Source organism: Polyangium jinanense (assembly GCF_028435265.1).
Taxonomy (GTDB): Bacteria; Myxococcota_A; Polyangia; order Polyangiales; family Polyangiaceae; genus Polyangium; species Polyangium jinanense.
Genome location: NZ_JAGTJK010000032.1, coordinates 57,672 through 115,342 on the forward strand (window position 1 = coordinate 57,672; position 57,671 = coordinate 115,342).

Consider the following 57,671-nt stretch of genomic DNA (forward strand, 5'->3'; position numbering starts at 1 on the left):
CGCGATCACGCCGACGAGGGGCGGGAGGAACCATGGATCGCCGACGCGCACGTGGATCGCGGTGGCCCCGCCGAGGTAGGCCGCGACGAGGATGGCCCCGACGAACGCCGTGCGCGGGATCAGGAACAGGATCACGCAGGCGACCTCGACGACGCCGATGGCCGGGTATTTTTCGATGGGGAGGCCGAGGTGCTGCGCCCCCTCGAGGACGGCTGGCGGCGGCGGTTGGATGAATTTGCCAGCCGCGCTGACGCCGCCCATGAAGAGCGCGACGAGCCCCGAGAGCACCCACCCAGCGATCGCGAGTTTGCGTGAACCTGCAGGTCGTTCCATCGCGGGATGGAAGGATCGGAGCCGCGGCCGCGTCAAGGGGGGATCACGGAATTAGGCGCGCTCGGGGCGTTTGGCATGCAAGAACACGGTTACTCCCCCCCGCGCGTGATGCCGTGGTGCTTCATGACCTTCTGCACGAACGCTCTTCCCACGGCTGCGAGCTGCGCGGCTCGGGATACGTTCCCATCGGTTTGCCGGAGCGCCTCGATGAAATAAGCCTTCGTGTATTCCTCGACGAGCCTCTCGCGGCCGACGTGGTAGGGGACCTGGATGTCCACGTCGACACGCGTGGACGGCGCTCCGCCGCCGCTCTGCGCGACGCCGGCTGCGCCTGGCAACCCGAGCGAGAGCAGGAGCTCGACGCGGTTCCGGAGCTCGCGCACGTTGCCCGGCCACGGCGTCGACTTCATTTTCTCCAGAATGGCGTCGGGGAGCGGCGCGGGCGGGTTCGGTCGACTGCACCACTCCTTCTCGAAATGGCGGACGAGCAGCGGGATGTCCTCCACACGCTCGCGCAGAGGCGGCAGCCGCACGGGCAGCACGGCGAGGCGATAGTAGAGGTCTTCGCGGAAGCGCTCCTTGTCCACTTCGATCGCGAGGTCGCGGTTCGTCGCGGCGATGATGCGGACGTCGACTCGCCAGTCCTTCTCCGCGCCGAGCGGGCGGATCACGCGCGTCTCGAGCGCGCGGAGCAGCTTGGGCTGGAGTTCGAGCGGTAGCTCCCCGATTTCGTCGAGGAAGAGCGTGCCGCCGTCCGCCTCCTTGAATCGGCCCTTGCGAGAGCTCACGGCTCCCGTGAAGGCGCCGGAGACGTGCCCGAACAGCTCGCTCTCGATCAGGTTTGCCGGGACGGCCGAGCAATCGAAGACGACGAACGGTCGATCCTTTCGGGGGCTCCTTCCGTGGATCGCCGCGGCGGCTACTTCCTTCCCGGTGCCCGTCTCGCCTTCGAGCAGCACCGTCCCTTCCAAGACCGCGAACAGTTCGAGGAGCGCATAGACGCGCCGCATCACGATGCTCCGCCCGAGGAGGCCACCGAAATGGTCGTGCTCCGAGAGTGGCACGTCGATCTCGTCCTTGAGCATGCGGAGCCGCATGGCCGACGCGCCGAGCACGATCGTCGAGTCGGGCCTTGCATAGGCGTCCTTGATCCGCACATCGTCGACGTAGGTGCCATTGCGGCTCTTCATGTCGAGGACGCGAATGGCGTCCCCTTCGATCCGCAGGCAGACGTGGACGTGGCTGACGGTTCGGTCGGGGATGACGAGGTGGCAATCGGTTCCGCTTCCGATGCGCGCCTCGGGCCCTTTGAGCTCGTACACCTTGCCGGCGAGCGGGCCACGAATGCACTCCACATGGATCTTGTGGGAGCGGAGGGACAGACCGGTCTCGGTTTCGACGGGCCAGGTTGACTTCGCACCTTCGCGCTTCATGCCCCGTCGGCTATCCGTTCAGCCACGCGAGTCGATACCACTTTGGTGGTATTGCGGCCACGCCGGTGGCGCGGCCCGTCGCGTCCACGTTGCGGCGGGGTCAGGGTTCTGACAGTCTCGTCCAGTCATGACCACCGACGAAGAATCCTGGGTGGGCCGTGTGCTCGACGTCCGATACAGCGTCGAGCGCGTCCTCGGCCAAGGAGGGATGGGGATCGTCCTCGCCGTGCGTGATACCGGGCACGACGAGCTGTTTGCCCTCAAGTTGCTCGTCGGGGAGCGGGCGGGAAAACTCGCGGCGGAGCAGCGGTTCCGGCGCGAGGCGGAGATCACTAGGCGAATCCGGTCGCCGTACGTCGCGGAGGTGCATTACGTGGGGCGCCTCGTCACCGGCGAGCTTTACATCCTCATGGAGTACCTCGACGGCAAGGACCTCGGCCAGGTGCTCGAGCGCCGCGGCGCGCTCCCGTTTCAGGAGGCGCTGCAATACGTCATCCAAGCCTGCGCCGGCCTCTCGATCGCGCACGCGCTCGGGGTCGTGCACCGCGACATCAAGCCCTCGAACCTCTTCCTGGCCCAGCGCCCGAACCAGCCACCGACCATCAAGCTCATCGATTTCGGGATCTCGAAAGCCGGGGAGGGGGAGCTCGAGCTCACCCGCACGAACGCGTTCCTCGGGTCGCCGCTCTACATGTCGCCGGAACAATTGACGGCCGCCAAGCGTGTCGACGCGCGCAGCGATCTGTTTTCGCTCGGCGCCGTGTTTTATCAGCTCCTCACCGGGGTCGCGCCCTTCGCGGCGGACAACGTGACCGAGATCGGCCATCGCATCCTGCACGCGACGCCGGAGCCGCCGACCCGCCTGCGGCCGGAGCTTCCCTATCAGATCGACGCGGTGATCACGAAGTGCCTCGCCAAACTTCCGGACGCTCGTTTTCAAAACGCCACCGAGCTGTCGAATGCGCTGGAGGCGCTCCGACACCCGGCGGAGGTCGCGCTCGAGCTTTATCTGGATCCCGGGGAAGGGGAGGAGGCGACGACGTCGGAGAGGATGCCCACGTGCTCGTTCACGTCCGACGGCGCGAAGTCCGCGGATGGATCGACGCAGAAGGTCCTCGACCGGCAGCGCGCCATCCTGGCGCGCGGATACACGGGAATGCCCCCGGCGGCTTCCCCAAGGCAGCCGGCGCGCACGCCCGCCCTGCCGGTGCCCGAGCCGGAGCCGCCGATGGTGATACCCTTCGGCGTGCCCATCCCCGAAAACTCGTCGTTCGTGGGGCGTGATCGGGAGCTCGCTGCGTTGCACGAGGCTCTCTTCGCCGCGAGCTCGCACGGGTACACGTCTGCCGTCGTGGTGGGCATCGCGGGGCCCGCGGGGATCGGGAAGACCGAGCTCGCGGCCGCGTATGCCCGGCGTCATCGCGATTCCTACCCCGGCGGTGTGTTCTGGTTCGATGGGATCGCGGATATCGATGCGCAGATCGAGCGGCACATCGGCGCGCCCAACCCGGGCGCTCATCGCCGGCCCGACTCCTTCGAGGACTCGACATCGCCGCTCTCGCGCGTCGTTCGAGGACGCCCGCGCAGCCTCCTCATCATCGAGACGACGGTCGAGCGCGAATACACGGTTCGGCGCTGGTTCGACATGAATTTGCCACGCCTCGGGAGGCGGGAGGAGATCACGCGCCACCATATCATCCACGTAGCCCGACTGCCGCAATGGCGCACCCATCGCACGCATTGGCTCGGCCCGCTCGACGAGGCGAACGCCGCCGAGGTGCTCCTTCGTTCGGCCGGTCTGCTCGAACCCTCGTCCGAGATCCGCGCCGCAGCCGAGGCCGTCACGCGCGCGTTCGAGGGAATGCCAGCCCCGGCGCATGTCGCGGGCCGTGTGCTCGCGGCACGCTTTACGGGCGATGGGCGAGGCTCCCTGGCGGCGTTGGCCGGGCGGATGCCAGCGGAAGGTTCCGTCGCGAGGCCCCACGAGCTCGCGCTTCGGGCCTTGCTCGCATTCGTGGTCGAGGGATTGTCGCCGAATGCGCGGGACCTCCTCCGAGCGGCCGCGGGCTTCGCGGAAGAGCCTCTCTCCCTCCGCGCCTTCGGGCGCCTCCTGGACATGCCTGTCGGGGACATGGCCCAGGTTTTGGCGGAGCTCGATCGATATGGTCTCGTGTCTCCCCGATCGACACCGGAAGCGACCAGCCTTCGTCCGGGAATCGCGGGGAACGCCGCGCGCGTGGTGCTCGGGGTCGAGCCTGTGTGGGTCGCGGAGTGCCTCGGCCGCGTCACGACCTGGCTATCGAAGATGCCCATGCTTTACCGGGAGATCGAGGAGCGGGGCGTCGCCGCCGGCGTCGCCGAGGTCCGACGACTCGCGCAAGTGGGCGCTGCCGCTACGCCGAGGTTCCTCGCCGAGCTGTCGCAGACGCTGGAGACCGAAGCGCCTCGCCTCGTGGACAAACCCGACACGGATCGATTTGGAAGACCTCTCGGGCAAACCACCCAAGCCACGAAGGGCGCGCTCGCTCCATACCCGCGCTTCCTCGCGCAAGTACGGGACGCGGCCCACGAGCTCGGGTGTGGTGCCGTCCTCGAACGCGTGGAGGCGGCGCTGCGCGAGGCGAACGTGCCCTGGCTGCGGAGGCGGACGTATCAGCAGCAAGCGAAGCCGAAGGTGCTCGGCATTCACGATGCCACGGTGACGGCCGTGGCCGTGTCGGACGACGGAAGGCGGGCGGTCTCGGGCGCGGCGGATGGCTCGCTTTACGCGTACGACGTCGAGACGAGGCGCCTGCTCGCGGAGCTTCGCGGCCGGTCGGCGCCTCTGCGTCGCCTCGCCATTTCGGCGGATGGGAAGATCGCCCTCTCGGCCGCGGAGGATGGCGCGTTCGAGGTATGGGATCTCGACGAGCTTCGCCTTTGGTGCATGCTCGAAGGGCACTCCGCGCCCGTGTATGCCCTGGCGATCTCCGCGGACGGGCGCCGCGCCGTTTCCGCGGCCGAGGACGGATTCATTTGCGCCTGGGATACACGGAGCGGGCGGCCCTTGCGGTCCTTGTCCCCTCATGCCGGGCTCGCGGGGTGGCCGATGTCCGTCGCGGCGCTGGCATTCTCCGAGGACGGCCTGGTGAGGGTCGCCTCGCCGCGCGGGACGATATGGCTCTTCGACGTGGATTCCGGCGCCGTCGTTCGATCCATCGGTCTCCACGAATCACCGCTCGGTTTTTCACGTACACCTTCGCGGACGCTCGTACACGCAAAAGGGCCCTTCGGCGGGCTGCGATTCAGGGACGTGGAGAGCGGCGCGGTCGTATGCGAGGTCGGAGCCACGCCGGTGATGGATCCCGCGCCCGTAGCCGCCGGAGGCACGCATTGTGTCGTCGCCCAGAAGGACGCCGTGGCGAGGGTCTACAGCCTCGAAACGGGAGAGCTTCGGCGGAAGCTCCTGCGCCATCGGCCCGAAGGGACGCCGTATCTCCATCAATATTATGGCACGACGGGCCATACCGGGCGTGTCACGGCGGTCGCGGCGAGCCTCGATGGGAGGACGGTGGTCACCGGGGGAGCCGATAACATGGTGCTCGCCTGGGATGTCGAGCATGGTCCGGTGGCCCGGTACGATCAGCGCCAGGGTCCGGCGGCCCCGAGCGAGGAAGAGCTCAGCTTCGTCCACATGACGCCGGACGGAGCGCTTGCCATGACGACGTCCGGGAAGGAGATCATCGTGTGGGACGTGAAGACGGGCGAGCCCACACGGACGCTGCGGTTGCCCGACGGCGCAAAGCGCCCGTACGACTTCTTCACGGCCGCAGGAGGGATCATGTGCGCTGTCGCCGAGGGCGAGGTGCACGTGCTCGATGTGGCGAGAGGGGCGCTCGTGCGCACGTTCGAGGTGCCGTCCGGGCATGGCCCGCCGGTGTCGATTTCGGAAGACGGCCGTCGCGCGCTGGTCCTACGAAAGGAGGGCCCGCGCGCGACGTGTCTCTTCTGGGACCTGGAAGCTGCGCAGGTCGTCCGCATCGACCGCGACTCCGGGAAGGGATGGGTGACCTTCGTCGACCCGGATCACGTGCTCGTCCGTCGAGGCGCGGCGCTCGAGCTCGTGGATTTCTCGACGGGCGCCGTTGTCCAGCAGCTCGACGGGAGCGTCGAACCCACAGCGAGGGTCGTCGCCGTGTGCTCCGGTCGTCGTGTATGGTTCGGCTCGCGGCAAGGGGGGGCGGTGCTCGTCGACATGAATCGAGGCTCGATTGCGAGATCGATCTCGAAGGCGACGCACCCCTTGCGGGGCAACGTCGTCGCGGCGAGCCCCAATGGCCGCTTCGTGGCGACGCTGGGGACCCACCTCCAGGTCTGGAATGCCGAATCCGTCCGCCTGGAAGCGGAGCTTTTGCTCCCGTTCAGGGTCCACGATCGCTGGCACTGCGCTGCCATGACGCCCGACGGTCGGACCATCATTCTCGCGAGCATCGGCCGAGGGGATCTCGAAAAATACCCGATCCCACCTCCGCAAGCCGTGGGAACCATCGAGATCGACGTCTTTCTTCTGTCACGCGTGCATTTCATCCATCTTGAGGCGTGACCTTCATTGATTCCTGTCGTGACGGTGCCACGTCAGGAAGATCGGGATCGGGAATGCGACCAGGATCATGCGGCCGTCGCGCGAGACGGAGAGCGGTATCTCTTCGCTGCGGGAGACATAACCTACCTCGACGGGAGCCACGGAGACGATTTGTCCCGAGACGCGCTCCCAGATGAGCACGCAACCCTCCGCGATCACGAGGAGGAAGCCGCCGTCTCCCGTCAAGGCCAGCGATTGCAATTCGTCGGGCAGCTCGAGAAGGACACGGCCGTGGACCCGGGGTGCGAGCTCCCAGGCGACGAGTTGGTCGGGCAGCGTGGAAATGGCGCTCCGGCCATCCCCGGAGACGACGAGCCTCGCCTCGTCGTGCAGGGCGTGAAATGGCATGACGGGCATCGTCGGTTGCAGCGCGCTGGGATCTACGTGGGTATGAAGTTCGTACCTCTCCTTCGCCACATCCCAGACGCAAAGCCTACGGTCGTCCATGAGCACGAAGACGCGTTGCCCGTCGTTCGAGAGGGCGATCCTCGAGGCTCGCGCGCGGGGAGAGGGGCTCAAGGTGGCCTTCTCGATCCGCGTTTGCCGCGGGGGCGTAGGCTTGCGGAGATCGTAATGCGAGACCGTGGCGTCCGATCCCAGGATCGCGAGGTATCGCCCGTCGGGCGTGAGGGCGACCTGGCCTTGGTTTTTCGTCACCACGCCGAGCGAGGCGCCGTCCGTCAGGTCGAAGAGCTCGATGCCGTGATTCGTCTGCCCCGCGAGCACGAGGCCTTCCGGGGCGATCACGGGCGCGCGGTGGAAGGTGGCATCGAGCGATCGCTCCTCGACTGTTTCCCCGCGCGCGGCGTCCCAAATCGCCACGTGTCCGCCCTGCGCCGCGGTGATCGCGTGGCAACCGTCCAGGCAAAAGGCCGCAGCGTTCCAGTCCCCGGCTCTGTCCCGCGCGCCAGATCGCGTTCCCGCCTGCGTGCGGAGCTGGAAGTGCGGCTCGGCGCGCTCCTCGAGCCGGCGTTGCGCCTGCACGCAAAGCTCGGTCAGCTTGCCTTCCGTCCGGGGGGGCAGGGCGTCTGCGAGCGCGATCTGCTGCAGGAAGAGCGTGCGCGTGCGTGTCGCGTCGCGGCGCCTTTCCGCGATGCGCCGGAGGAGGTCGACGATCGGGCGGCTCGCGGAAGAGTGCACGTATCCGAGGTTGTTACGCGTATGAAGCCAGCCGACCGCATCGGCGTTCTCGAGGACCGCCTGCACCCCGCGCACGTGGACCGCTTCCTCGAGCCAATCGAGATCGGCCAGTCGCGATGAGAGGCGCTCGTCACACGCAGTGACGAACGCCTCGACGTCGAGCACCGTGGCCTTGACGAGCTCGGCGATTCGAGGGTGAAGCGAGACCCTTCCATCCGTTCGCTCCTCGAGCAGCTTTCGCCGGAGCAGCAAGGAGACGCCTGTCGCGAGGCGATCCGCGTCGTCGCCGTCCTCGCTCAGCAGGGCCTGGATGGGCGCCATCGAGACCGCCATTCGTGCCGGCAAGAGCGAGAGGAGCCGGAGGACGCGCCGGGCATCCTCGCTCGCGAGGGCGTCCCACGCGAGCCGGAAAGCGCCGGCCATTGCGATCTGGGGCGATTCCGTGTCGTCCTGGGTCGAGAAAAAGGACAAGATGTCGCGGAGGGGTCGGTCCGGGGCCTCGTCGAGCGTCGCCGCCACGAGGCGGAGCGCGAGCGGGATTCCCTGGGTCGCATCGACGAGCGCCCTCGCGCCGTGGGGATCACGATCCACGCAAGGCCCGAGCAATGCAAAGGCGTCGCGCCGCTGCAGGGGACCGATGTCGACCGTGGTGGAGGAGAGCGCGAGATCATACCCATCCGTGGTGAAAAGCGCCTTGCCGGCCCCGGCTATCTGCGCGGGGCTCTTCGACGGCAAGGCCCCGCCGATGGATACGAAGAGCCCGATGGGCGGCTCCGAGCGTTGCTGCTGCTGCATTGCGTGCCTCATTCTGCGGCGCACGTCGCGGGCGCCCCACGGCGCGGGGGCGCGTGGGGAGAGCGCGTCCCACGGGTTCGTGTCCCAGCGGCGTCCTCCGAGCTTGCCTTCGTGCACCGCCCCGATCACGCCTTGGTATGCCTCGCGGTAGCGGTAGGCATACTCCATCACGAGCGCCGTCGTCCCCATGCCCCCGCCACCCGCGTCGCGCGCGGCGCGCACGACGACGACGTTGCTGCGCTGGAGGGCCGCGTGGATCTCCGCGAGCTCGGATGCGCGGCCGATGAACCGATCGTCGCGCCGGAACGGTAGAGAAAATGGGTGCGCCGCCATGGCGCCTTGGATGGTATCACGTGCAAGGTCGCCCACACCAGAGATCGCATGCCTTCGGGGACGAGTCCCAGGCGCCGCAGCCTCCCTTCCGTGCTATCTAACGAAGGCCATGACATTCGTCCCTCTCGTGGGCATCGATGCCATCATCGCCAAGCTGAACGCGCCGGCGGAGCGCGCGCTCGCCACGGAAGAGCTCGCACAACTGGGGCCGTCCACGATTCCGTATCTCGTGGAGGCGGCCCGAGGGACCTGGAAGAACGCCTGGGGTGTGCCCTGCGAGAATGACCTTCAGATTCGTACGGGCGCGGTGATCGCTCTCAGCCGAATGGGGGCGGCGGCCTCGGAGGCATTGCCCGTGCTCGAGGCTCTCGTTGCATTCGCTCCGCTGCGCCGCGAGCTGGTGCAGGCCTTCGCGGCGATAAAAGAGGGGAGCCGTCGAGCCGAGGTCGTGGAGTCATGCACCGCGGCGCTCGTGCAATTGCAGAAGGACCCGGATCCCGAGGTGCGGTGCGCGGCCGAGCGTGCCCTCCGTGGGCCGGGGCCGCGGGATCGATGACGGCCCGGAGCGTTCAGGGGCGGATCGCGCGCAGCGCAGGTATCTCACCGGGTGCTGCGGCAGCCATCGCGTCGATCAGCGCACGTGGCTCGCCGTAGCCAGCGGCGCCCGTTTTGCGGACCTGGTCAATTCTGCTGATCGACCATAACAACGAGGTCAGCACGGGGATCGGCAAGCGGCTCACCATCGCCACGGGAGTCGGCGTGAGGGTGTTGCCGAGCAGGCGTACCAGGCGAAACCCTTCGTCCATGGCGCGTGCCAGGCGCGTCGCTTCGCTCCACGACACGCCCGCGCGGCGCGCATGCGCCGTGGCGCTGGCGATCATCACGGGCACGACCAGGGCCGCGTGGGTCCGCAGCCAGCTCTCCATGTCCGCGTGAACGACAGCGGGAATGCCGGCGTCCGTGAATACCTTGGCCCAGGCCGCATCCGTCACCGTGGTCAGGAGGCCTCGCGTGACGATCTCGGACCCGAGCTTGCCGTCGTCGAGGGTCGCCAGGATCGCGGGGAAGCCAAACGCGAAACGCGACGGGCCCACGGCATCGCGGAGACGGCCGAGCGGCTCGAAGGTATTGAACATGAACATCACGGTTTTCGCCGCGCTGGATGCGAGCGCCGGCAGCACCACGTCCACCTGCGAGACGAGGACCGTCACGAGCACCAGATCCCATTCCGTGGTCGTGTCGAGCGTCGCGTTGACGCTGACCGCGGCGCGCTCCCCCGCAACGGTCACGATGGCCCGGTCCCGCTGCAATTGCTCGAGGCGCTTGCCACGCGCGACCACGGTCACCTCGTGCCCCGCTCGCGCGAGCTCGAATGCGAACGTGCTGCCGATTCCACCAGGCCCCAGGACGGCGATTTTCATGCCCGGGACATTACCACGGCCGAAGCAGAGTGCTTGCCGCCGTTGCGCCGGGGCGCTGCCCCGGACCCCGCGGGGGCTGTCCGCCCCTCGACCCGGACCAGGCACGGCCTGGACCGAAGGTGGAAGAACTGCGCATCGCGCAGTTCTTCCAACGGGCCGGTGGCAAGACCGTCGAGGTAAGTTTCACGCTGGCGACGGGGAAAACCGTGCCGATTGAAATGGCCGGCGCTGCCGCCTTGGCCGGCAGGGTCGCTCGCGGTCTTGACTCGGCCTCTTCGATGAACTGCGCATCGCGCAGTTCATCGACCCCGGGTCCAGCGCTTGCGCTGGTCCGGGTCGAGGGGCGGACAGCCCCCGCGGGGTCTGGGGCAGAGCCCCAGCGAGGCGCCAAGCCCGTGGAAGGCCCCACGGCTTTCTATTTCCGTCCGTCGGAGAATAACCCTCGCCGCTCGTTCGTGCGGCCGCAAAATTGGTCCGGCGGATGCGCGGGCCGTGTATCCTTCGATCGTGCGCGACCGGGCCGATCAACACTTCGCAAGCCTGCTCGAGGGAACGTCGATCGCGTCGGACATGGGTTCCGGTGTGTCGTACCGGATCGAGCGTGTGATTGGGGATGGCGGCATGTCGCTCGCGTTTTTCGCGCTGCGTATCGCCCCCGACAGTCAAACCCCGGTCGTCCTCAAGATCCTTCGTCCCCAAATGATTCGCAGCACGGACCGGGCTGCCTTGCTTGCGGTCCGGAAAGAGGCCGTCGCCCTCGGCCGCCTGAACGAGCGATTGCCGCCCGCGCCCTTCGTCGTTCGCCTCGTGGATACTGGCACGCTGCACGCCCCGTACGGGACCGAGTCGCTCGCCGTTCCGTGGCTCGCCATCGAATACGTGCACGGCGGAGCCGAAGGGACCTCGCTGGAGGAGCGCATGGCCCGCGCTGTCGATCGGACGGGGTACGCATTCGATCCGGAGCGGGCTGCGCACGCGGTCGAGTGCCTCGCGCAAGGCCTCTCCGCCATTCACGAGGTCGGTGTGATCCACCGGGACATCAAGCCCGCCAACGTGCTTTGTTGCGGCTTCGGCGCCGAGGAGATCTTCAAGATTGCCGATTTCGGCATCGCTCGACCCACGGGAATGGCGGCCACGTTCGGCGCCATGCTCGTCGGCACGCCGGGGCACGCCGCTCCCGAGCAGCTCCTCGTGCGCACGGTGGGGCCGTACAGCGACGTGTTTTCCCTCGCCACGGTCGTTTATTATCTCCTCACGGGCGAGGATTATTTTCAGTTCGAGTACCCGTCCGAATACACGGCCGTCGTGAAGGGGGCCGCGCGGAGGCGGCTCGCGGAGGCGGGATGGCTCCATCCGGACCTCCGCGCGCGACCCGATGCGTGCGCTGCCATCGACGCCGCGCTCGCCCGCGCGACCGCTTTTGAGGAGCAGGAGCGGCCCTCGAATCCGCGCCTGCTCGCGCAGATGGTCGCCCCTTCGCTCCGGCACGGGGGACCGATTTCACGCTCGGCGAAGCGACGGCAGAGGAGCCTGCTCCAGGACCTCGCGCCCCAGGAGATCCGCGTCTTCTCGACGAGGCGCGCTCCCGACGAGGAGCGCGTCGTCCGTGCGGTCGCGTGGGACGGCGACGGGCGATGCCTGGCCGTCACTTCGGAGGGGCTCGCTTTCTGGGATGGATTCGATTTCCGCGCCCTGGCCGCGCCCGAGCCGCTGTCGCCAAAGGGGATCCATTTCGTGCTGCGGCTCGACGCGGGGAGGTGGCTCGTCGGCGGCGACGGCGCCACGGCCGCGCTTTGCACGAGCGCCGGGGCCTCGAAGCTGCTCGTCGGGCCGGATCCCGAGGTGCGGTTCGTCCTGGCGAGCGGCGACGTCGACGACCTCGCGGTGCTCGTGGGCATGCGCAAGGACGAACCGCCCACGTTGCATGGCCTCGCCGGGGGTCGATGGTTGAAGCCGGCCTCGCTGAGCCGCGCCGCTTCGGTCACGTCGATTTCGAGGCTCGACGACCGCCGCTGGCTCGTCACCGGGCGGACGCTCGACCGCGACGGATTCGCCGCCATTTATGATCCGCTCGCCTGGGAAGTACGTCGCGTCAAGGCGCCCTCGTGCCGCGCTTATCTGGCCTCCGCGACGCGCAGCGACGCCGCGCTCGGCATCATCGTCGGGGCCGGCGGCAATGCCGTGCGATTCGAGGGACGGCGGAGCACGCCGAGCCAGATCGAGGGCGGCCCGGACCTTTCCGCGGCGGCCATCGACGAGGCGGGGCGCGTGTGGGTCGGAAGCGCCGGCGCATTGTGGGTGCAGCCCCCGGGGGACGCGCAATGGAATTGCGCGCATCGCGCGGGGTGGGAGACGCCATTCATCAGCATCTTCGCCCACTCCGGCCGGGTCATGGCCATGAGCGCCGACGGCGGCATCCTCGAAGGCCGACCCGCTTTTGATTGAAGAGCGCCCTGGACGCACGCGAGCTTCCATACGCATGTAGGGCAGAAATCTTGCCTACTTGTCCAGCGTGAGTGTATTGTAGCGATCGCGATTTCTCGACGAGGAGAGGAGCACCGTGGTGACGACGCCCTTCGAGCCGGAGGTTCATTCGGAGCGCACGGCGCATCTCCTGACGTTTTCGCCAGGCATCGTGATCGCTGGCAAGTTCGCCTTGCAGCGCATGATCGCGTCGGGGTCGATGGGCACCGTGTTCGAGGCCCGGGACACGTTCGTCGAGCGGAACGTCGCGGTGAAGCTCATGCACCCGCACCTGGCGAGTGATCCACAGCTCGTCGCCAGGTTCCGTCGCGAGGCGCAGGCCGCTGCGCGGATCCAGCATCCGAACGTCGTGACCGTCCTCGAGGTGGGCAAGCGGCGGGATGGCACGTTTTACATCGTCCACGAGCTGCTCACGGGGCGCACGCTGCGCCATGTCCTCGAGACGAACCCCCGCCGCGCCGTCGGCGAGGTCCTCTCGATCGCGCTGCCGCTCATGGGCGGGCTCGCCGCCGCGCACGCGTGTGGCATCGTCCACCGGGACATCAAGCCGGAGAACATCATCCTCTCCGTGACGCCCTCGGGCGAGCTCGTCCCCAAGATCGTCGATTTCGGCATCGCGAAGATGTCGCAGGAGAGCAGCAGGAAGGGGCTCACGCACTTCGGCATGATCATGGGCACGCCCCATTACATGGCGCCCGAGCAGGCGATCGGCGGCGCGGTGGACATGCGCACGGACATCTGGGCCATGGGGGTTTTGCTCTTCGAGATGCTCGCGGGTGTGCCGCCCTTCGACGGGGAGAGCCCGGAGGAGGTCCTGCGGAAGGTCGTCGCAGAGAAGCCTCCGCGTCTTGCATCCCTCGCGCCCGAGGCCGCGCCGTTCGCCGAGGTCATTCATCGGGCGCTCGCGAAGAACGCGGCCGATCGTCCGCCGACGATCGAGATCTTCACCGAAGCGCTCCTCGACGCGAGCCAGGGTCGGCATCGTCCGCTGTTCGTGAGCGCAATCGAGACGACGGATCAAATCACGTTGAGGATCTCGCCGAACTTGCCTCCGCTGTCGGCGCTGGAACGGGAGGCGGCGTTGCCGCCGGTCGTCGAGGAGGAGCCGGAGCCCCCCACGTTGCGGCTCTCGATGACCGCGCTCGAGGCCCCGACGGCGCAGGCGCGCGCAAGCCTCGGGCAATCGGAGATGGAGTGGCGCGCGGCCGACACGATCACCGTGCCCTACGAGGCCGATCGGGCCGCGGAGGCGGAGAGATCGCTCAGCGTCAACGCGCTCCGCGACGCGATCGAGCGCGCGCGTATGGCGATGTCCGCCCGCGGCGTGAGCGACGATCTTTGCGCCCGGATGTCGCTCGTGCAGGCGATCGCGCAATGCTGGCTCGGGGAGTACGAGAGCGCCGCGAATGCCGCGCACCAGGCCTTCGAGCACTTCGAGCGCGGGACGACCGGCTGGCACGCGGCCCTCGGCCACATGGTCATCGCCAACGGCCACCTCGGGCGCAAGACGGTGATGAGCGTGTCGGCGAAGGAGCTGATGGAGCTCGACCAGCGTGACGGCGTGACGAACCCGGCGCACCTCGTTTCGTACTGTCGCCTCGTGGTCTTCGCGGTGCGCCTCGGGCAGGTGCGGCTCGCGGAGCGATTGCTCGAGCGGGCCTTGCGGCACGCGGTACGCCCGGGGGACGTGGGGCCGTTCGTCGCGGCGTGGCTGGACGTCGCGCGCGGGGAGCTGTCGCTGCATCGGGGCGACTTGACGGCGTACCTCCAGCGTGTGCAATCGGCGGCGGAGCTGTTCACGAGCGCCAGCGACATTCGCAACTCGTGCTTGCAGCGATCGAACGTGGGCAATGCGCTGCTCCAGCTCGGCGCGTACGAGCAGGCCGTGGTGGCCTTGACGGAGAGCATCGGTGTCGCGGAGCCGATGCAGCTCGCGCTCGTCGCGACCGCCAAGGCGAACCTCGGGCTCGCGCTGTCGTACGTCGGGGGGCTCGACGACGGGATCGCGAGGGCAAACGAGGCGCTCGGGCAGTTCCGGAGGCAGCGGAACGTGCGCGGCGAGGCGATCACGCTCGTGTATCTGTCGCGCATGCACGTGGTGCTGAAGCGGCTCGGGGAGGCGGCGAGCATGGCGGAGGACGCGGCGCGGCTCGCGGAGGGGATCCCGGGCGTGCGAGCGTATGCGCTCGCCATGCAAGCGAGCATCGAGCTCGCGAACCGGCGCGCGCCGGAGGCGCTCGATCGAGCGGGCGAGGCGATGGAGATCCTGGAGGGGCTCTCCGGGGTCGAAGAGGGGGAGTCGCTGATCCGGCTGGTGCACGCGGCCTCGCTGCGGGCAGCGGGGCGAAAGGCGGACGCCAAGCGCCGCATCGACGAGGCTCAGGCCGGGCTCCTGGCGAAGGCGGATCGAATCGGCGACGAGCGATGGCGGAGCGTGTTCCTGAGGAACGAGCCGGACAACGCGCAACTCATGAGCCTGGCGAAGAAGCTGCTCGGCAGCTGAGGGGCCACGCCGGCCCCGATAGGTGCTTCCGGGGTACGTCGACGTACCCCCGGCGGGCATCGGCATGCCCCTTCGCGGACGTCGGGTGCGCCCTGTCAAACCTCGGTCGTTCTCCTCGTAGCCTGACGGGTATTTCTTGACGCCGCCGCCAAACTCCGCGCCTATGGGGGCGCAATTTACGATTCCCCCCTTTCTTTCGAAGAGGTGAATGGTGAGGAGAAACAGAAGGCTCGATTCTTCGTTGACGAGGTTCCTGGCGTCGATGGCGACGGTGGTGATGCTCACTGCCGGTCTCGCGCCCCTCTCCGGTTGCTCCGGCGAGGACCCGGAAGGTGCCGGAGGCCGGGGGGGCGCCGGCGGCGGGAACAACCAAGGCGGCGGCGGGAACAACCAAGGCGGCGGCGGGAACAACCAAGGCGGCGGCGGGAGCGGTGGCCAGGGCGGCAGCAACAACACGTGCTCGTCGCCCGAGGACTGCCCAGGGACCGACACCGACTGCGCGACCCGTACCTGCGACGACGGCGTCTGCGGCGTCTCCTACGCGCCCCAAGGCACGGCGACGACCGATCAGTCGTCTGGCGACTGCAAGCAGAGCGTGTGCGACGGCATGGGAGAGGTGACGAGCGTCGAGGACACGGCCGACGTGCTCGACGACGCGAACCCCTGCACCGAGGACACCTGCGAGGGCGACGCGCCCAAGAACACGAACCTCCCGCCGGGCACGGCCTGCGACGTCAACGACGGCAAGGTGTGCAACGGCGAGGGCGCGTGCGTCGAGTGCATCGAGGCGGCCCACTGCGAGAGCAAGATCTGCACGTCGAACGCGTGCGTGCCGGCCTCGTGCATGGACCAGGTGATGAACGGGAGCGAGACCGACATCGACTGCGGCGGCCCGGATTGCACGCCCTGCGACGACACGCGTGCCTGCCTCGAGGCGTCGGACTGCAAGAGCGGCGTGTGCACGGGCAATGCCTGCGCGGCGCCGGCCTGTGACGACACCGTGAAAAACGGCGAGGAGACCGACGCCGATTGCGGCGGTCCGACCTGCTCACCCTGCGGCCCCGAGAAGGGCTGCACCGTCGACGGCGACTGCGTGGGCGGCACCTGTTCGGGCTCGATCTGCGTGCCGACCTGCACCGACGGCGTGAAGAACGCGAACGAGACCGACGCGGACTGCGGCGGCCCGCTCTGCGGCAAATGCGAGGATACGAAGACTTGCTCGGTCGACGCGGACTGCGTGAGCGACGTCTGCGTGGGCGGCGTCTGCGCCGCGCCGACGTGCAGCGACGGCAAGCAGAACGGCGGCGAGACCGCGAAGGACTGCGGCGGCCCGTGCGGTCCCTGCGGCGACGGCCTCGCGTGCGCCGACAACGACGACTGCACGAGCAGCGTCTGCATCGGCAACGTTTGCCAGTCGCCCTCGTGCGGCGACGGCGTGGTGAACGGCACCGAGATGTGCGACGACGGCAACCAGGACAATACCGACGCCTGCCCGTCGACGTGCAAGGTGGCGACCTGCGGCGATACCTTCGTGCTGGCCGGCGTCGAGCAGTGCGACGACGGCAACCAGGACAATACCGACGGGTGCGTCGCGGGCTGCAAGGTGGCGACCTGCGGCGACGGCTACAAGCAGGCGGGCACCGAGCAGTGCGACGACGGCAATACCGTCGCCGGCGACTGCTGCGCCACGAGCTGCACGGTCGAGGCCGGCTGCGAGCTCGAGCCGAACAACACCTGCGCAGCGGCGCCTGCGCCGGTCGCGGCCCCGACAACGGTCAAGGGCTCGATCACGCCGGCCGGGGATCAGGACTTCTTCGCCTTCACCGTGCCCGCGACGGCGGATCTCAAGATCGAGACCTTCGACGGCACGCCGGGCACCTGCGTCAGCGTCGACACGGTCATCGAGTTCCGCGGCTCGAACTGCACCACGGTGCTCGATTTCGACGACGAGAGCGGCGTCAATAGCTGCTCGAAGCTCGACTCGACCGTCGACACGCCTCTGCGGCGCGTCGCCCCGGGCACGTACTACGTGCGCGTCGAGGACTACCAGAACAACGGTACGATCCCGAATTATCTCCTGCAGATCTCGTTCAACGCGCTCTGCGGCGACGGCCAGAAGCAGGGCTCGGAGCAGTGCGACGACGGCAACGTGGCAGGCGGCGACGGCTGCGCCTCGAACTGCATGATCGAGGCGAAACCCGAGGTGGAGCCGAACGACACCTGCGCCGCGGCGACCGGCCCGTTCCCGGTGCCCACGGACGCGACCGGCCTGCTCCTCACCGGCGCGATCACGCCGATCGGCGACGACGACTGGTTCGCCTTCACGCTCCCGGCCGCGGCCGACGTGCACATCGAGACGTTCGACATGAACGGCCCGGGCACCTGCACGTCGTCGGTCGACACGGTGATCCAGCTCTACTCCGACTGCGCGACGGCGCTCGGCCCGGAGCAGGATCAGGGCGCGATCAGCAATTGCTCGAGGATCGACCCGAACATCAACACCTACGCGCGTCGGCTCCCCGCGGGGACGTACCGCGTGAAGGTGATCGACTACCAGGACAACAGCGTCATCACCGGCTACAAGCTGCAGGTGAAGATCACGGCGCTCTGCGGCAACGGCGTCAAGGAGGGCTCGGAGGAGTGCGACGGCGGCCCGAGCTGCACCGCGACCTGCGAGGTGCTCCGCGAGGTGGTCTGCAACGACGGCGTCGATGACGACAACGACGGGAGCACCGACTGCGCCGACACGGAATGCGCGTTCGGCTGCGGCCTCGCCACACCGTGCGACGCGGGCCAGAAGCTCGTGGTCTACAACTCGAAGGACACGCCCCTGAGCATCCCGGACGTGGACAGTACGACGAGCACGATGAACGTGGCCGTCACGGGGACCGTGCAGCGCGCGGCGGTGCAGCTCAACGTGACGCACACCTGGATCGAGGACGTCGACGTCTCGCTCGCGTCGCCGGCCGGGCCGTCCATCGACCTGACCAGCGACAACGGCGAGGATTTTGACAACTACGTGAACACGGTCCTCGACGACACCTGCGCGGCGCCCATCACCTCCGGGGCGGCGCCGTTCACCGGGTGCTTCTCGCCCGAGGCGCCGCTCGCCACGTTCAACGGGCAGGCGTCCGCGGGGGCGTGGAAGCTCGGCATCGGCGACGACGAGGACTACATCGTGGGCACGCTGAACAACTGGTCGCTCGCGCTCTGCGTTGCGCCCTGACGCGCGGAACGCGCCCTCCATCATGAAGGCTGCGTGGCGCCCCGGTTTTGCGGGCGCTGCGCGGCCTTCACTTCTTCGTCACGACACAGCTGTAGAGGGTGACGAAGCCGGCACTATCCTCTTTGCCTTCGATGTCCGCGAGGTCGCCGACCGCCATCTCCGGCTTGGGGATGTTCACGCAGGACAGCTTCATCTTGCCATTGCCCGAGAACATCGCCGTCTTGCTGCTCGGGCTGTACGACTCGAACTTGCAGCCGGAGAGCTTCCTCGGCGTGTGGCTCTGGCGGCCCTTCTCGTCTTGCTCCTTCTCGAAGGCAGCGACGTCGCAAACGTTGCCCGCCGGAGCCGACGCGCCGGCCGCGGATGCGGTGGGCGCCCCCGAACCCGAAGCCGGCTCCGATTTGCTGCAGCCAACCACGAGACCAGTCAATGCGAGCGCCAGGGCCGCGGGGAAGAAAGCAATCATCCGGCTCTTCGATTCCATGCTCGTCCCATCTCCTTACAGTGTTACCGTGATCTTCTCTCGGCGCGAAGAGGATGAGCGGAACCCCTTCGACCGGTCAACTGGGACGGAAGAATGCGAACAGGGGCGTTCTCCACGGCCGCGGAGGATGCCTTCTTCTGCCCATCGAGACGAGAAAGCAGAACACGAACAGGGGTCACGCTCGCGTGCCGAGCGCCCAGGGCCGCGTTCTCGCGTAGCTGCCCGCGCTCGGCGTCCGGCGGCAGCGTCGTGGTAAGTTCTCGACGCATGGATCGGGCTTCCTTTTGGTGCCACGAGGCGACCTTCTTCGGGGCGTACCTCGCGAGCGCGACGGCCTCGTGTTTGCTCGTCGTGCTTGCGCCGGGCTCGCTCGCGTGTCGTCTGGTCAAGGCCGTCCCACTTTTTTTGCTTTGCGTCGCTCGTCTGCGCGAGAGGCAGGGACGGCTCGCGAGGTTCGTCGGGCTCGGGCTCTTCGCGTCGCTCGTCGCCGACGTCGTCATCGATAACGTGTTCGTCGCCGGGCTCGGGGCGTTTCTCGTCGCGCACCTCTTTTATATCGCCGGGATGGGTTTGCCGGAGCGCGCGGTCGGCGCGTGGCTCCCGATGCTCCCGGCGCTCGCCTTCGGCGGGCTCATGTGGGGAATTCTCGTCGGAGCCGGCCGCGCGCCAGAGGCCCTGCACGCGCCAATCACGGCGTATGCGCTCGTCATCTCATCGATGCTCGGCCGGGCACTCGGGCGCGCCTTCGTCGAGCCGAAGGACCACGCCTCCCGCATTTTCTGCGCAGGCGCGATCTTCTTCGTGATATCGGACTCGCTCATCGGCGCGAATCGCTGGGTGTTCCCTCTCCCTCTCGGGCCGGTCTGGATCCTTTCAACGTATTGGCTGGGCCAATTCTTGATTTTTCGAGGATCGATGCCGCTCCAGAGCGAGCGCGCGTGACCCATCGCAAACCGCCGCGCCGGGGCGCTGCCCCGGACCCCGCGGGGGCTGTTCGCCCCTCGACCCGAACCAGGGCAAGCCCTGGACCTCAGGGGGAAGAACTGCGCGATGCGCAGTTCTTCCCACAGGCCGGTGGCAAGACCAGGGACGGCGTTGCCGGTCACGGCGGTCTTGATTGGCAGGGTCGTCGTTGGCCTTGACCTGGCCTGTTCGATGAACTGCGCATCGCGCAGTTCATCGACCCCGGGTCCAGCCCCTGGCTGGTCCGGGTCCAGGGGCGGATAGCCCCTGGTGGGGCCTGGGGCAACGCCCCAGCTCAGCGCCTCAGCCCGCGATGACGAGCGAGACCGACAGATTCGAGTGGACGTTGCCCACGCCGGGGACGTGGCCTTGCTCGCCGAAGGTGCAGAAGCCGAGGATTGGGACGTCGCCGAGCCGACCCCGAAGGCGCGAGAGCACCTCCTCGATACGCCCGCCCACCGCGCCCGCGCAGCCCGCGCAGTAAATCAAGAATGCGCCGCGCGCGTCCCGCGGCTCGATGTTTGCCGCGGCGAGACAGCGGTCGACGATGCGGTCGATGATGCCCACGAGCGAATCCGCGCTGCCGGACATGAGACACACCGTGGCGCCCTGCGGCGCCTCGGCGAAGACGTCGACCCGGCCCTCGGGGTGCGCCTGCGCCGGGTGGAGCAGCAGGTAGAACGGCTGCTCCGCGTCACCGCCGCGCGCGATGCCCACCGGGGTCACCGCGGTCTGCATGAGCAGGTTGCCACCCTCGCGCACCTCGGCGGCGATCGAGTCGCCGATCCAGCCGTGGAGGACCTCGGTTGCCGGGCGGCCGTCGAGCGTCTCGATGGCGCGGCCGTTCGACGCGGTGATCACTGCGCGCTTGTTGGTGGGCTCGTACGGACCCTCGATGACCGCGCCGATACGTACCGACGCGCCCCAGAGCCCCGCGAGGGTGACGCCCTCGCGCTGCACGCCCTGGTCCGTGAAGATGCTCCAGGCGCCCTCGATCGTGTGATCGGCCGCGCTGCCGCCGAAGACGGGCACGCCGGGCAGGACGTCGGTGATGCCGGCGAGGATTTCCTCCTCGCGGCCAGGCGTGACCGCGATGAACACGAGCCGCGGGGGCTCGCCTGCGGGGCCGCTCGACGCGAGTGCCCGCGCGGCCTTGCGGCCCGCCTCTCGCGCGCCTTCGGCGAGATCGGCGCTGCCCACGGCGAACGACGCATCCTGGCCGGCTCCGAGGAGGAGCACGCCCACGCCGCCCTTCTCGCCCATGACCACGCCGCTGCCCGTGAGCACGCCGAGGGACGTGGTCGCGCCGTGGAGAGGCACGCCGGGCAACGCTTCGCGGAATGCCGCGTGCACCACGCTTGCGTCGTGATCGACCGTGGCGGCTACGATGGCGAGCCGCGGCTCCTTGCCTCCGAGCGCGCGTCGCGCGACAGATGCGGCCTCGCGCACGGCGGCGTGGGTCTCCGGGGCGGCGCTGTGTCCAGCGCCCATGACGAGATCGCTCATGGTCTCCTCCCTGCTTCCTTCGTTGGGAGCGTTCTATCGTTGGATCGGCAAGAGCTGCAAGAGCCCGTCGAGCTCGGTCGCGGGCACGAGCGAGCGCAGCGCCCTGGCGAGCTTCGCGACCGCATGTGGATCGTCGGGCGTCGCGGCGTCGTATGTGCGCAGGTTGATGCCCGTCATGAGGATGAGGCGCGAGATGAAAAACGCGCCGTGCTTCCGGTCGAGCTGCCGCACCACCGCGGCGATGCCTCCGAGCGAGCGCCGTGGGGCTCCGGAGGAGACGGGCCCCCCGGGGGGAGACGAGGGGGCATACACGGGGTTGATGACGCTCTGCGGCGGGGTGCGCTCGAAGGGCGCTGGGGGCGGCGAGGTCTCGAAGCTCGGCATGAACGCGCTCACGGGTGCGGGCGGCGCGGGCGGCTGGCTGGTGCGGACCGAGCGAGGTCCCTCGGGAACCGCCTCCGGGTTCCACGGGGCGCGATCCAGGGGGCGTTGCGGGCTCGTCACGGGAATACTTTCGCAGAATCGCGAGCGGCGTCCAGAACGAACTGCAATCGTGCCCCTCCGTGCATTCGCCGCCGTGCGTCACTCGTTTGGCTCTCGGAACACCGGGCCCCCGTAGCCCGGGCCCTCGGAGACCTTCGCGCCACGCGTCTGCTGGGCGCGCGTGGTTTGCCGGGCAGCGCGGCATCCCGTTCGCATACGCATCGGCGCGATCCGGCGATACGGAGTACCGGGAAGGAGGAATGCAGCCATGACTGGGCAGAAAGGATGGGCCTTGCTCGCTTCGTTCGGGCTCGCTCTGGTCGGCTTGCCGGCTGCGGGCTACGCGCAGGGCCAAGAGGACGCGAAGATGACGCCGTCGCCCGTGGATACGGGCGGCAGGTCGCTCGAGGATTTCCTCGAGCAAGGCAAGGAGTGGGAGGTCACGCTCGAATCCGCCTCGCCCGAGGCGCGCGACACCATCTTGCGGTGGGCGGCGGGCGGCAGGCTCGACAAGCTGGAGATGTATACGCTGCCGGGCGGTCGCGTCTTCTTCGAGGCCCATATCAGCAAGGATGGGCGAGACTTCGAGGTCCTCGTGACGTCCGACGGGCAGACCGTCGCCCAGGGCAGCGACATCGGCGACTGATCAGCGTGATTCCGGGTTCCACGGCGGGAAGCGTGCGAAGAAATGGCACACGCGCTCCCGCGCCGCACGGGATCGACCGAGCCAGAGAGGGATTGGGGTTCCATGCGGGCCGACGTCCTCGCGTGAAGTCCGCACGCTCCTCGGGGAGCTGCGGGGGATGCAGCGAGAGGTCCAGGCGCGCCGTTTCCCAGGTCCACGCGATGGCTTGCCAACTTTACGCGCGCTCTCTCGAGGCCCAGGCGCCCGCGCACGAAAGTCACGTGTCTCGCGGAGAGCAGCAGGCGCTTCCTGCCGAACCTCATGCGCCCGTGGCTGAAAACCAATCGTTCGGCCCCGAGGTCCACGCGCCCTCTCGTCAACCTCGAACGCTACCTGGTGACCTCCACCACGTTCCGCATCAACATCACGCCTTCCTGGGTCAACCCCACGCGCCCCCGAGTCAGGTCCACGCGCCTCCATCCTGGATACACGTACGACAGCTCACGTGCCCTTGGTCTTGCCACCGGCCTGTGGAAGAACTGCGCAACGCGCAGTTCTTCCACCCTCGGTCCAGGCCGTGCCTGGTTCGGGTCGAGGGGCGAACAGCCCCCGCGGGGTCCGGGGCGGCGCCCCGGCGCGGCTCCACCGCTGCAATGTCGTTCTTGGGCTGTTTGTCGACGAGCGTCTCGAGATTCCGCCAGAGCTGCTTCTCCTTGTGGGATGGGTGGGTCGACAGGGAAGCGTCTGTCGTCGACAGATGCGGGCGTGCTATCGCAGGCCATGACATTGCTTGCAAGAACGCCCCCAGGCGCGCTGCAGCAGGCCATGAGATTGGCGGAGGGTCGCTTTCGAGGACCGGCACGGTCTGAAGAGGCGACGGATCGAAATCGGACAGGCCCATGGAACTTCGCACCAGCCGAGGCCAAGGCTACGCGCGTATTCCGTCGTGTGATCGAGCATCGTGGCGGTCAGCGAGGTGGGGGGTGAGCGTCGCGAACGCCGCAAAAAAAAGCATGACGCGGGTCGATGTTCGCTATGATTCCAGAGGATCTCATGGGTCACGCCCACCACTTTCTCTCCCGCCTCGACCGCGTGTCCTTCGAGCACGTCGAGCTCTCCCTTTCGCTCTACCGCGACGAGGCCCTCTTGCGGCACATCCTCGCGTCTGGGCGCGTCCCTGAGCGTTGCGAGCGCGTTGCCATCTCGCTCGCCGACCCGGAGGAGGGCCCCTTCCTCGTCGTCACGCGCGATGGGCACTTCGTCACGTGCCTCGGCGAAGGCATGAAGCCCACGAAGGACCTCTTCCTGATCACCCGAGAGAAGCTCGACGCCGTCATCCGCAAAACGGAAGTCATGCGCGAGCGCTTGGCCCAGGCCGAGGCGGTTGCTCGTCAACCCGGGGGCCGAGCCGCGCTGCTCCGGCGCATTACGATGCTGGTTCACTGCTCTCGCGCGAGGAGATGACCCGTCTCGTCGCGATACAACCGTTCCTATGGGTGCAGTTCTTCCGTTGGCTGATGGAACTCCAGCCCACCCTCGTCGACCTGCGTCTGGTTCTCCTCCGGGAGCTTCGGCGGACGGACAAACTCGCGCGGCGCCACGACGAGCTCGTTGACGTGTACTGGAAGCTCTCCTGGGCAACGGGGCACCTCGTCGCGCTCGCCATGGCCGGCGGGCCCACGCAGTTCGAGGGGCTGTCCGAGGAGGACGTCGAGACGATCGCGCGGCTTGATTGCACTCGGATCGCGCTGGAGACGGGCATCATCGGCATCACGCTGCGCGGCGTCTGGGCGACGGCGCGCCTCGGCAAGCTCGCGCTGCCGTATCAGAAGCGCCAATATCAAGAAGCCGAGCGCTACATCGACGTAGCGAGCTCGGGCCTATCGCTCGTGGCGATAGGCCACCGTCATGCACGGCTGCGTGCCGAGGTGGGAAAGGTGCTCGAGACAGGGCCGAGGCTATCCGGCGAGGATCTCGTGAGCGACCTGGTACGCGATGCGGCTGGAACCATCGCAGGCCAGTGGACGATGTTCATGGACGAGCCGGACGTGCTCGCCGCGATCCATCGGGAAAACGGCGCGGATCTCGCCCTCCTCGCGAGCCGCATGGCATCTCCGGGATCGCCGTATCAGTTCGAGAGGATGGTGGACGTGCCGGATGCTCTCGCATCTTGCATAGCCGCGAACAGCCCGGTCGAATGGATGGAGAGCCCAGAGATGCTCGGCTCGCTCGGCGCGGTGCCCTGGGTCTCGCGGGCCGGGCTCGAAGATCTCCACTTGCCGGCGGACTTTCTCACCGCAGCGCGGGGCGTTTGGGACGCGGCATGGGCAAAGCCGGTGCTTCTCTCGGCGCGCGAGCCATTCCTCTGGGCAAGGCCAATCCAGCAAGCCCCGAAGGTCGTATCGCGGAAAGGTCCGTGTCCGTGCGGGAGCGGGAAGAAGTACAAGCGATGCTGTGGAGCTTGAAGCGAGCAGTACACCGCGCGAACGAGGGCGCGATTGGGCAGCACCTCGTCGATGCCTACGGCCACCATTCGCCCACGCGACGAATCGCTTGCACAACTCCGACCGCCGCCGGCGTCCCCCCGAGACCGATGATGAGCGGCGCCATCGCGGACAGGACGAGCAGCACCTCCGCGCGTGTCTCTGCGCGCCCATGGAGTGTGTCGTGCAGGAGCTTCTGGAGCCTTTGGCGCGGTGGATGAGGGCGCCGTAGCCGCTCCGAGGCGAGAGCGGCCACCGCCTCGAGCCGTGCGTCGTGGGGGCTTCCGTGCGAGCGCTCGGTCACGGCCTCGGCGAGCGCTACCTCGAGCTCCTGGGTGCTCAGCTCGGGGGCGATCCTCGCGGATCGCTCGAGCCCTGCTTTCCCACGAACCATCGCGCCGTCGAGCTGCGGCGATGCTGTCGACGGGGATGGGAAGGCGGCGAGCACCTCACTTCGACGCGGCTCAGGTAAGAGAGGCGCCACGGTGCGAGCGATCTGGCTGCGCATTTCGGTGGAATCGAGGTGACGAATGCGCGGGAGCTCAGCCGCCAGGATTCTTTCGGCGATCTGCGTTCGCTCGGCGTCGCCGAGCCTCCAGGCGAGCCAGACAAGGACGTTCGCCCGGACGTGAACGGTCGCGATGCGCTCGGCGATCGACAGCGCCTCGGGGATCCATGCGTCGGGCAAGAAGGGAATCAGCTTCTCACGCGAACGGCGCGCGAATCGGCCGAGGCGGCGGCACGGGAGCTCGGAGAGCCCGCCATCGCGACGGCGTTCGAGCTTTCGGCCCTGTACAAGCGGCGGGCGAAAAAGAAGACGGAAGAACCGCAGGGCGGAGGCGGACCGCAAGGTGGCTGAGCCTCAATCCTTCGCCGCAAGCGCCTCCTTCACGAGAAGAATGGCCCATTCCGTGTCGATGTACCGCGTCGAGCCCTTCGACGTGCCCTCCAGATATCGTAGCCGGTGAACGAGCTCCTCGTCGAGCCGCCGGAGATCGTCGTTCACCTCGGAGAGCGCGACGAGGACCCACCCGATATCGGTCGGCGACACCGTCCGCTCCTCGAATCCGGAAGGACCGCCGTCGATACGCAGTCCACCTCGCTTCGCAGGTCCGACGAGCCGGAATCGCTTCCCATTCTGCTCGACGCTCGACCCCGCGCCCGTCTTGCGAAGTAGCTCATCGATGAGACGACGCGCCCGCTCCTCGACGGATCGAGGCAACGTGTGAGACGCCTCCCGGCCCTCTCCCAGCGCACGGAAGGTCGGCAGATCGATTCCCGCGCACGCCCACAGGCCATCCTCCTCGACGAAGCGGGCGACGCCGGCGTAACGCCATGTCGCCCCCTCCGGCGCCCGCGTCAACACGAACGCCGTTTCACCCGGTCGCGGCTCGATGCCCGGGAATCGGATCCGATCCGGCGCCACGAGCCTTCCCTTCTCCTCGATGAGCAGAAACAGGTGACCATCCACCCGTCTGCTCCGCGGAGGCTCCGAGAGATCGAATGCTTCGGCGAGCTTTTCATCCTCGATGGTCACGCCGACGGCTGGCCCGAGCGATTCGGGCTTCACCACCTCCACGAGGGTGGCGATGGGCACGGTATCGGCCGTGGCGTCAATGGCGGCAAAAGCATGGTTCTCCGATCGCAAGACCCACCGCCCGTCATCCTGAACGACGCGCTTGACGAGATGACTTGCGCCGATCTGTGAATCCGGCACCTCGACCAGCGCGATCTTGCCCTTCATCGCTTCCCGGGATTGCCCCCGCGCAAAGCGCAGCACGAGCCAGTCGCCATCACGAATGGGCTCTTTGCCCCCATTCATGGAGTCGCCCGTGGCCCGGACGGCGAACAAGCCTTCTCCACGCGCCTTCGTCGGTAGCCGGACCTGCTCGCCTTCGGGCGCCAGCGCCATCGGATCCCGGGCTGCCCCCGCGGCTGCGCGCAGCGTGGGGAAGGCAAGGAGAACACCACGCTCAGTATTCGCCTCGGCTCGCGGCTCGTCCGGTTCTACCCAGAGGTCACCCTTGGGAGAACGCGAGAAACGGACCCGGAAATTCGTTCCGGGCTTCCCCGCAGCCAAGCCGAACCAGCGCCGCAGGAGATCCGGCAACTCGTTCCGCTGCGAGCCAAGGGGACGCGCAACATTACAGAACTGCTGCTGGAACGAGAACTGCCACGCAACGTTGCCCGGCAATCGAACGTCCTGAAAACCGAGGGGAAGGTCCGGCCGTTGCTCGCGGGAGGGAAGCTTCAGGATGGGATCACGCTTGTTCCACGTGACCTTTGCCGTGAACGAGACACCGGAGACGTATTCTGTTCGCCGCGTGCGGTACATGGCGAGCCGGTAGTCGACGAGCTCACGCACCATGGCCGTGAGCACTTCCTCTGCGCCTGGGGGGCAGGGAATCCGCGAGACGAACCGATCCCCTTCCAGCGCAAAGAATCGTTTGCCCGGCCCGCTCGTCCAGGCGGCGATCGGGTTGATCCGCCAGTACGCCGCGAACCGGCGCATGTCCGGGTCATGTACATCGGGAAAATCGGTCACACCTTCCAGATCGCGCAGAAGCTCGGGGGACCGTGCCATGATGGCGTAGCTTCTCTGCGCGAGGTCGAAGAGGGGGAGTCCGTCTCGAAGCGCGTCGGCCTCGAGCAACGCCTCCAGCGTCACCATCTTGTAGCACTTGCTCATGGGGGTGACTTCGAGCTCGCGAAGAAAGTCACCCGCCATGGCAAGGACGCGTTTCTCCGCGTCGTCGAGGTCGCCCATGGCGGCCACGAAATCGAAGAAGCTCCCGTGGGCATCACGCAGCTTCTTGAGACCGTATCCCATGCGGTACAGCTCGCCTGCGAGGGGCCTTTGCCCTCGGACCTCACGAAGATCGCGATACGCCTGCTCCGCCGGGCTTCCGCCCTGTGGCGGAAGGAGCTTGGTCAGAAGATCCTTGGCTTCGAGCTCGAGATCGATCGAACAACCGGGCGCCATGCGGGCGGCCTGCTTGCCCTCCAGGAAGTCGCGTAGGCTCGTGGGCTCGGGGCCGAGCGAAATCAGCGTGCGCACGCGCTCCAGGAAGACCCGGTGATTGCCAATGAAATCCAGGACGACGAGGCGCGTCTTGCCCTCCGCGACGCGCAGACCGCGGCCGAGCTGTTGAAGGAAGACGACCGGGGACTCGGTTGGCCGGAGCATCACGACGCGGTCGATCTCGGGGATGTCGATGCCCTCGTTGAAGAGGTCCACGGTGCAGATCGCCTCGATGTGCCCCCCGGCGAGGTGAGAGATGGCGCTCTCACGCGGGGCCGAGGTCGAACCCGAATGGACGGCGAGCGCGCGAATGCCCTGCTTCATGAGGAATGCGCTCGCGTGGTCGGCGTGGCGAATGGAGCAGCAGAAGACGAGGGTTCGCTGGCCGGGGTGCTCCTTCCATGCACGAAGCATCGCTTCGAGCCGGGCATCCGTGTCGATCGCCTGCTCCAGCGTCTCCGGATCGAAGCGGCGACTGCGGAACGGGATGGCGTCGTAGTTCGTGTCGTCTTTCAGGCCCAAATAGGCGAAGGGAACGAGCAGCTTGCGCTGGATGCCCACCCCGAGATCGGCGCGGTAAGCGACGTGGTCGTCGAAGATCCCAGCCACGTCGGCGCCGTCGGTGCGCTCGGGCGTTGCGGTGAGGCCGAGGAGAAAGCGAGGGTGCAGGCGGTCGATGATGCGGCGATAGGTCGGCGCGGTGCCGTGGTGGACCTCGTCGACGATGACATAGTCGAACCCGTCGGGAGGGAGCCGCGAAAGAGATTCGGCGCGAGAGAGCTTCTGCACGGAGGCGAAAACGATGTCGCCGCGGAGGTCGCTCCTGTCGCCGACGAACCAGCCGAATCTTGGGGCATTCTCGCGGAAAAGGCGGCGGAACGTCTTCGCTGCCTGGATCAAGAGTTCTTCGCGATGCGCGAGCACGAGGACGCGTGGACGCTCGCCCTTCTCCTCGGCCCAGGATGCGACGTCGAGCGCCGCAAGCCACGTCTTCCCGAGCCCCGTCGCGAGGACGACGAGCGCGCGGGGATGGCCCTTCTCGCGGCTCGCGCGAAGTGAGGAAAGGGCTTCGATCTGGATCTCGTGTGGCGGAGGGGGCGGAGGGAGCGGTTCTTCCAGCTCCTCGCCGGGAGGCAGGGACGGGGTGGCCGTCGAACGGGCGCGACGTGCGTACTCGGCCACCCATTCGGCAGAAAGAGGGAGCGCTGCAGACCACCAGCGCTCGAAGCCGCTCTTGATGGTGTGAAACGCCGAAGGATCGCGTGCCCGGTCGACCCGCAGATTCCACTCCACGCCCGCGAGGAGAGCCGCATGGGAGACGTTGCTCGAACCCACGAACGCCGCGCCGAAGTCAGGCCCCTCGAAACGCCATGACTTTGGGTGGAAAGAAGGTACGCCTTTCGGCAGTCGTGCGACTTCGACGACACGCGCCTCGAATTGGCCGGGCATCGGCAGAGCCGCGTCGAGGGCTGCCAGGGCGTTCATCCAGTCGAGGAGCACGAAGAGCGCGGCGGCCTGAGTGATGTGGAGGTAATCACTCGTGACGAACCGGACACGCGCCCCGCGTTCGATGGCGCCGAAGACGTGTGGCTCTAGCTTGTCGAGGCCGGACTCCTGCGTGAATGCGACGAGGATGTCGATGTCCGTGGCGCGGCGGAACAGAGGGACGAGGTGCGTGAGGAATGGGTCTTGGATGCCGCCCTGGGAGAGCGCAGAAAACTTCTCTGCGAGGTAGTTTCCTTTGCCAGGAATGACGTGCCGCACGCCACCACGCGGGTCGTCCACATCGCCGCGATATCGCGGGATGACGTGCACGTGCAGGTGCATGACCGTCTGGCCCGCGGCCTCGCCCGCATTGATGCCGATGTTGTAGCCGTCCGGGGAGAGCTCCGCGCCGAGCTTGCGCTTGACCTCGCCGACGAGCTGGAAGATGGCCGCCTGCTCCTCGGGGGTCGCATCGAACCAGGTCGCGATGAGCCGGCGCGGGATGACGAGGGTGTGGCCACGGCTCACCGGGTAGAGGTCGGGGACCGCGAAGGCGAGGGCGTTGCTCGCGATCCAATTGGAGGGTGGGATTTTGAGAAAGGGGGAGGACACGAGGGCCGGGCGGATGGTACACGAAGCACGTGCGGACAGGGAACTTGAGAAGGCGCAGCAGCGGTTCGCGGACCTGAACCGGTTCGCGGCGCGGCCGAACAACTTGTTGGGGCTCCTGTACGATCACCGCGACGAGCTGGCGAAGCTCACGCGCGCCGTCGTTCGCGACGTCCTTCTCTTCCACCAGCTCACGGACGGGGAGAAAACCTCGGTCTCGGGCGGATCGAACAAGCTCTTCGCGCTTGCGAGCATCCACGCGGCGACGAAGGCGCTGCTCGCGGGGTTCAGTGGGAGCTTCGAGGCCGCGAAGAAGATCGCCGTCGAGTTCTGGAATGAGGTGACGCGCGTAATGCCGGACTGGCAAGACGTCGGCCTCGTGCGGATCAAGGCGGCGGTGTTGCGAGATCGATGCGTCCATGCACATGCGGTCGTGCTCGAAGCGCTTGGCCGCGTCGGCAACGCCCTGCTGCGGGAGCGGCGCGAGGACTGGAAGAGCGTGCTGACGGGGCTCAGGACGCTCGACTGGTCGCGGGCCACCGGCGGTGGGAGGGGCGCGCGGTTGTGAACGGCAGGGTCTTGAAGAACGCAGCGAGCGTCATCCTCACGGCGAACCTGATCAAGCATCACCTCGGCCTCGAGCTCTCCATCGAAGAGCGGCGGTACGAGCCGGCGAAGGTCGGCGAGGACGACGGACCGGGGGACAAGGCTCTGCGGGCCGTCCCCGGGGCAACGGCGGCCTGATCGCAGAAGACAGGGGCGGTGCAGCTCGATGGCTGCACCGTCCGCTCTTTTTTAGCCCCCTGCCGGTCCTGAGCGTGTCCAGCAGGCCGCGTGGATCGCGCCTTGGCCCGTAGTACGTGAGACCGGGCGCCGAGGAAAAGTCGTCGCGCGAGGGAGGGAGCCGAAGAAAAGTCGTCGCGCGAGGCAAGGGAGCCGAAGAAAAGTCGTCGCGCGAGGCAAGGGAGGCGAGGAAAAGTCGTCGCGCGAGGCAGGGAGGCGAGGAAAACTCGTCGCGCGAGGGCAGGGAGGCGAGGAAAACTCGTCGCGCGAGGGCAGGGAGGCGAGGAAAACTCGTCGCGCGAGGGCAGGGAGGCGAGGAAAACTCGTCGCGCGAGGGCAGGGAGGCGAGGAAAACTCGTCGCGCGGGGACAGGGAGCCGAAGGACCACGCTCTACAGGCCGGCCTTCGAGATCCGATCCATGAGCGTTGCCTTGCGCGCGTGCCGGCTCCGAAAAGACTGCAGCAACGTCTCGAAGTCCCCCGCTCCCGATCTCGCGGCGAGATCGCGGAGGTCAACCAGAACCTCCACCGCTGCAACGTAGTTCTTGGACTGCTTGGCCGCGACGAGGGTCTCGACATCCAACCAGAGCTGCTGCTCCTTGCCAACCAGCGTATCCAGACGCTTCGCCCGCTCGCGCGCCGCTTTTCGCTGCCGCCGGTCCGCCTCGGCGGCAGCTTCTCGTTCGGCGTTTTGCTTTCGCTCCACAGCGTGCTTCTCGGCGATGCGGCGAATCTCGCCGATAGTTCGTCGCGGCGCCAGGCTCGGTTGCCCCGGTTCGTGATCCTCCACAAACCGACGATGAAGCTCCGCCGACACGGACAGCGTGTCCTCGGCGAACAAGCGGGCGAGCCACGTATCCTTCTCGGCCGGCGGGAGCGGCGCGAGCCAAGCCATCAGCTCGTTTCGGCCGGGCGATAGGGTCGACATCTGCGCGCTCGTCTCCGCGGCGGCACGAAGTAGATCCGGGTCGATACGCAGGAACTCGACCAACGCATCGAGCGAAGCGCTGAGCTGCCCCAGCCCGGGCGGCACGGGCGGCTCCGGCTCCTCATCGTCGAGCTCGTCGGCTTGCACAGCGAGCAACCAACCGACGTACAGCACCCTACGATCTCCGCGGGCGAGCTCCGCACGAATCGCGATCAGCGAAGATAGAATGCCCTCGCCGGTATCCCAATCTTCGTTCTCGTCGTCCTGCGAGGTGAAGGTGAGGACGATCTGGTCCTTGTTCTTGCGCGCCGTCAGGCTGTTTCTCGAGCAATACGGGCGCACATCGGGGAGGTCGAGAAACTTCGAAGGCAGGCGCACTTTGAACTCGTGCGTGCCCCAGTTCGCGAGATACAGAAACGCGTCGAAGTAGCGGAACATCCACGCGTCTTCGTCGCCCTTGAAGTTCCCCCACTCATAATGGTTGACGAAGCTCGTGGGGGTGATACGGGCACGCGTCGAGTACGAACGAAGCTCGTCCATCTCCTTTTCGGTGAGGGACCTGTCGATAGCCTGAAATTCATAATACTGATACTCACTCATTACAGTCGCCCCTGCGATGCTTCGATCCAGCGCGGCGCGGGAACCAAGAGCGGCGCCGGCCGCCCCCACGGGATGGGCAACGGGGCCGCCGTGCAGCACACGAGGTGCAGCGTCATCCCCTCGTGACTAACCACGGACGCCTGCATGGCTGGGGTCTGCACACCATCCGTCGCCTGCCAGGCGCGCAGCGTGAGCAGGCCCGTGCGATGCGCACCGCGAAGCCGAGCCTTGAACGCCGAGAGACCGAGCCCCGTCGCCTCACCGCGGTCATCGAGTTCTCGGAACAGCTCCACGACGAGCGCGTCGTGCGAGCCTTCATTGACGACGGCCTGCACGCGGGCGGCGAAAGCGTCGAGCGGTAGCGTGATCAGGCGGGGGCGCCCTTCACGGCGCTTTTCATCCTCATGGACCTTGCGCGCGAAGTCTTTTGCGGCGGCGTATGCCTTGGGAGAGAGCGCCCCGACGACGTCGTCGAGCGCGGCGAACATGTTCCGACGCGACCATCGCTGCACGAGATGAAATGTGATTCGTCGGGAACGAACCGCAGATGCGGCGACCACCAAGGGGTTCACGTCCTCGGCGCGCTGGCACGTGGCGAGTTCGAGGAGCCCGCGGTTGTACGCTTGGAGCAGCCGCGCCTTGAACGAAGAAAGCCTCGGGCAGGAGGGGACCTCGTCACGCTCGCGGAGCAGGCGGAAGAGCGGTGCGATGAACACGCCCTCGTCGTGTACCCCTTCGGTCACGCTGCGAGCCGCTGACTCCACGCCCGAGGCGAAGGCCCGAAGGGATGCGTTCACGAGCCCAGGTGCACGCCGACGCTCAGCTTCGAGTTTGGCACGGGCGAAGAGCAGGACCGCGGCGGCACCGTCTCGCGAGAGAACGCTGAACGCGTCCGGCCCCGATCGGAGCCGCCTTCGCGAGGCCGGAGGCGAGGGCTCGAACGGCGCGGGAGGCGGACGCACGGAGGACATCGCGACCCTGGATCGCATGTTCCACGCCAAACCGCAAGAGGGGACAAACCTTTCGCTACGGACCGTGACTCCCGCGCGGACGAGGCTTCTTCAGGCGCAGGCTCTTGGAGGCGGACACCCGCTCGAACATTCGCGCGAGTTTGTCGGCGCTCATGCGGCCCATCCGCTCGACGACCGCCTCGAGTTCGCTCTCCTCGGGAAGCAGCACCAGGAACATCGGCGTCAAGCCGAGCGCGCGTGCGATGCGATCGACCGTGCCTACGGTGAGCACGACGTGCCCGCGCTCGACGAGTGAAAGGTGGCTCACGACGATGCCGGTCTTCTTCCTGAGCTGCTCGAGCGACATCCCTCGCGCGAGGCGGAGATCTCGGATCCGTGCACCTAGCTTGGCGACAAACGGGTGTAGATCCTCGCGGCGAGACACGCTCGTTCTCATCTCGCTGGTGTGGGAGCAGCGCAGAAGTAGAGCAGACCGCGCTTCGAGTCGTGGATACCCGCCTGCCGCTCGATGAACGGCGCGAGGGGCGAGACGGCGACGAGCTTGATGCTGCCCTCACGCTCTGCTCGTAGGAGAGCCGCCTCGAGCGTGGCGCGAGGAACTACGACGAGCGCCCCACGGAGGATCGGCAGCGGCACGCCCTGCGTGTTCTTGTAGGCCGGATGAAGCCGGCTCATCGCAGCGAGGAGCTCGCTCATGACCGACGGATCCAGGCCTGCGTCACGCGCGGCGAGGGTGCGCTGCGCGAACAGCAGGACGTCGGCGAGCTCGGGGATGCGGAGCTGCCGGAGGACGTCGTTCACCTCCTCGATGGGCGTGCGATGACGCCGTGGAGGCTCTTTCGGCTCTGCCACCAATGGCGACGGCCTGATGGTCGTTCGGGGGCTCGTGGAGCTCGGCGCGGGCTGTGCGTCCCCGCAGCCCAGCGTGCGCGCGAAGGGCCGCTCTACGCTGACGTTGCCCGCCACATCGCGGGCGTGGTCGTGTTGTTCGTTTTCGGTGGCCATGTACCCTCCGAGCACACGGGTGCCGTCGCCGGCACGGTGATAATCGCCCGGAGGCGGGCGCGGAACCTGGGCTAGCGAATGCGAGCTGTGTCCCGCGACCTCCTTCGAGCGAACATCACCATCCCCAGGCGACCGCGGTGGTATGCCTCGACGAACGCACCCCAATGCGCGCTCTGCACCGCGGCCGTCTGCGGATGATGATAATTCGCGAGGACAAACACCGCCGCAGGCCGGCGCTCATGGCCGGGCGTAGAAGCCGCATGTCCCTTACTTTCTAAACACGAGCCGACATGATGACCCGTCCAAGGAAAATGCACGCCCCCGTGCAAGAGGCTGGTCAGGGCGTGGTGCCGCTCTTCTGTTCGTTCTGCCGCAGGCCCTCGAGCGCCGCGGCGATGTACTTTTTCCGGACCGCTGCGTGATGACTGTCCCGGTAGTCCCGTTCATGCTGCCGCAGCGTGAAGAGCGCCTCGGCGAACTGCCCGCGCGAGAGCATCTCCCGGGCTTGTTCGAGGTTTGTCGTCTCCAGGTCGTTGAGTGGCACAGGGCCGGCAGGGGGACGCGGGTGCGCGACGACAATCACGGTCGGGCTCGGTCCGGGGGTGGGCGCAGGCGCGACGACAACAGAGGAGCTCTCACCCCGCCCGCCCTCGTCAACCACGACGGAGAGCACCATCGGCACTGCATGAAGCGCAGCGGGCGGTGCGTCGTGCGGCCAGAGGGCGACCGCGCCACCCCCGCCCAGGGCGCCGAGACCGACCAGGAAGAGCGGGTGCTTGATGAACTCGAGCACCGCCTTCGCGGTGGCTCGAGCGGCAGGCGAAGAACCCCGGGGCGCGACTGCTTGGATGAGCCGCTCGCCCGAAGCCGGCGGCTCGGAGGGCGGCGACGGGCTCGGCGCCAGGATGGGAGGAAGCGCCTCGTTGAAGCCGAGCTCGCGGGCGACGCCGCGCCAGACCTCGTGCCGCGCCTTCTCGATGAAGTCGGGCGTGAGGTCCTGGGGCCGGAAGACGGTATCGAGGCTGAAAGGCAGCACCATGAACGGCGTGAAGTCCCGGCCGAACAGCTTAGTCACCCTGCGCCGGAAGACGTCCTTGGCCTCGACGAGCCTGGCCTGCGCGGTGTTGCGCGAGACCCCGAGCGCCGCGGCGATCTGCGGCAGCGACTCCCCGTTGAACTCGGCCCTGACGAGTACGTCGACGAGCTCCGCGTCCATGGTCTGGAGCACGCGTTTGACGACCTGATCGAGCTCGTGATGCTCGAAGCGCTCGTGCGGGTTCTCGTCGCTGGGCACGTCCACGCCGACGTCTGCCTCGGGGGTCTCGAAGCGGTGACGGTGGAGGCGATAGTGCTCCGCCGCCTGCTGCTGGCAGATCATCTTGAGCCAGTCATCGACCCCCGCGGACGGGACCTTGTCGAAGTTCTTGTAGACCTTCACGAAGACGACCTGCGCGAGGTCGTCGACATCCGCCGGGCGCACGCCCATCCGCGCCAGGAGCCCTAGAACGGTCAGGAGGTGCGTCGCGTAGAAGCGGAGAAAGGCGTCGCTGGCGTGATGCAGGAATGGGAGGAGGAGGCGCACGACTACAAACACGCGCCGAGACGGGCGACCCGTCCAATAAATCGTACGGCCTCCTGCTCGAAGGCTCCTTCACCGGATGTCGAAGGGAACAACCACGCCGACCCGGACAGCGCCAGTGAGACGGGGAGACCGCCAGAATTCCTCGCCGTCAACGATGAACACTGGACGACGGGCCGCGTAGGCGATGTCCCCGTGTAGCTGGAGGCTCAAGAAGCGAGCAAGCCTGAACTCTCCGCCGAGGCGCGCGCCGAAATCGAGTACAAGGTCATCATCGTTGACGAGCTTGATTCTCTGGGCGTCGAGCGACAGCAGTGCGACATCGCCGAAGACACATGCGCGGGCGGAGACCCGGGGAGGAAAGAGTACGTGGCGTCCGCATGCCAGCGCGGCCACGCCCGCGCGTTCAGCGTCCACAGCGAGCTTCGTCGGCAAAGCCCAGGCATAGTCGTACTTCCACTCGACGCCGATGGAGAGCCACTTCCACCGCGCCTCCATGCCCGCCGCGAGGCTCAAGGCGGTCTCAGGGGTACTCCACCAGGCAGCCCCCATGTTCGCGTAGACGGCTAGCTGCGGCAGCCCTTCCGAGCGCGCCGCGGCCTTGGGTGCCGAGGGGCCTGCGGCAGGTTGAAACGGCTCGACGCGAGCACGAGTAGGGGGAACTGGGGGCAGAGTGGCTGATGAAGGCGCGGATGGCGCGGGCGTCGCAGACGAACTCGACTGCGCCGACGTCGCGGGCGGGATCTTCAGAGGGTCGATGATGTCGCGCAAGTAGAAGACGGTACGGTCAGCGAGCTGGTCGCAGCGCCAGGATTCCGCCTGGGTAACGTGGTTGGCGACAACCTCTCCGTTCTCGTCGCGCGCCTCGATGTGCGCTTCGATCCGCTGGGGCGTGAGCACCAGCTTCACGGAGATGGAGCGCGGCGCGTCGTCGGTGAAGGGGTCGTGGCCCTTGAGCTTCGTGGCGAGGGCGGCCTTGATGTAGCTTTTGTCCGGGCAGTTCTTCGGGGCGTCAGGACCAGGGGCGTAGTCGAGGCGCCACGGCAGCACCTGGGATGGCTGCGCCGCCGCTACCGAGGTGCCGCAGAGCAGGGCCGCGACGAGCAGAAGGCGTCGCGCCTTGCATGGGCGTGAAGAGGCGTCGCGCATGACCTGAGAGACCTAGTTTGTCCCCAGCGCAGAGTTTGGCCGGGGAGCGCGAGAGGTGCAAGCGTTGGTGGAACGCGACAGTGCACGGCGCCGGTTTGTCCCTCGGGTCCAAACGTTGACGGTGCCCGTATTCGAGGACTAGCCTTTACGGCGTGCGTGCGTTCAAGACCTCCGCATCGTACCTCGGCATGGTGATCGCGTTCTGCCTCGCTGCATGCGACGCAGAGAGCTGCGACGGGAAGATCGAGGGCTACACGATCTGTTACAACGACGCCGACGAAGAGGTCCTCTGCTGCGGGCCGCCAGGAGAGAGGTACGCGTGTCCGCCTGATGCTGGGGATGACGTCAACGTGAATGCCGACGCGGATGCTGGCGACGATGTCGATGCGGGCGAGGATGATGGAGGTCCAGGATCGGCGTGCCCCGATCATGCCCAGTGCATCACGCCGGGTGGAGGCGGGTTCGACTACGTCCCCTCGTACGTGTGGATGGGCAAGGAGACGGATCCGCCCCCTCCGCCTCTTCCTGCGGAACGGTACGAGAGCTGGGTGGACGTGGTCTTCGCCGAGCCGACGTGTCCGACGTGCTCATGCGCGGTACCGGCCACTGGGTGCGTCGCGCCAACCTCGTGGAACGTCCATTCAACTTCCTGTCAAGATGTTTCTTCGTCCACGGTCACCTCGTTCGATCCTCCGGCAGGTTGGAACGGTAGCTGTTCCTCATCGAGCCAGATCCCCGCTGGCGCCCCATGCGATGGGTCGCCGTGCGTTCGATCGTTGGTCGTAGAACCACCGACTGTCGCCCCCTGCGTCGCCGAGCCGGCCATGCCACCTGAGGGGCAGCCTCTCCCACCTCCGGTTCGGACGAAGGTGATCGAGTACGTGGCCGCAAGCGTCGGAGCCTGCGATCTCGTGAACATCTGCATCCTCCCTCCGCCATCGGGATACCGGCTGTGCCGCGTGGCCTACGGGCTCGGTGCGTTGCTGTCGTGCCCGAAGGACTGGTCCGAGCGGCACGATGGGTGGATCCAGGTCGAGGAGCAGAGGGTTTGCTCGGCCTGCAACTGCGGCCCACCGCAAGGCGGATTCTGCGAGGTGCAAGCCAAGGTGTACGCCGATAACGCATGCGGGTCCGAGCGAGGTGGCTTGATTCTCCCTTCGAGCGAGGGCCCAAAGTGCGTCGACCTGCCGATAGGTACGGCGCTCGCGAGCCAAACTGCCGAGGTCCTTTTCTCCGAGACCGGCACCTGCGAACCCGGCGGGGGTGAGGTCATCGGCGCGCCGTACACGGGCATGCCCGTCACCTACTGTTGCGTCCCCGAGCTCGCTCCGCCGCCGTGATGGGGACCGGCTACCAGCCGCAGATCCCGTCCACGCACTTCAGGTGAAAGCATTCCTCGTTCTTCGTGCACGGATCACCGTCCTTCCACGCGCAGGTCCCCCCGAGACCACAAGCCTGCCCGGGAAGGCAATCCGCCCATGGAGGAACGGGGCCGTACTTCGGAACGCATTCCCCATCCACGCCGCACTGCTGGCAGCCGTCGCAGGTGACTTTGCAGCAGACACCGTTCCCCGAGCAGATCCCGGTCCCGCATTGCTCGTCGGTCATGCACGGGTAACCGGTGCAGAGGGGGCAGTGGCCAAGCATCGTCCCACAATCGACGCCGGTTTCGTCCCCATTCTGGATTTCGTCATCGCAGCGGACGCACAGGCCCTCCCAGCAGTAGCCTGCCGGGCAGTCAGCATCCACGTTGCACGTCCCTGGGCATAGCGGGCATGAACCGCCGCAGTCGACGTCGGTCTCGTCTCCGTTCTTCACCCCGTCATCGCACCGTGAGCACACGTTCCCGAGCTCGCAGGTATGCCCCGGCTTGCAGTCCACGTCCTGCAGGCACCCGATGCACGTGCCCGCGCCATCGCACACGCCAGGGCACTTGTCCGGGCCTGGGCAGGACTCCATCATGCAGCGGAAGCCCACGCGCTCGTTGAAGCTGTGGCAGGTGCCGTCGCAGATCCAGCCTGTACAGGCGGGCGGCCTGCCGCACTCGAGGCCTGTCGTACAGGGGCAGCCCTCGCCACCGTCGTCGCAGGAAGGGCTACTGCACGAAGGCAAGATCCCAAGGCCGGCGAGAAGAAGTGTGAGGGTGGTCGCCGCAATGAAGTAACGAAGGTTCATCCGGGCCTCCTTGGCGGCCCACATTGTACTCGGGGTGGAGCGAGGCCGGGGCCTACGTGTGACCTCGGACATGCAGAGGCGGGATGCTCCTCGAACTACACCTATTTTACGCAACGAAAGCCGATTGAATGGTATTTCTGTCCGGGAACGTCATGGTCTGCCGCTATCGCCTTTAGCGCATCCGGGTCCTTATCCCACCAGGATCCCCCGGGCAATAGAACCGTTCCTGGCATATCCAAGAATGCTGTTGTCGTCCACTCTGAAACGTTCCCACTCAGGTCGCTAATACCTTGGGGCGAGTCCCCACTGGGAAACGAGCCGACCGGACATGTGCTGGTCCGCTTCGTCGTGCCTGACCAGCAAGCGTTCTCTTCAGGCGGTGAGTTACCCCATGGGTAGGACGTGGCAGCATCTCTTCCTTCTGCAGCCCATTCCCATTCATTGAAGTCCGGCAACCGCGCGCCTTTTTGCTTGCAGTACTTCTCGGCGCCGGCAAGGTCAACGCAGTTGATCGGATGCTGCTCACGCCCCGGCACCCCCCAGTTGCACGCCTTTCCGCTTCCTGGCTCCTGACAGACACCCTTGGCAACACACTCCGCATAGCTCTGTACCGTAACCTCAATCCGGTCGACACAGATGGTTTTGATGGCAGCGGGAGCCTTTCTGCGAGTACTCAGCGTTCCACCCTCGACCCTGACCATGCCGTCCGGGCAACCTTCGCTCGATCCTTTGGTTGACCGAGTCTTCTTTGGCGCGTCCATGTCAGAGGAGTCCGTTGGTTGGGGAGCTCGCGCGCTGCCGCTTGGAAGAATGGCTGGACTTTCTGCTGGAGTTGCTGCCCCTGTCGCCCCCGTGTCAGCCCCACATCGGGGGGCGCAGGAAGAACACAACAATGCTGAAAGAAGCAGCCCACGAGTTCCTAGCTCCCGCGTGCGGCTTGCCCAACCGACCATGAGGCGCATATTACCTTCTCGGTGCACGTAGCTCTGCGACGAGCTGCATCGCCCATGCTTTCGTTTCTGCACTGGTGCCATCTGGCAAGCTCTCCAGCATGCGTATAACAACGGGTAACACCCTGTTGTGCTCCTTGACGAAGTTGTGAGCCTTCGGGTCCGCGGGCATGTAGGGTTGCTGTGAGTAGCCCACTGCTGCCTGCGCGTAGCTCTCTGCCGTGGCGCCTTCCCGCACGATGTCTTTTCCGAGCCGGACTTGCGGCTCAGGATGCCGTTCGGGAACCTCGTGGCCGATGCGGTATGCGATATCTAGTTGCGCCGCGATCGACTCGCGTATGCTCTTGAATTGAGGGACCGGGGTTGTAGAAGGCGCCCCGGCGTTGCCGCGGTCCTCCCACTTGATGGTGATGCCGCGCTCGACCAGCTCCATGCGTTGTGGCGGCGTCGGTTGCAAGGAAAGGAAGTTATTGACCCCCTCTTCTGCGTTTGGATTCCTTCGCGGCTCCTTCCCAGGTTCCTCTATCGTCTTGCGGGCATAGCTGGTCTCCAACCCTGCTTGAGCCAGCAAGAGCACAGCATTGCGTCGCGGAATTCCTCGTTTCTGCAGTTCGTCAACCGCGTACAGAAAGTACCTTGCGACGAACGACTCCGATTCCTTCGTCAGGAATGGTGCCTTGGCTCTGACCTTGCCTTCGTCCACGGCCTTCAGGAGCTCCTCTGGCACCCTGTTCTTGTCGGCTGCTGCCGGAGCTGGGGTTGGTGCAGGGGCAGGCGTCTCGTTTTTCTGTGGAGGTGTTGGTGGCGGTGGGCGCTGCACCTGCTGCGCCCGATGCTCCGCCTGCACATCAGCGGGCGTCCGAGGAGGACGTACCATTGTCTGCTTGACAAGCGCCTGGCGCCCATCCGGATCAACAAAGCGGAGGGGGTTATTCCGGCCATACGCATACAGGTTCGGCCCATCCACCAACCCCGCCGGATCCGCACTCGTCCACCGCCCGAGCCACGGCGCGTAGTACCTCGCCCCGTGGTAGTAGAGGCCCGTCTCCTCGTCCCGCTCCTTGCCCGTGTATCTGTACCGCTTCGCGCTGACCTCCACGCCGGCCGCCGCCGCGTGGAAGGCCGTCGTCCCGTACGGGTGGTACTCCTCGTAGGAGATCACCAGGCCGGCCTCGTCGAGCTCGAGCGCGGCCGAGCCGAGGTGGTTGCCGAGTTGGTAGCGCACGCGCGACGACACAACGAGGTTCGGCACCGAGGTGTCTACGGTCTTCGTCTCGGCCAGGGCGATGCGTTGGGCCCCGTCCATCACATGGAGCGTCTCGCGCTCGAGGACCAGCGAGCCCGCCTCGCTCCTCCGGTAGATCTCGAAGCCCCCGAGGTAGATTCGCTCCTCGACGATCCCGTTGTGCTCCCAGACCTTCCGGACGCGCTGCCCTGCGGCGTCGTACGTGAAGTACACCTTGCCGCCGCCGCCCTTATCGACCTCGCGCGTCTGGTCCTTGAAGTCCCATCCGATGCTCGGCAGGTGCGGCATCGAGGTCATGTTCCCGTGGGCGTCGTGGCCGTACTTCGCCGAGAAGTCCCCGTCGGCGTCGCCGGGTTGGCTCGTGCGGAGCAGCCGGTTGTTCTCCGGCGCGACGTCGTAGCGGCGTGTCCAGCTCCCCGAGAGGCCCACGACCTCGTGGATCATCTTCTCGATGTTGCCAACCGCGTCGTACTGGTAGCGCTCGGTGTAGTTCCGGAGCGCCAGCGGGTCGTTCGGGTGCGGTACATTCAGCAGGGGGAAGCCGCCGTCGTCCTGCTGGATGTCCACGTTCTGGCCGGCGTGCTCGCGGCCTGTCGCCTCGCTGAGCCGGTACAAGGCGTCGTACTCGTACTTCCAGACGGGCTCGACAGGCCCGTTGTTGAAGACCGTCTTCTGCGCGAGATCCGCGATCTCAACAATATTGCCGACGGGATCGTAGCTGTAACGAAGGTCTTGTAGAAGTGCCCCGTCCGAGGGTCTTATCGTCTTTATCCGCGTCAGCCGGAACGTGAGCGGGTCGTAGCTGTACTCGGTGACAACCCCATTCCCGTAAACGATCTTCTCCCGCTGCCCCTTCGCATCGCAATCGATGTCATCGACAAACGTCGTCCAGTTGGCAGACCCGCGCAGCCGCACTTCTACCTGCTCGAGCAGGCCCGCTTCGTTGTACTTCGGCCTGATCTCGCTCTGGTCCGGCGTGGTGAGGCTCGTCGGCCTGTTGAGCGCGTCGTATTGTGTCTTCTGGACGAACGTCTCCGCCTCGAGCACCGGCGAGGCCGACCAGTCGATGTCGCCCTTGTAGTTCTTGGCGAGCCGCCTGTGCACCTCGAGCGGGTTGCCCTTGAAGTCGTAAGCCACGTGCGTGACGACGCCCGCGCCGTCCCTGACCTGGTACACCTTTCCGCGCAGGTTCGCGGCCTGCGCGTTCGGTTGCCCCTCGCCGTAGCTCGTCTTCTCCGCCAGGACCTCGGCGCCCGCGTCCTTCTGCACCCAGAGCTCCGTGCGCCGGTGAAGAGCATCGTAGACCGAGCGGACGACATGCCCGCGGCTGTCCCAGCTCCGGATTGGGTTGCCGAGCACGTCGAAGAAGGTCCACCGCTCACCCGCATCGATGCTCTTCTGGCTGAGCGGCCGGCCTAGCATGTCGAAGAGCTGCGCCATCGCCATGTTGCCTCGGGCGTCGATGACGGCGAGCGGGTTGCCCTCGATGTCGAGCGTCGTCGCGGTTGTGTACTTCCCCGCGGCCCCGTTGTCCTCGACCTTCACGACCGGCCGGCCCAGGACATCCAGGAGAAGCGCCGCGGGGGTGCCGGCGTGCTTGGCGGCGAGCAGGGCGGCGCGCTGCTCCTGGGCCGACGGTGAGGGCAAGGCGCCAGCCTGCCGGGCCGCATACCACGCGCTGTCCAGCACCGTGTCGTTCTCGTCCCAGCTCGTCTGCCTCCAGGGCGTGAACTCCACACGGGAGAACGTGCCGTTCGGGTGATCGGTCCTGACGAGGCGCCCGAGGGGGTCGTACCGGAGGATGGGCGTCAAGCCCCACTCGACGAGCTCCTTCTCGTCCTCGTACTCGTGCGTCGCGCTGAAGAAGGGCTCGTACTTCTTGACCGCGTTGCCCTTGTTGTCGAACACGGTTCGTCCTGTCCCCACCCAGCGGACGGTCGTGTTTTCGAGGATGAGCTGCCCCTGCGCGTCCTTGACCAGGAGGCCGTTCTGGTCCCGCTTCGGTGCCGGCCCGGCCTCGGCGCGGACCTTCTTCATGACCTCGCGCCCGAGCCCGTCGAGGTACGTGTAGCTGTGCTGCCAGGGCGTGGCGGGATCCCCGTGCCGCTCGCGCGCCGCGGCGCGGACGACGTTCGGCTTCTTGTCCTTGCACCACCGCTCGAGGTCGTACTCGAACGTGGTGGTCGGCTCCGCGAGCGTGTCCCCTTCTGCCGCGCCGACCTTGCCCATGACCGCCGTGGCCACGACCAGCCCGAGCTCGTCGAGCTGCACCGCGGTGCGATTCTTGTTCGGGTCGGTGACCAGGACCGGGGACATCGTGCGGTAGTCGTTCTCCGCCGTGATCTCGTTGCCGAGAGGATCAACGACGGAAACCACGAGCAGGTTGTGGCTGTCGTAGCCGATCTCCGTGGTTTGTCCCAGGGGGTCTGTGACCTCGATGGGCAAGTAGAACCTGGTCGGATCAAAGGTCTCCCGTCCACTCCGGATCCAGAACAAGCCGTCTTGCTCGACGTACCCGCCCTCGGCGAGGAGCTGCGGCGTGACGCGGGAGCCGTAGGCCTTGGCGAGCAGTGCCGGGGTGAAGGCGGCGGCGTACGTCTCGTAGGGCAGCGCAAGCCCGTCCCCGGCCCCGAGAGGCAGCGGGCCGGCCAGGGTCGAGCTGTCCCAGTAGAGGTGCCTCACGTGCTCGACGAGGCGCTTCTGGAGGCTGCCATCGGGGGTGGCCTCGTAGGGGATGGGCGTCGCGTTGTTCACCGAGGCGAGGACGCTGGCGAAGGGCAGGCACGCGCTCTGCGCCTTCGGCAGGCCCGTGAGCTCGTACGTCCGGGTCTCGAGGGGCACCCCGAGGCGGTAGAAGCCCGGCGCGCTGGGCTCGTTCGCCACCGTGGCCTCGGTGATCGTGGCGAGCAGCCCCTGCTCGGGCAGCTCCATGTTCCGGCGGGCGTAGGCCACTGTCGCGGAGCGGATCACATGCCCGAAGGCATCCACCTCGAGCGCCAGGGTGTGGACGACGCGCGTATCCTTCGGATCCCGCTCGTAGTGGGCCTCGATCTTCTCCCGGACGTACGGGAAGAAGACCGCGTGCGCCTTGTCCGTGGCCGGTTGCAGCTTGCGGAGCTCGTGGCTGGCCGAGGTGACGAGGTACGGGTGTTGTTGCTGCGGCGAGCCGTCGAGCCCGTAGACCTCCTCTCGCAACATCTGGCCCTTGAGGGCCCGCGCCGCCTCCCGTGCCTCCCTCGGGCTCATACCGTGCGGAAGAACGGCGTCAGGAAGTACAGGCGCCTGAGTGTCGAGCGCGTAGTACTCCCTCGCGAACTGCTCCTCGATCCGCTCCTTCTCGAGGAACGCGCCCGTGTGAAACCACGTCTTCGTCAGGACCGGGGGGAGGTGGAGCTCGTTCTCGGAGAACGATTCAGCGTCCCATTGTTCTACGAGGCCAAACCCCCTGAACTCCTTCTCCGCGCTGTCGTAGTAGCCGTGGTGGTAATTGTATGTACTGACGAACTTCGTGCCGCTCACGGCGTCGTGGGTCTCGACGCGGGCGAGTACATGCACCGGGAAGGGCAGTCGCGTGACCCAGGGCGTCCCGTTCTTCAAGTCCTCCAAGTAGAACTTCGTCGAGGGCGCGTACTCGAGCTTCGTCTCCGCCCCGAGGTTGTTCTTCACCGAGGTGAGCAAGTACGGCTTCTTCGAGCCCAAGAGATCGATGTACCGCATCGGCGGCTGCGCCACGCCCTTCCAGGGCGAGGACCAGACGATGCAGGCCGTCCCCGTGCCCAAGAAGTCGAGCACCGAGATCGGCGACCCGAGGTCTGCCGTGGGGAACCCCGGCAGCTTCTCGACCTTGCTCCAGCCATTGCCCGCCTGGTTGAAGGCGATCTGGATCCCGTCGGCGCCGATGTAGAGAATGTCCGTGGTCCCCGAGCCGTCGATGTCCGCGAGCCGGATGCGCCGAGGATCGAAGCGGAGCGGGTCATCGAACCGCGGCGCGTTGCTCATCTCCACCTTGGGCCCCAGCCGCCCGAGCCCACGGTTTGGCCAGTAGCAGATGCTGCCGTTCTTGATCCGCACGATGTCGGGCATGCCGTCGCCGGTCATGTCCGCGACGAAGACGATGCCTCGATTGTCCCGGTACACCTCCGTTGGCGCCAGGTCCTCGTCGAAGACCATCGGCAGATTGCGCGGCGGCCCCCAGCCGTTCTTGCCGAGCGAGGGAAACCAGATGTGCACGTGCCCGCTCGTGAAGATGATGTCCTGCTGGCCGTCGCCGGTGATGTCGATGAAGCGCACGCCCGGATCGTTCCAGGGGATGTTCGGATGGGAGGAGAAGGGCATGAACGGCCCCCATTCGCCATCCTCGGTGCGCTCGTGAGCACCTGAGCCGGTCCTATTGAAGAACACGAGGCTCGGACGGCCTTCGTGCTCGAGATCCAGAAGCTCCGTGCGGCCCATGGTGGGTGTAAGGGCATTGGGACGGCGCATGAGCTGCCTGGCCGACGCAAGCTCGGCGTCGCCAAGGTTCTGCTTGTAGAACAGGCCCTCGCCGTGCTGGACAAGAACACCGGGCAGCCCCTCGCCTTCGAGATCAACCCACCGTGCCCGCTTGCCGTCGACGTTGCCGAGGTCCGCGGTGTACTCCGGGTCGACGGTATGTACCTCGGTATGGAGCTCGGGCAGGGAGTAGCCGAGCTCGAGCGGCGGCAGCGACTTCTTCGCGTAGCCGCAGTTCTTCTGGATGTACCCCGACTGCGTGACCGCGACGAGCTGCGAGAGCGTCGGCGCCTCCGCATAGGCGAAGTCCGTCGAGCGCACGAGCACCGGCTCCGCGCCGAGTTCGGGGATGTGGTGGAAGATCAGCACGCGCCGGCAAAGGCGGTAGGCGCGGATCTCGAAGGTGGCCCTGTAGGTCGAAAACGGGTCCTTTCGGCAGGGCCACGGCTTCACCTCCTCCGGTGTCGGGGCCTCGGCGGCGTGCTCGCCGTAGTCGAAGACGACCTGGAAGTAGAAGTCGTCGGCCTCGCCGGGCTTCTTGTTCCCGTACCGAATGCGCTTCAAGTAGCTGTTCGAGAAGAGCTTGGGCTCCTCGTGCCGGTGCTTCTCGTGGAGAGACTTCGGCACGCTCGCTAGGTCTTCGGCCTTGTATTCGTACTGAATGATGTTTCCCCGCGCGTCCTCCGTGCGCTCGAGGAGCCAGGTGAAGATCCGGTCTGTGTACAATGCATCGGCAACCCGGGCAGTCTTCGACTTGCCGTAGATGTGCCGAATGTTGTCCTTCGTGATCACCTGCCAGTAATAGGCGCCCGCCTCGGTGATGCGCTCGACGCGGGCGAAGGTCCCCTCGACGCGAGGCTGGTAGCGTTGGATCCTCCGGCCCTGCTCGGTGGTGATCAGCTTCTTCCCATCCGGACCGAGCACCGGAACGAGATCCTCGGCGCCGGAGAGGATGAACGTGTCCGTGTCCCAGTGATCGGTGTATTCGGGCAGGCCCTTGTCCGTCTTGCGTGTGATCGACGGGACCGAGAGGTGCCAACCGACGCCAAAGGGGCCGTTCCCGGTCCCCGAGTCGTAGGTGAGCGCGAGCTCGGGCGTGAGGCCCCTGCAAGGCGTCGTCGCGATCGGGACGTTGAACGTGCCCGTGCCCACGGCGAGGTTCGCGTTGAACTTCTCCCCGAGCCCGCGCACGGCACCGCCACCCTTGGGCAGCGAGGGGTTGGGCGCCTTCACCGTCGGCCTGGGGATGACCGAGGACCGCTTCGGCATGCCCTCCATGGTCAGGCCCCCTTGCGCGTGAAGTCGCAGAGGACCCAGATGTTGTCGAGGCCGTCGCCCACGGGGCCTGCAGCCGAGAGTGTCCACGAACCGGCTGCCCAGGATGTTCCGGGGGCAGGCGTCAGCGTCGGGCTCACGGCCAGGCTGTCGAGAGCGCCGGGGTCCTTCACGAGCGTGGTCTGCACGGATGAAGCCGCAGGCGGCACGACGCTCACCGCGAGAGGCGTGCCCGCGAAGTACGCCGTGGGGTCTTTCCAGGCGGCGAATATCCGCACGGCGTTGATCTTCGGGGCGCCGCTGTTGCGGGATCTGGGGAACACGCTTTTCTCGAGCGGCAGCACGAGCGTCTGCGCCGCGCCGGCATCCGGCGTGAGGAAGTGGCGCCACTCCGTCGGGAATTCGTCCTTCAACGAGAACAAGCGAAGGCCCGAGAGGAGCAGCGCGGCGTTCTTTTGTGCTTCGGTTTTCAACGAGTCTCCGCCGTCGATCGCCGTGTAGCGGACGTGCAGAACAACGTCGCTCAATGCGTCGAGGTCGGTGTTGTTGGCAGAGAGCTCAATCTTCCAGGTACCGATGACGCCAGCGCCCTCGAAAGGCAAGTACCGCTCGTCGCGTAGAGACAGCTCGAAGACGCCCGCGTCGTTCTGCGCGCCGCTGATGGCGAGCGAGATCGGGGCGATGTACGGCGTGGTGAATCGACCGTCGTTCACCTTCTCGGCGTAGCCCCCGGTGACCTCGATGCTCTTCCGGGCGCGGCTCTTCACCAGCGTGAGCGTGGCGTTAAGCGTGCCGTAGGCATCCGTCACGCAGGGGACGGAGAGGCTGACGGTCTTGAGCCGGCGCAGGTAGTGCCCCGGGAAGTCGAGGTCGAACTCGAGCTCGGGCACATCGAACTCGCAGACGCCCTTGTGCTTCAGCTCGAGGAGCTTCTGCGGGGCGAGCTGCGCGAGGGAGATGTGCTTCGTGATCTCGTACTCCCGCTTGTTCGTGTCGAAGTACGCGGCCTCCATCTGCCGAAGCTGCTGCAACAGCTTCTCCCCTGCGAGCAGGCCGTTTCTCGTATTGTCCCAGTGCGTGAGCGAGACGTCCGGCGGATCTTGCGCGAGCTCGTGCTTGAACGCCTTCGCGGCCCGCCTCGCCATGCCGAGGGCGAGCTTGTAGGCGTCGAAGTACACGGTCGAGATCTCGTTCACCGTCCAGGAATAGAGCGCCTCGTTCGTGAACTTGTCGCGCAGCGTGGCCTCGACGACCTTGGCGTTCTCCACGATGAGGTCGTGGTTCTCGAGGTCCTTCTCCACGAGCGCGAGCCTGATCTCGGCGGCCAAGATCTGCTTGTCGAGCTGTTCGATCTCCTTGGCGGCGATCTTCTCCTGGAGCTTCCAGTCCTCAACGCGGCGGGTGTAGTAGCCCATCGTCGCGCTCATCGCTGCACCGTCGCGCATCAACGACGCCACCACGCCGAGGGCGTTGCCAAACGACTCACCGGACTTCGCCGCGTTCTCGCCCCCGTACACGATCAATGCAGCGGGGCTGGCGATGCCCGCGCCGCCCGTGATCGCCGTGGGAAGAAGGTAGGCCCCCGCTGACTCGGTGTGCGTGACCTGGACGAGGGCCTGGGTGATGGCGGCGGCGCCTGACATCACCATGGCCTGCTCCTCGTAGGAGTTCATGAACGGCAGGCCCTTGTAGTGCTGGTATCGGATCGCGGCGGCCTCACGAGTCTTCTTCAAACCGGCCAGCGTCTGCTTCGCCTCGTCAATCTGCCGCTTCTTCACCTCGCGGGTAGCGGTAAGTACCGCCGCCTCGTGCGTCGCACGCAGCAGGGTCAGCTTCTCCACGTCCTTCTTCTCGAGCGCGGAGAGCAGGGCCGTGCCCAGGGCGATCACGCCGCCGCAGAACTCCAGCGCCTTGGCGTGCAGAACCCCGAAGCGGTAGTGGGGCATCGGCACGACCTCGCTGACGTCCTTCCAATCGACGCCCATCGCCGCCGCCTTCACCAGCAGCGCCGGATCGATCGGCGGCGCGAAGAGCGGGAGCGGACGTGCCTGGCCCTCGATGTTGAGCCCGTGCCTGACCTTGAAGAGCCGGTCCGCGACGAGATTCCAGTACCCGAGGAGTTTGTCGTTCGGCGGGATCGCGAAGTTGGCCGTGTCGATGAGGGGAACATCCCCGGCGCCGTTGAGCTCGGGCACGAGGTTCTCGAGGTCGGCGAGCGGGGCGGAGGCAAGAAGCTCTGCATACGTCTTCGGAGCAGCCTCGGGCTGCTTGTTCAGCTCGGGCTTCGGGCCGAGGATGTCCGCCGCGAGGATGTAGAGCCCCGTCGCCTCGTTGATTGCCTCGCGCGTGTCCTGGGAGAACAAGTAGTCGCCCCACGCGATCAAGTTGTCGATGTACTTCATCACGACGGCCCGCTGGTACGCGATCGGCCGCATGCGTGCGATGAGGTGCGGGTTGAACGGCTCTTCGCGCCAGGCTTTGATCTGCGCCGCGAGCTCCCCGAGGGCTTCTTGATTCCCTGCCGCGAGCGCGGCGAGCTCGGCCGCGAGTGCCTTCGGATCGGCCTTCTCGCGGAGAGGTTTCACCTTCCAGAACCGCTCCGGGCCGCCTGTGCCCGGGGTGGGGTCGAAGATGCGATGGAACCAGCGCTGGGCCTCCTCGTGCCTGTGGTTCTTCATGAGCATGCAGGCAATGAGGAAGGGCGCGTGGAAGAAGACCTCCCAGTTGTATTGGCTGTAGGCCGCCGCGGAGGAGAAATCGATATCGTCAACCGGGTACGGCTTCTTCACCACGGAGAGTGCAGGCTTGTAGGTCTCCTGGAAGTAGACGTCGCTCCGGAGCTGGAGGGCAGAGCCGTCCGCCGGCCAGCGGAAGAGACCGTCGAGGCCGTCGCCATCGAGGGCCTCGAGCATGCCGCAGGCATGCGGGTGGTAGAACGTCTCGATTCGAACCTGGCGCGGGTCGAGCTCGATCGAGATGTTGGGGATGTAGAACGGCCCCTCGGCCGGCGCGGGCGGGAGTCCGGGCAGCACTTGTCCCCACGGCTTCATGGGGGACGCCTCTCCCGCTACCACGCGCTTGGGCGCTTGAGCCTGGTGCTCGATCCTGACGAGGAAAGTCCTGCTGTCGTCCTTGTAGAAGAACGACGGGTGCGGGAATCCGCCGTGAAGCATGGTCCAGAGCATCGGCCCGCGCTCCGCGCAGACGAGCCGGTACGCGCTCGGCGTCGCCCCTAGGACCTTCACATCCTTGTCAGTGAGCACGAAGCCGCGCAGCCAGAGGCCCACGGTGTCCTTGTCCTTGATGAACTCCATCCCCGCGACGTGCGTGCCGTACGGCGCGCCCGTGGGACATGGATTCGACGCTGAACTAGCAGTCAGGCGTCCGTCGCAGCCCAGCACGAGCTCGTACACCCGGCGCGCTCGATCCGGCGGGGCCAGTTCTTTCACCGCGCAGAGGATGGCGAGCTGGCCGTTCTTGTACGTGCTCCAGAACGTCAGCGCAGCCGGGTCGCCCTCGGGCAGATCGAGGCGTAGAGGCTCTTCCGGGCCGGTCTTCCTCGGTGACCAACGGCCGTTCTGGTACTCGCTCCACGCCATCTTGAGCCGCATCGGCTTCTTCTTGATTGCAGGCGCCTTGGGGCCCGGAGACTTGTGCGGTTCGTCGATGTCGGGGTCGATGTCCGGCTGCGGTTTGCCCCCGTCATCGAGATCGTATTCCTTCGGCTTCTTATGGCCCGCGGGCTTGCCGCCCTTCGGCGCAGGTGCCGCTTCTTGCCCGGTGTCCTCCGCCTCCTCGAGCAGCGCCCAGAACAAGTACAGCCGACGGTTGTAGACGGCGAGCAGGGCGTGCTCGCTCTGGATATCGAGATCGAGCTTCTCCCAGGGCGACCACAACTGGTCGACGCGCTGCCGATAGTAGTACACGCGCGGCGAGGTGTGCGTCCGGCCGATGACGTGCAGGATGGTGATCCATGAGCTTCCGGTTTTCTGACCCTCCTCGCACACACCGACGATATCGAGGTGAGCCACATCGTGAAGCTTCTGGAGGTACTTGCGGAATGCCCCCTCGGCACGGATGTCGGTGATGTCCCCCTGGAGTAGCTCGCTCTCGAGCTCTTTGAAAAAGGGCGTCTTGTCGTCGCGCAGCTCGGGCTCGATCCAGTTCTCCGGGTGGAAGAAGATCTTTCGATTGGCCTCCCAGACGCGGTAGCTCTTCATCCAGGCCCATTGCGCGGCGGCCTCGTCGTCGAGAGACGTGACCGCTGGCTCCAGGCCCATGAAGCAGCGCTGCACGAAGAGTTGCACCGAGCTGATCGCTTGCTGGATGCGTGACGTCGTCGGCTTCGGGCGCATCTCCACGTCGACGAGCAGCTCGGCGAAGAGGTCGTTCGTGGAGTCGTACTTGCCCAGCGCGAGCGCGGCGGAGACGAGCGCCTTACGTTGTAGTTCGCGCAGATCATCGCGAAGGACACGCCCGATCTCGGGCCAGGCGTCTTCGGTGTACTTCGCCTTCACGGCCAGGCGGACATCATCTGCCAGAGCCGGGGCGGTGAGCACGGCGGGGTTGGCGCTCTCAATCGGAGCCGTTGTGGTGGCCCAGGAGATGGCCCGCGTGGCGGACACGCCGAGTCCCTTTACGACTTGGATCGCGTTCCAGAGACGGCCGACCGCAGCCTGGTTCTCGAAACTCGAGGGGAAGACGAGGCCGAGCTTGTTGATGAGGACATCCAGGTCGGCAGCGGGCAGCCCAGCGCGCTCGGCGACGGCCGAGAAGAACGCGGACGCGTCCGCCTTGGTCTCCTTGAGCAGCGCCGAGAACGCATCGAGCAGGCCGGGTGCCGGCGGCATCGGCGTGGCCGGGGCCTGGGAGAAGACGTCAACAAGCTCGGCGCGCGAGGTGCCGAAGTGCGCGAGCAGGATGTTCATCTCCTCGGCCCAGACGTTGAACGGCGGCGCCGGGGGGAACTTCGCCTGCGCGAGCGCCTTGTAGGCCGTGAAGCGCGCCTTGCCGTGGATGGGCTGGGGTGAGAGCGCAAGCTCCTCCGCAGTGCCCACGGTCTTGATGTGCGCGTCGAGGGCAACGGATGGATCAACCGCGTGCGCGAGGCGGAATTCGAGGAGCTCGTCGGCGAGGTCCACATACGGCACCTCGGTCAGGGTGTTCTCGCAGGAGAGTTCAATACGCGCGAGATCCGGGCGCCGGGCGAGAAGAACGTCACGGGCCGTCGCGGGATCCCCAGGCTTGTTCTGGATTGCCGGGTAGCGGCCGAGGAAGTCGAGGACGTCGACGAGGTAGGCGGCCGGGCCGTAGATCGACGCGCAGTGCTCGCAGGCGAGGTTCTGCGGGCCGAAGATGTCCATGAGCGCGGCAGCGTCACCCGTGCTTGCAAGGTCCGGAGCGGGAAGGACGTAGAGCCCAGGCGGCCGAGCGATGGAGGCGAACTTCCCGAAGAGAGCGAGGGCGCCGCTCGTGATCTGCTCGGCCTTCTGGAAGAGGGTCTCGGCCTTGGACTGGCCGCCGAGCACCTGGCTGTACGATTTGACGAACGCCGGCTTGCCGAGCTTCTGGATGCCCTGCGCGGAGTGGATGCCCGCGGAGAAGAGCAGGCTCATCTCGGTGGGGCTGGGCGTCACCTTGAAGAGGCGCTCGAGGGCCTCGAGGTTCGCCGTCGCGGTCTTCGGCGAGGACAGGCCGTCGAGGGCACCAGGCTTCTCCTGCAAGTAGGAGCGCACCTGGGTCTTGCCGATCTCGAAGTCCGGGTTCTTCGAGAAGAACAGTGCGAGGTCTTGATCCGCCTTGCCCTGGAGCTGCCCCGCGAGCGCGGCCGTGGGGAGTGTATTCGCCAGCGTGTCGGTCAAGAGCAGCGCGTAGTTCGCGCTCTTCTCCTTGTCGTCGGCGCCCGGCACGTCAGGCGGGGCGCCGATGGGTGCGCCGTCAATGCCCTTCTCGAGGAGGGCGAGCCAGTCGGGGACAGCGAGCTTCGCGAGATCGGCGAGCGACGACCACTTCCCGCTGCGACGCCATTCGTCGAGGGCGCGGACAAGGGGCAGGTGCTGGCGGGTGAGCGTGGCGAGCTGCAGGGCGAGCTGCACGCGGTCGACGAGCCCTTCTTCTTTGAACATCGGGTATTCCCGAAGTCCCTGCCAGAAGCCGTCGACCGGCCCTTCGTACTGGAGGTAGGCCGAGACCAGCGCTGCCTGCGCATCTCGGGCCGGAAGAACGATGGCGAGGAGATCGCCCAGAGAGAGCCCAATCTCCGCCGGCTCGAAGGCGAGCTGCACGGCGGCCTTGTGGAGCCCTGCGAGGATGGCGTCGACCTGCTCCCGGAGCCCAGCCGGGATGAAGTTGTGCTCGAGCGCGAGAAGAAGCGCCCGGAGCTGCTCGGATGGCCTCGTCATGAGCAAGCCACGGCGCTCGCGGGGGAGTCCTTCGCGGAACAACCCGTAGAGGGCCGCTGGGTGGATCCCGAGGGCGCGTGCGAGCTGCGTGGCCGTGACGAGGGCGTCGAGGTCGTCCAGATCGAGGCGCAGGCTGCACGCGAGATGGCGAATGTCATCCTCGGTGAGGTCCGTCAGAGAGGCGCTGCGGATGGCAGGGGCCAGAAGAACAACAAGGCGCTCGTAGGCCGAGGGGCCGCGGTAGACCTCGCCGCCCACCACCAGGTTCACGGTCGCCGTGGGTGGCGCGTGGCAGAGCTTCTTCTCGGCCGTGACGGCGCGCTCCGCGTCGTACACGCGCACGACGAGATCAGCAGCCGACTTCCGGTGCCCGCGTCCGGGGCCGGGATCGAAGAGCGCCACGTCGAGCAGCGTGCCGGTGTACTCGAAGTCCTGGGCGAGCTTGTCGGCCGCGTAGACGATTCGGTAGCTACCAGTATCGCTGGTCGTGGCCTCGCCGAGGAGCTGCTCCTCCCGGAGGTTCCGGTTGTAGGCGCGCACGACGAGGCCCGCGCGTGGCGCCCCCGCGGCCGTGACTACCCGACCACGTACGATGAAGGGGGCCGGGGTAAAGCTGCGCGTACTCGTCGAGCGGTTGATCTCGACCCGCACCGCGCTCTCCGGGCGATCGATCCGCCAGACGACCGAGCGCTCCGTGCTGGCGATGCAGGTCGGGCCCTCGAAGAGGCGGAAGAACAACACCGGGACGCGGTCGAGGAAGAGCTCGCGCAGGTGCCGGGTCTCAAGAACAATGCGGAAGATGCCGAGCGCGTCGGAGAAGGCGCACGCGACCAGGTCGTTGCAGAGCCGCCCCTTGTCCCATGCCTCGACGCGCACATCCGGCAGTCCTCGCCCGGTCTGGATGTCGACGACTCGCCCCGTGAGGATGTACTCGTCGCCGCGGCCACGCTCTTGCATCGTCTCCTCCCGTTCCGGAAACGATGGTAACGCTGGAGCAGCGCAGTTTGCTCCGCGTTGTAGAGCATCGGATGAACAATGTCAGTTCCTAGGTTCCGCGAACCGGGGAACCTGAGGCAGGAGTCGGCCTGGGATCTACGTGCCCGGCGGCTTGGGGCCCGAGAGCAGGTTGGGAGGGGCAGGGAATGCGCAGCTCTTGTAGTAGACCGGGCTCGTGGGGTTGAGCTGGTTGGCTTTGTTGTCGCCAGCCGGTGTGCCCGGGGCACCGCGATCAACCCGTCCGCACCTGCCGCGCGACCGTCGCGACGAGGAGCTGGGTCACGCGGCGCATGAAGGCATAATCGAGCGTCTCCCACGTGTCCGTAAGCCGATGATAGTTCGGATTGCGAAACTCCGCGGTATCGGTCCAGAGCATGGCCGGGATCTTCGCCTTCCAGAACGGCGAGTGGTCACTCCGATGCAGCACGGGGAGCCACCCTTCGAGGCCGAGGTAGACCTTCAGTCCCACGACCGGCAGCTCGGGGACCAGCGCTTCCGCCTGCTTTGCCGCGAGCTCCACGAGGTGGTTCGAGCGCTGGTTCGTGAGCAGACCGATGAAATCGCCGACGTCCGGTGCGCCGGGGACCGGAAACGGCATTCGCTGCGAACCTGCCTCGTGGCTCGCATAACCGACCATTTCGAGCACGTGCACGGCGGCGATCGATGCGCCGGCTGGTTGCCGGCGGGCGACGAATGCGATGCTGCCGAGGAGCCCATCTTCCTCGCCATTCCACGCGACGAACCCCACGGGCAAGGGCGTCCCGAGGCTCGCGAGCGCTCGCGCACAGGCGAGCATGGCGGCGATGCCGCTCGCGTTGTCGTCCGCGCCCGGCGTATCGGGCACGCTGTCGTAGTGGGCGCCGACGAGGACCAGGGGGCGATCGACGGCCCCGCGCGGCATTGCGACGACGTTCCGCAGCTCGCCCTCGAGCTCGACGGCATAACCGAGCTCCTCGAACGCATCCGCGATGAACTGAGCGGCCTTTCGGTTCTGGGCGCGCTGGACGAACATGTGCCGCGGTTCGGCGAGCTCGGCGACGGTCTTGAAGAGCTCGGGCTCACTCATGGATGCGAGCGCGTCGATCAGGCTGCCACCATGGCTCGTGGCCTTCGTGCGTCGGAGCTCCATGGGCTGGGTGTCCTTTCTCCTGGGATTCTACAGGTCTCTTACCCGACCTGGCGCATCCAGCGCCGGTCAGCCTCCGACAACATGCCCCGCGCCACGGTCGCTCGCCGCAGCACCGAAAGTACTGCTACTGGATCGCATCCGCAGAGACCGGATGCCCACGCAGGGTTCGCCTCGACCACACCCCAGCCGCGCCCCGCCATTCGCCCGACATCCACGACGACCGCGGGGGGCAGCTCCACGTCGGCATCCTCGAGCACCGCTTGGATCGACGCAGACGCCGCCTCCACCTCCGCTCGGTCCGCCTCCCACTCACCCGCCGCATTCCGAGCGAGCTCCCCACCGCGAATGTAGGGCGAGAATGCCGCCACCTCGCGCTCCCGCACGAAGAACCGGAACTCCACCTCGAATACGACCGGTTCGCTCACCAGCACGGGCAGGTCGGGAGGCAACACCGGATCGGGGTCGAGCGCGGCTCCGTCGGCATAGACGCGCGCGGGGAAGCACTTCTCGTCGGTCGGCTTGACGAACACGCGCTCCCGGATCGACAAGGCTTCCGCGAGCATCGCGAGACGCACGTCACGAAGCCGATGGCGCTGCGGCAACCGCGGCAGCCAGTCGCTCGTCGGCTCGAGCAGCGTGATCCCGAGGTCGTCGGCGATCGCGTCCGCCAGAATCGTCTCTCCGTAGAACACCGGCTCACGCGCCGCGAGGCCCTCTGGGCAGCGGAACGAGTGAAGGCGCTCGACGTCCCAGCCGGCGGAGATCGCCGCGGCGAAGAGCGCGTTCGAGTCAGGACTGTAACGATGGGAGAGGACGAGCGTCGGCACGCGTTCGGATGCTACACGAAGTCGTGGGAGCCGCGCCATCCAGCGCGAGAAGGAACAACGCTCAGGCGTCGTCGTCCGTCCCTCCCTCTCCCTTGATGATCCGCTGAAGTGTACCTCGATCGATTCCGAGGATCCGGCTGGCCTCACTCTTGTTCCAACGAACTGAATCGAGAACTCGGCGAGCGTACCAGTCGTGGACGTCTTTCAGCGTTGTCTTGCACTGTAGAATCCGGTTAGGCACATCGCTTGTGGCGCCCCCGCGCATGGCCGCATTGCTGGAAGGCTCGCTTTTGGACATCCACTCCAGGTTAGTTCCGAGTAGCCAGGATCGAAGCACGTTGTCGATCTCCCGGGCGTTTCCATGCCACGGGCGGTGGACGGCCTCCGTTTGCAGCCAATATGTCGCCGCCTCATCGCGAGCTACCACAGGTGTCGACAAGGTTTCTGACGCACCAGCTAACGCCAGTCGCCGCTGGAGCGCTTCTGCGCAGACGCGGTCGAGCAATCCAATACCGATCGGCACGATGTCTTCTGGGCGGTGGCGGAGAGGTGGAATTTTGATGACGCAACCAGCCAGCCGCTCGTAGAGGTCTCGGCGGAACGTCGCACGTTCGACCATCTCCTCGATCGGGTGCGAGGTCGCGGCGATATACCGAACGTTGACTTGAATCTCCTTGTTGGAGCCGACGGGAGTGATTCTATCTGTTTCGATCGCACGAAGTAGCTTCGCCTGGACAGGGAGTGAGAGGTCCCCGATCTCGTCGAGGAAAACCGTTCCTCCGTCTGCCTCGACGATCTTGCCTTTTCTACTCTTCACTGCACCGGTAAAAGCGCCCTGCTCATGCCCGAACAACTCCGACTCGGCAAGCTCTCCAGGCAAAGCTGCGGCGTTTACCGTTTGTGTTGGTGCAGGTGTCCGACCTGCCCCCAGCGTACCTTGCTGGACCGCGTTCGCGATTATCTCTTTGCCGGTTCCGGTCTCGCCAAGAATCAGCACATTTTGATCGAGAATTGCCTCTCGTAGTATGAGCGTGTCCTCCAAGGAATGGCCAAAGCATGCAGCCCATGCAGAAGCGCGGACGCGCTGCGCATGCTCGGATACGCCGATGAAGGCGTGCAACGCAGTCGAAACGCGCTGAGCGGCGTACAGAAGGCTCCCCACTTCGGCCATGTTCACCCCCATCTGTTGAGTGGCGGCGTTCCCGAGTAGCTCGAAG

34 protein-coding genes (2 of these 34 cut by a window edge) are annotated in these 57,671 nt (G+C 66.8%); 12 read left to right on the forward strand and 22 right to left on the reverse strand.

Annotated elements, in window-relative coordinates:
* Together KEG38_RS37555 and KEG38_RS37560 are read right to left on the reverse strand one after the other, a co-directional pair.
* A protein-coding gene (locus KEG38_RS37555) for a DoxX family protein (protein ID WP_272425243.1) crosses the window boundary here: on the reverse strand, positions 1-333 show its 5' portion. 75 nt of this gene lie to the left of the window's left edge; the window shows 333 of its 408 coding nt (coding positions 1-333); it begins with the start codon at positions 331-333; its stop codon lies beyond the left edge, outside the window.
* Between the two features lie 89 nt (positions 334-422).
* On the reverse strand, positions 423-1,766 hold the full coding sequence (locus tag KEG38_RS37560; RefSeq protein WP_272425244.1) for a sigma 54-interacting transcriptional regulator: 1,344 nt from the start codon (positions 1,764-1,766) through the stop codon (positions 423-425).
* Positions 1,767-1,893: 127 nt separating this feature from the next.
* Here KEG38_RS37560 and KEG38_RS37565 point away from each other — a divergent pair, with 127 nt between their 5' ends.
* The gene (locus KEG38_RS37565) at positions 1,894-6,348 is read left to right on the forward strand and encodes a protein kinase domain-containing protein (protein ID WP_272425245.1); all 4,455 of its coding nucleotides are present in this window, start codon (positions 1,894-1,896) and stop codon (positions 6,346-6,348) included.
* 3 nt (positions 6,349-6,351) lie between these two features.
* Here KEG38_RS37565 and KEG38_RS37570 read toward each other — a convergent pair whose 3' ends face one another.
* Positions 6,352-8,655 carry a WD40 repeat domain-containing protein gene (locus tag KEG38_RS37570; protein ID WP_272425246.1) on the reverse strand — a complete coding sequence of 768 codons (2,304 nt, stop codon included), beginning with the start codon at positions 8,653-8,655 and terminating at the stop codon, positions 6,352-6,354.
* 109 nt (positions 8,656-8,764) lie between these two features.
* Between KEG38_RS37570 and KEG38_RS37575 the strand changes: the two genes are divergently transcribed.
* Positions 8,765-9,211, forward strand: a complete 447-nt coding sequence (locus KEG38_RS37575; protein WP_272425247.1) for a hypothetical protein — start codon at positions 8,765-8,767, stop codon at positions 9,209-9,211.
* Positions 9,212-9,224: 13 nt separating this feature from the next.
* Here the strand turns inward: KEG38_RS37575 and KEG38_RS37580 are convergent, their stop codons facing one another.
* Positions 9,225-10,076, reverse strand: coding sequence for a ketopantoate reductase family protein (locus KEG38_RS37580; RefSeq protein ID WP_272425248.1), 852 nt, complete (start codon positions 10,074-10,076; stop codon positions 9,225-9,227).
* 492 nt (positions 10,077-10,568) lie between these two features.
* On the opposite strand from KEG38_RS37580, the gene KEG38_RS37585 reads away from it, so the two are divergent.
* The 3 genes from KEG38_RS37585 (at position 10,569) to KEG38_RS37595 (ending at position 18,289) form a co-directional block, all read left to right on the forward strand.
* Positions 10,569-12,521 carry a protein kinase domain-containing protein gene (locus KEG38_RS37585; RefSeq protein WP_272425249.1) on the forward strand — a complete coding sequence of 651 codons (1,953 nt, stop codon included), beginning with the start codon at positions 10,569-10,571 and terminating at the stop codon, positions 12,519-12,521.
* Between the two features lie 115 nt (positions 12,522-12,636).
* A complete protein-coding gene (locus KEG38_RS37590) occupies positions 12,637-15,063 on the forward strand; it encodes a serine/threonine-protein kinase (protein WP_272425250.1) in 2,427 nt (808 codons plus the stop codon).
* Between the two features lie 241 nt (positions 15,064-15,304).
* Positions 15,305-18,289 (forward strand): pre-peptidase C-terminal domain-containing protein, encoded by a 2,985-nt coding sequence (locus KEG38_RS37595; RefSeq protein WP_272425251.1) that lies wholly within the window; start codon positions 15,305-15,307, stop codon positions 18,287-18,289.
* A gap of 67 nt (positions 18,290-18,356) precedes the next feature.
* On the opposite strand, the gene KEG38_RS37600 is transcribed toward KEG38_RS37595, so the two are convergent.
* The gene (locus KEG38_RS37600) at positions 18,357-18,773 is read right to left on the reverse strand and encodes a hypothetical protein (RefSeq protein ID WP_272425252.1); all 417 of its coding nucleotides are present in this window, start codon (positions 18,771-18,773) and stop codon (positions 18,357-18,359) included.
* Positions 18,774-19,040: 267 nt separating this feature from the next.
* Between KEG38_RS37600 and KEG38_RS37605 the strand changes: the two genes are divergently transcribed.
* A complete protein-coding gene (locus KEG38_RS37605; RefSeq protein WP_272425253.1) occupies positions 19,041-19,715 on the forward strand; it encodes a lysoplasmalogenase in 675 nt (224 codons plus the stop codon).
* 324 nt (positions 19,716-20,039) lie between these two features.
* Here the strand turns inward: KEG38_RS37605 and KEG38_RS37610 are convergent, their stop codons facing one another.
* A complete protein-coding gene (locus KEG38_RS37610) occupies positions 20,040-21,242 on the reverse strand; it encodes an FIST signal transduction protein (RefSeq protein ID WP_272425254.1) in 1,203 nt (400 codons plus the stop codon).
* 33 nt (positions 21,243-21,275) lie between these two features.
* Positions 21,276-21,746 (reverse strand): hypothetical protein, encoded by a 471-nt coding sequence (locus KEG38_RS37615; protein WP_272425255.1) that lies wholly within the window; start codon positions 21,744-21,746, stop codon positions 21,276-21,278.
* Positions 21,747-21,993: 247 nt separating this feature from the next.
* Here KEG38_RS37615 and KEG38_RS37620 point away from each other — a divergent pair, with 247 nt between their 5' ends.
* The 3 genes from KEG38_RS37620 (at position 21,994) to KEG38_RS37630 (ending at position 24,815) form a co-directional block, all read left to right on the forward strand.
* A complete protein-coding gene (locus KEG38_RS37620) occupies positions 21,994-22,371 on the forward strand; it encodes a hypothetical protein (RefSeq protein ID WP_272425256.1) in 378 nt (125 codons plus the stop codon).
* Between the two features lie 1,032 nt (positions 22,372-23,403).
* Positions 23,404-23,814, forward strand: coding sequence for a hypothetical protein (locus tag KEG38_RS37625; protein ID WP_272425257.1), 411 nt, complete (start codon positions 23,404-23,406; stop codon positions 23,812-23,814).
* Entirely contained in the window at positions 23,811-24,815 is a 1,005-nt protein-coding gene (locus KEG38_RS37630) for a YecA family protein (protein ID WP_272425258.1), read from the forward strand. Before KEG38_RS37625 ends, KEG38_RS37630 begins: the two co-directional genes overlap by 4 nt.
* 55 nt (positions 24,816-24,870) lie before the next feature.
* Here KEG38_RS37630 and KEG38_RS37635 read toward each other — a convergent pair whose 3' ends face one another.
* Both KEG38_RS37635 and KEG38_RS37640 read right to left on the reverse strand, forming a co-directional pair.
* Positions 24,871-25,521 carry a hypothetical protein gene (locus KEG38_RS37635; protein ID WP_272425259.1) on the reverse strand — a complete coding sequence of 217 codons (651 nt, stop codon included), beginning with the start codon at positions 25,519-25,521 and terminating at the stop codon, positions 24,871-24,873.
* Between the two features lie 174 nt (positions 25,522-25,695).
* Complete coding sequence (locus KEG38_RS37640) at positions 25,696-29,952, reverse strand: DEAD/DEAH box helicase family protein (RefSeq protein ID WP_272425260.1); 4,257 nt, start codon at positions 29,950-29,952, stop codon at positions 25,696-25,698.
* A gap of 13 nt (positions 29,953-29,965) precedes the next feature.
* Here KEG38_RS37640 and KEG38_RS37645 point away from each other — a divergent pair, with 13 nt between their 5' ends.
* Both KEG38_RS37645 and KEG38_RS37650 read left to right on the forward strand, forming a co-directional pair.
* Positions 29,966-30,517 (forward strand): DNA sulfur modification protein DndB, encoded by a 552-nt coding sequence (locus KEG38_RS37645; RefSeq protein WP_272425261.1) that lies wholly within the window; start codon positions 29,966-29,968, stop codon positions 30,515-30,517.
* Positions 30,518-30,528: 11 nt separating this feature from the next.
* Positions 30,529-30,693 carry a hypothetical protein gene (locus tag KEG38_RS37650; protein ID WP_272425262.1) on the forward strand — a complete coding sequence of 55 codons (165 nt, stop codon included), beginning with the start codon at positions 30,529-30,531 and terminating at the stop codon, positions 30,691-30,693.
* A 430-nt stretch (positions 30,694-31,123) separates the two neighbouring features.
* Here KEG38_RS37650 and KEG38_RS37655 read toward each other — a convergent pair whose 3' ends face one another.
* The 6 genes from KEG38_RS37655 to KEG38_RS37680 form a co-directional block, all read right to left on the reverse strand.
* Positions 31,124-32,359 carry a hypothetical protein gene (locus KEG38_RS37655; RefSeq protein WP_272425263.1) on the reverse strand — a complete coding sequence of 412 codons (1,236 nt, stop codon included), beginning with the start codon at positions 32,357-32,359 and terminating at the stop codon, positions 31,124-31,126.
* Entirely contained in the window at positions 32,260-33,003 is a 744-nt protein-coding gene (locus tag KEG38_RS37660) for a hypothetical protein (RefSeq protein WP_272425264.1), read from the reverse strand. The genes KEG38_RS37655 and KEG38_RS37660 overlap by 100 nt, the downstream gene beginning before the upstream one ends.
* A gap of 283 nt (positions 33,004-33,286) precedes the next feature.
* Positions 33,287-33,655, reverse strand: coding sequence for a helix-turn-helix domain-containing protein (locus tag KEG38_RS37665; protein WP_272425265.1), 369 nt, complete (start codon positions 33,653-33,655; stop codon positions 33,287-33,289).
* Positions 33,656-33,663: 8 nt separating this feature from the next.
* Positions 33,664-34,083, reverse strand: coding sequence for a hypothetical protein (locus KEG38_RS37670; protein WP_272425266.1), 420 nt, complete (start codon positions 34,081-34,083; stop codon positions 33,664-33,666).
* Positions 34,084-34,573: 490 nt separating this feature from the next.
* Entirely contained in the window at positions 34,574-35,818 is a 1,245-nt protein-coding gene (locus KEG38_RS37675; RefSeq protein WP_272425267.1) for an RNA polymerase sigma factor, read from the reverse strand.
* Between the two features lie 69 nt (positions 35,819-35,887).
* Positions 35,888-36,964, reverse strand: coding sequence for a hypothetical protein (locus tag KEG38_RS37680; RefSeq protein WP_272425268.1), 1,077 nt, complete (start codon positions 36,962-36,964; stop codon positions 35,888-35,890).
* An 881-nt stretch (positions 36,965-37,845) separates the two neighbouring features.
* Here KEG38_RS37680 and KEG38_RS37685 point away from each other — a divergent pair.
* Positions 37,846-38,304 carry a hypothetical protein gene (locus KEG38_RS37685; RefSeq protein WP_272425269.1) on the forward strand — a complete coding sequence of 153 codons (459 nt, stop codon included), beginning with the start codon at positions 37,846-37,848 and terminating at the stop codon, positions 38,302-38,304.
* Between the two features lie 10 nt (positions 38,305-38,314).
* On the opposite strand, the gene KEG38_RS37690 is transcribed toward KEG38_RS37685, so the two are convergent.
* The 7 genes from KEG38_RS37690 to KEG38_RS37715 form a co-directional block, all read right to left on the reverse strand.
* Positions 38,315-39,139, reverse strand: coding sequence for a hypothetical protein (locus KEG38_RS37690; RefSeq protein WP_272425270.1), 825 nt, complete (start codon positions 39,137-39,139; stop codon positions 38,315-38,317).
* A gap of 101 nt (positions 39,140-39,240) precedes the next feature.
* Positions 39,241-40,173 (reverse strand): formylglycine-generating enzyme family protein, encoded by a 933-nt coding sequence (locus tag KEG38_RS56170; RefSeq protein WP_372518218.1) that lies wholly within the window; start codon positions 40,171-40,173, stop codon positions 39,241-39,243.
* Positions 40,103-47,095, reverse strand: a complete 6,993-nt coding sequence (locus tag KEG38_RS37695; RefSeq protein WP_272425271.1) for a SpvB/TcaC N-terminal domain-containing protein — start codon at positions 47,093-47,095, stop codon at positions 40,103-40,105. The genes KEG38_RS56170 and KEG38_RS37695 overlap by 71 nt, the downstream gene beginning before the upstream one ends.
* Positions 47,096-47,106: 11 nt before the next feature.
* Positions 47,107-54,459 (reverse strand): Tc toxin subunit A-related protein, encoded by a 7,353-nt coding sequence (locus KEG38_RS37700; RefSeq protein WP_272425272.1) that lies wholly within the window; start codon positions 54,457-54,459, stop codon positions 47,107-47,109.
* Between the two features lie 271 nt (positions 54,460-54,730).
* A complete protein-coding gene (locus KEG38_RS37705) occupies positions 54,731-55,627 on the reverse strand; it encodes a M20/M25/M40 family metallo-hydrolase (RefSeq protein WP_272425273.1) in 897 nt (298 codons plus the stop codon).
* Positions 55,628-55,665: 38 nt separating this feature from the next.
* Positions 55,666-56,454, reverse strand: coding sequence for an ATP-grasp domain-containing protein (locus tag KEG38_RS37710; protein WP_272425274.1), 789 nt, complete (start codon positions 56,452-56,454; stop codon positions 55,666-55,668).
* Between the two features lie 61 nt (positions 56,455-56,515).
* A protein-coding gene (locus KEG38_RS37715) for a sigma 54-interacting transcriptional regulator (RefSeq protein WP_272425275.1) crosses the window boundary here: on the reverse strand, positions 56,516-57,671 show its 3' portion. Its footprint extends 203 nt past the window's final position; 1,156 of the gene's 1,359 nt are visible here — the last part of the coding sequence; its start codon lies beyond the right edge, outside the window; the stop codon is at positions 56,516-56,518.

Bases quoted from the DNA above. Each gene is read 5' to 3' on its own strand.
- KEG38_RS37560 (WP_272425244.1), bottom strand. From the start codon at position 1,766: ATGAAGCGCGAAGGTGCGAAGTCAACCTGGCCCGTCGAAACCGAGACC.
- KEG38_RS37565 (WP_272425245.1), top strand. From the start codon at position 1,894: ATGACCACCGACGAAGAATCCTGGGTGGGCCGTGTGCTCGACGTCCGA.
- KEG38_RS37570 (WP_272425246.1), bottom strand. From the start codon at position 8,655: ATGGCGGCGCACCCATTTTCTCTACCGTTCCGGCGCGACGATCGGTTC.
- KEG38_RS37575 (WP_272425247.1), top strand. From the start codon at position 8,765: ATGACATTCGTCCCTCTCGTGGGCATCGATGCCATCATCGCCAAGCTG.
- KEG38_RS37580 (WP_272425248.1), bottom strand. From the start codon at position 10,076: ATGAAAATCGCCGTCCTGGGGCCTGGTGGAATCGGCAGCACGTTCGCA.
- KEG38_RS37600 (WP_272425252.1), bottom strand. From the start codon at position 18,773: ATGGAATCGAAGAGCCGGATGATTGCTTTCTTCCCCGCGGCCCTGGCG.
- KEG38_RS37605 (WP_272425253.1), top strand. From the start codon at position 19,041: ATGGATCGGGCTTCCTTTTGGTGCCACGAGGCGACCTTCTTCGGGGCG.
- KEG38_RS37610 (WP_272425254.1), bottom strand. From the start codon at position 21,242: ATGAGCGATCTCGTCATGGGCGCTGGACACAGCGCCGCCCCGGAGACC.
- KEG38_RS37620 (WP_272425256.1), top strand. From the start codon at position 21,994: ATGACTGGGCAGAAAGGATGGGCCTTGCTCGCTTCGTTCGGGCTCGCT.
- KEG38_RS37625 (WP_272425257.1), top strand. From the start codon at position 23,404: ATGGGTCACGCCCACCACTTTCTCTCCCGCCTCGACCGCGTGTCCTTC.
- KEG38_RS37630 (WP_272425258.1), top strand. From the start codon at position 23,811: ATGACCCGTCTCGTCGCGATACAACCGTTCCTATGGGTGCAGTTCTTC.
- KEG38_RS37645 (WP_272425261.1), top strand. From the start codon at position 29,966: ATGGTACACGAAGCACGTGCGGACAGGGAACTTGAGAAGGCGCAGCAG.
- KEG38_RS37680 (WP_272425268.1), bottom strand. From the start codon at position 36,964: ATGCGCGACGCCTCTTCACGCCCATGCAAGGCGCGACGCCTTCTGCTC.
- KEG38_RS37690 (WP_272425270.1), bottom strand. From the start codon at position 39,139: ATGAACCTTCGTTACTTCATTGCGGCGACCACCCTCACACTTCTTCTC.
- KEG38_RS56170 (WP_372518218.1), bottom strand. From the start codon at position 40,173: ATGGCACCAGTGCAGAAACGAAAGCATGGGCGATGCAGCTCGTCGCAG.
- KEG38_RS37695 (WP_272425271.1), bottom strand. From the start codon at position 47,095: ATGCCGAAGCGGTCCTCGGTCATCCCCAGGCCGACGGTGAAGGCGCCC.
- KEG38_RS37700 (WP_272425272.1), bottom strand. From the start codon at position 54,459: ATGCAAGAGCGTGGCCGCGGCGACGAGTACATCCTCACGGGGCGAGTC.
- KEG38_RS37705 (WP_272425273.1), bottom strand. From the start codon at position 55,627: ATGGAGCTCCGACGCACGAAGGCCACGAGCCATGGTGGCAGCCTGATC.